General features: G+C 62.6%; 54 protein-coding genes (1 of these 54 only partly in view). 23 read left to right on the top strand and 31 right to left on the bottom strand.

Annotated features, from left to right (window positions below):
• The 7 genes from G1E_RS13660 to G1E_RS13630 all read left to right on the top strand — a co-directional run.
• Positions 1-804, top strand: partial view of a Na/Pi cotransporter family protein gene (locus tag G1E_RS13660; protein WP_009683566.1) — the 3' end only. 861 nt of this gene lie to the left of the window's left edge; the window shows 804 of its 1,665 coding nt (coding positions 862-1,665); its start codon lies beyond the left edge, outside the window; it ends in the stop codon at positions 802-804.
• A gap of 20 nt (positions 805-824) precedes the next feature.
• On the top strand, positions 825-2,231 hold the full coding sequence (locus G1E_RS13655) for a pitrilysin family protein (protein ID WP_009683567.1): 1,407 nt from the start codon (positions 825-827) through the stop codon (positions 2,229-2,231).
• Between the two features lie 155 nt (positions 2,232-2,386).
• Entirely contained in the window at positions 2,387-3,409 is a 1,023-nt protein-coding gene (locus G1E_RS13650; RefSeq protein ID WP_009683568.1) for a DUF5924 family protein, read from the top strand.
• Between the two features lie 93 nt (positions 3,410-3,502).
• On the top strand, positions 3,503-4,636 hold the full coding sequence (locus tag G1E_RS13645; RefSeq protein WP_033690518.1) for an ABC transporter permease: 1,134 nt from the start codon (positions 3,503-3,505) through the stop codon (positions 4,634-4,636).
• A complete protein-coding gene (locus G1E_RS13640; RefSeq protein ID WP_009683570.1) occupies positions 4,633-5,424 on the top strand; it encodes an ABC transporter ATP-binding protein in 792 nt (263 codons plus the stop codon). Before G1E_RS13645 ends, G1E_RS13640 begins: the two co-directional genes overlap by 4 nt.
• Before the next feature lie 3 nt (positions 5,425-5,427).
• Positions 5,428-6,366, top strand: a complete 939-nt coding sequence (locus G1E_RS13635) for an MlaD family protein (protein WP_009683571.1) — start codon at positions 5,428-5,430, stop codon at positions 6,364-6,366.
• Complete coding sequence (locus tag G1E_RS13630) at positions 6,363-6,980, top strand: ABC-type transport auxiliary lipoprotein family protein (RefSeq protein ID WP_009683572.1); 618 nt, start codon at positions 6,363-6,365, stop codon at positions 6,978-6,980. The genes G1E_RS13635 and G1E_RS13630 overlap by 4 nt, the downstream gene beginning before the upstream one ends.
• 37 nt (positions 6,981-7,017) lie before the next feature.
• On the opposite strand, the gene G1E_RS13625 is transcribed toward G1E_RS13630, so the two are convergent.
• The 6 genes from G1E_RS13625 to G1E_RS13600 all read right to left on the bottom strand — a co-directional run bounded on the left by G1E_RS13625 (position 7,018) and on the right by G1E_RS13600 (position 12,417).
• Positions 7,018-8,247, bottom strand: coding sequence for a nucleoside recognition domain-containing protein (locus G1E_RS13625; protein WP_009683573.1), 1,230 nt, complete (start codon positions 8,245-8,247; stop codon positions 7,018-7,020).
• Between the two features lie 132 nt (positions 8,248-8,379).
• On the bottom strand, positions 8,380-9,708 hold the full coding sequence (gene gltP, locus G1E_RS13620; RefSeq protein ID WP_009683574.1) for a glutamate/aspartate:proton symporter GltP: 1,329 nt from the start codon (positions 9,706-9,708) through the stop codon (positions 8,380-8,382).
• A gap of 746 nt (positions 9,709-10,454) precedes the next feature.
• Positions 10,455-10,925 carry an inhibitor of vertebrate lysozyme family protein gene (locus tag G1E_RS13615; protein ID WP_009683575.1) on the bottom strand — a complete coding sequence of 157 codons (471 nt, stop codon included), beginning with the start codon at positions 10,923-10,925 and terminating at the stop codon, positions 10,455-10,457.
• A gap of 2 nt (positions 10,926-10,927) precedes the next feature.
• Positions 10,928-11,089: a DUF1328 domain-containing protein gene (locus G1E_RS27600; protein ID WP_003252966.1), complete on the bottom strand. Its 162-nt coding sequence runs from the start codon at positions 11,087-11,089 to the stop codon at positions 10,928-10,930.
• Between the two features lie 41 nt (positions 11,090-11,130).
• Complete coding sequence (locus G1E_RS13605) at positions 11,131-11,421, bottom strand: hypothetical protein (protein ID WP_009683576.1); 291 nt, start codon at positions 11,419-11,421, stop codon at positions 11,131-11,133.
• Between the two features lie 174 nt (positions 11,422-11,595).
• Positions 11,596-12,417: a BON domain-containing protein gene (locus G1E_RS13600; protein ID WP_009683577.1), complete on the bottom strand. Its 822-nt coding sequence runs from the start codon at positions 12,415-12,417 to the stop codon at positions 11,596-11,598.
• 210 nt (positions 12,418-12,627) lie between these two features.
• Between G1E_RS13600 and algB the strand changes: the two genes are divergently transcribed.
• Both algB and G1E_RS13590 read left to right on the top strand, forming a co-directional pair.
• A complete protein-coding gene (algB, locus tag G1E_RS13595) occupies positions 12,628-13,974 on the top strand; it encodes a sigma-54-dependent response regulator transcription factor AlgB (RefSeq protein ID WP_009683578.1) in 1,347 nt (448 codons plus the stop codon).
• On the top strand, positions 13,971-15,752 hold the full coding sequence (locus G1E_RS13590) for a KinB sensor domain-containing domain (protein WP_009683579.1): 1,782 nt from the start codon (positions 13,971-13,973) through the stop codon (positions 15,750-15,752). Before algB ends, G1E_RS13590 begins: the two co-directional genes overlap by 4 nt.
• A gap of 18 nt (positions 15,753-15,770) precedes the next feature.
• Here the strand turns inward: G1E_RS13590 and G1E_RS13585 are convergent, their stop codons facing one another.
• From G1E_RS13585 to G1E_RS13555, 7 genes are all read right to left on the bottom strand, one after another.
• Positions 15,771-17,372 (bottom strand): EAL domain-containing protein, encoded by a 1,602-nt coding sequence (locus G1E_RS13585; RefSeq protein ID WP_009683580.1) that lies wholly within the window; start codon positions 17,370-17,372, stop codon positions 15,771-15,773.
• A gap of 136 nt (positions 17,373-17,508) precedes the next feature.
• Positions 17,509-18,297, bottom strand: coding sequence for an N-acetylmuramoyl-L-alanine amidase (locus G1E_RS13580; protein WP_009683581.1), 789 nt, complete (start codon positions 18,295-18,297; stop codon positions 17,509-17,511).
• Positions 18,298-18,377: 80 nt separating this feature from the next.
• A complete protein-coding gene (locus G1E_RS13575) occupies positions 18,378-20,315 on the bottom strand; it encodes a GGDEF domain-containing protein (RefSeq protein WP_047149883.1) in 1,938 nt (645 codons plus the stop codon).
• A gap of 97 nt (positions 20,316-20,412) precedes the next feature.
• Complete coding sequence (locus G1E_RS13570; RefSeq protein ID WP_009683583.1) at positions 20,413-21,267, bottom strand: endonuclease/exonuclease/phosphatase family protein; 855 nt, start codon at positions 21,265-21,267, stop codon at positions 20,413-20,415.
• A gap of 12 nt (positions 21,268-21,279) precedes the next feature.
• Entirely contained in the window at positions 21,280-21,915 is a 636-nt protein-coding gene (dsbA, locus tag G1E_RS13565) for a thiol:disulfide interchange protein DsbA (protein WP_009683584.1), read from the bottom strand.
• A 204-nt stretch (positions 21,916-22,119) separates the two neighbouring features.
• The gene (locus G1E_RS13560; RefSeq protein WP_009683585.1) at positions 22,120-22,737 is read right to left on the bottom strand and encodes a cytochrome c; all 618 of its coding nucleotides are present in this window, start codon (positions 22,735-22,737) and stop codon (positions 22,120-22,122) included.
• A 31-nt stretch (positions 22,738-22,768) separates the two neighbouring features.
• On the bottom strand, positions 22,769-23,071 hold the full coding sequence (locus G1E_RS13555; protein WP_029886304.1) for a cytochrome c5 family protein: 303 nt from the start codon (positions 23,069-23,071) through the stop codon (positions 22,769-22,771).
• 193 nt (positions 23,072-23,264) lie between these two features.
• On the opposite strand from G1E_RS13555, the gene yihA reads away from it, so the two are divergent.
• Positions 23,265-23,897, top strand: coding sequence for a ribosome biogenesis GTP-binding protein YihA/YsxC (gene yihA / locus G1E_RS13550; RefSeq protein ID WP_009683587.1), 633 nt, complete (start codon positions 23,265-23,267; stop codon positions 23,895-23,897).
• A 335-nt stretch (positions 23,898-24,232) separates the two neighbouring features.
• Here the strand turns inward: yihA and polA are convergent, their stop codons facing one another.
• Complete coding sequence (gene polA / locus G1E_RS13545) at positions 24,233-26,980, bottom strand: DNA polymerase I (protein WP_009683588.1); 2,748 nt, start codon at positions 26,978-26,980, stop codon at positions 24,233-24,235.
• A 75-nt stretch (positions 26,981-27,055) separates the two neighbouring features.
• Here polA and G1E_RS13540 point away from each other — a divergent pair, with 75 nt between their 5' ends.
• Both G1E_RS13540 and G1E_RS13535 read left to right on the top strand, forming a co-directional pair.
• Complete coding sequence (locus G1E_RS13540) at positions 27,056-27,343, top strand: DUF2782 domain-containing protein (protein WP_009683589.1); 288 nt, start codon at positions 27,056-27,058, stop codon at positions 27,341-27,343.
• Positions 27,344-27,412: 69 nt separating this feature from the next.
• Positions 27,413-28,363 (top strand): homoserine kinase, encoded by a 951-nt coding sequence (locus tag G1E_RS13535; RefSeq protein ID WP_009683590.1) that lies wholly within the window; start codon positions 27,413-27,415, stop codon positions 28,361-28,363.
• A 65-nt stretch (positions 28,364-28,428) separates the two neighbouring features.
• On the opposite strand, the gene G1E_RS13530 is transcribed toward G1E_RS13535, so the two are convergent.
• The gene (locus G1E_RS13530) at positions 28,429-29,385 is read right to left on the bottom strand and encodes a zinc ABC transporter substrate-binding protein (RefSeq protein ID WP_082437922.1); all 957 of its coding nucleotides are present in this window, start codon (positions 29,383-29,385) and stop codon (positions 28,429-28,431) included.
• 18 nt (positions 29,386-29,403) lie between these two features.
• Here G1E_RS13530 and zur point away from each other — a divergent pair, with 18 nt between their 5' ends.
• From zur to G1E_RS13510, 4 genes are all read left to right on the top strand, one after another.
• A complete protein-coding gene (gene zur / locus G1E_RS13525) occupies positions 29,404-29,889 on the top strand; it encodes a zinc uptake transcriptional repressor Zur (RefSeq protein ID WP_009683592.1) in 486 nt (161 codons plus the stop codon).
• The gene (znuC, locus tag G1E_RS13520; RefSeq protein WP_009683593.1) at positions 29,886-30,659 is read left to right on the top strand and encodes a zinc ABC transporter ATP-binding protein ZnuC; all 774 of its coding nucleotides are present in this window, start codon (positions 29,886-29,888) and stop codon (positions 30,657-30,659) included. Before zur ends, znuC begins: the two co-directional genes overlap by 4 nt.
• Positions 30,652-31,434 (top strand): zinc ABC transporter permease subunit ZnuB, encoded by a 783-nt coding sequence (znuB, locus tag G1E_RS13515; protein WP_009683594.1) that lies wholly within the window; start codon positions 30,652-30,654, stop codon positions 31,432-31,434. Before znuC ends, znuB begins: the two co-directional genes overlap by 8 nt.
• Positions 31,435-31,560: 126 nt before the next feature.
• The gene (locus G1E_RS13510) at positions 31,561-32,268 is read left to right on the top strand and encodes a PA5502 family lipoprotein (protein WP_009683595.1); all 708 of its coding nucleotides are present in this window, start codon (positions 31,561-31,563) and stop codon (positions 32,266-32,268) included.
• Between the two features lie 155 nt (positions 32,269-32,423).
• Here G1E_RS13510 and katE read toward each other — a convergent pair whose 3' ends face one another.
• On the bottom strand, positions 32,424-34,736 hold the full coding sequence (gene katE / locus G1E_RS13505; RefSeq protein ID WP_225786166.1) for a catalase HPII: 2,313 nt from the start codon (positions 34,734-34,736) through the stop codon (positions 32,424-32,426).
• A gap of 49 nt (positions 34,737-34,785) precedes the next feature.
• Here katE and G1E_RS13500 point away from each other — a divergent pair, with 49 nt between their 5' ends.
• From G1E_RS13500 to G1E_RS13490, 3 genes are all read left to right on the top strand, one after another.
• Positions 34,786-35,793 carry a methionine ABC transporter ATP-binding protein gene (locus G1E_RS13500; RefSeq protein ID WP_009683597.1) on the top strand — a complete coding sequence of 336 codons (1,008 nt, stop codon included), beginning with the start codon at positions 34,786-34,788 and terminating at the stop codon, positions 35,791-35,793.
• A complete protein-coding gene (locus tag G1E_RS13495) occupies positions 35,793-36,464 on the top strand; it encodes a methionine ABC transporter permease (RefSeq protein ID WP_009683598.1) in 672 nt (223 codons plus the stop codon). Before G1E_RS13500 ends, G1E_RS13495 begins: the two co-directional genes overlap by 1 nt.
• A 64-nt stretch (positions 36,465-36,528) precedes the next feature.
• A complete protein-coding gene (locus G1E_RS13490) occupies positions 36,529-37,302 on the top strand; it encodes a MetQ/NlpA family ABC transporter substrate-binding protein (RefSeq protein WP_009683599.1) in 774 nt (257 codons plus the stop codon).
• A gap of 119 nt (positions 37,303-37,421) precedes the next feature.
• Here the strand turns inward: G1E_RS13490 and G1E_RS13485 are convergent, their stop codons facing one another.
• From G1E_RS13485 to G1E_RS13465, 5 genes are read right to left on the bottom strand one after another with little or no spacing between them, the layout of a single operon-like run.
• A complete protein-coding gene (locus tag G1E_RS13485) occupies positions 37,422-38,054 on the bottom strand; it encodes an SCO family protein (RefSeq protein WP_009683600.1) in 633 nt (210 codons plus the stop codon).
• Complete coding sequence (gene cyoE, locus G1E_RS13480; RefSeq protein WP_009683601.1) at positions 38,051-38,944, bottom strand: heme o synthase; 894 nt, start codon at positions 38,942-38,944, stop codon at positions 38,051-38,053. Before cyoE ends, G1E_RS13485 begins: the two co-directional genes overlap by 4 nt.
• A complete protein-coding gene (locus G1E_RS13475) occupies positions 38,929-40,008 on the bottom strand; it encodes a heme A synthase (protein WP_009683602.1) in 1,080 nt (359 codons plus the stop codon). Before G1E_RS13475 ends, cyoE begins: the two co-directional genes overlap by 16 nt.
• A 9-nt stretch (positions 40,009-40,017) precedes the next feature.
• On the bottom strand, positions 40,018-40,599 hold the full coding sequence (locus G1E_RS13470) for a hypothetical protein (protein ID WP_009683603.1): 582 nt from the start codon (positions 40,597-40,599) through the stop codon (positions 40,018-40,020).
• The gene (locus G1E_RS13465) at positions 40,568-41,305 is read right to left on the bottom strand and encodes an SURF1 family protein (RefSeq protein WP_033690521.1); all 738 of its coding nucleotides are present in this window, start codon (positions 41,303-41,305) and stop codon (positions 40,568-40,570) included. The genes G1E_RS13470 and G1E_RS13465 overlap by 32 nt, the downstream gene beginning before the upstream one ends.
• Before the next feature lie 49 nt (positions 41,306-41,354).
• Between G1E_RS13465 and G1E_RS13460 the strand changes: the two genes are divergently transcribed.
• Positions 41,355-41,558, top strand: a complete 204-nt coding sequence (locus G1E_RS13460; protein WP_003258925.1) for a twin transmembrane helix small protein — start codon at positions 41,355-41,357, stop codon at positions 41,556-41,558.
• Positions 41,559-41,657: 99 nt separating this feature from the next.
• Here the strand turns inward: G1E_RS13460 and G1E_RS13455 are convergent, their stop codons facing one another.
• Genes G1E_RS13455 through coxB form a run of 4 tightly spaced genes read right to left on the bottom strand, consistent with a single transcriptional unit; the run spans position 41,658 to position 45,899 of the window.
• Entirely contained in the window at positions 41,658-42,545 is an 888-nt protein-coding gene (locus tag G1E_RS13455) for a cytochrome c oxidase subunit 3 (protein ID WP_009683605.1), read from the bottom strand.
• Positions 42,546-42,561: 16 nt separating this feature from the next.
• Positions 42,562-43,128 carry a cytochrome c oxidase assembly protein gene (locus tag G1E_RS13450; RefSeq protein WP_009683606.1) on the bottom strand — a complete coding sequence of 189 codons (567 nt, stop codon included), beginning with the start codon at positions 43,126-43,128 and terminating at the stop codon, positions 42,562-42,564.
• A 10-nt stretch (positions 43,129-43,138) separates the two neighbouring features.
• On the bottom strand, positions 43,139-44,728 hold the full coding sequence (gene ctaD, locus G1E_RS13445; RefSeq protein ID WP_009683607.1) for a cytochrome c oxidase subunit I: 1,590 nt from the start codon (positions 44,726-44,728) through the stop codon (positions 43,139-43,141).
• Positions 44,729-44,771: 43 nt separating this feature from the next.
• The gene (gene coxB, locus G1E_RS13440) at positions 44,772-45,899 is read right to left on the bottom strand and encodes a cytochrome c oxidase subunit II (RefSeq protein WP_009683608.1); all 1,128 of its coding nucleotides are present in this window, start codon (positions 45,897-45,899) and stop codon (positions 44,772-44,774) included.
• A gap of 369 nt (positions 45,900-46,268) precedes the next feature.
• Between coxB and G1E_RS13435 the strand changes: the two genes are divergently transcribed.
• On the top strand, positions 46,269-46,910 hold the full coding sequence (locus G1E_RS13435; protein WP_029886289.1) for a hypothetical protein: 642 nt from the start codon (positions 46,269-46,271) through the stop codon (positions 46,908-46,910).
• Between the two features lie 70 nt (positions 46,911-46,980).
• On the opposite strand, the gene G1E_RS13430 is transcribed toward G1E_RS13435, so the two are convergent.
• The 6 genes from G1E_RS13430 to prlC form a co-directional block, all read right to left on the bottom strand.
• Positions 46,981-48,516, bottom strand: a complete 1,536-nt coding sequence (locus tag G1E_RS13430) for a SulP family inorganic anion transporter (protein WP_009683611.1) — start codon at positions 48,514-48,516, stop codon at positions 46,981-46,983.
• Positions 48,517-48,706: 190 nt separating this feature from the next.
• Positions 48,707-49,426, bottom strand: a complete 720-nt coding sequence (locus G1E_RS13425) for a carbonic anhydrase (protein WP_009683612.1) — start codon at positions 49,424-49,426, stop codon at positions 48,707-48,709.
• A 292-nt stretch (positions 49,427-49,718) separates the two neighbouring features.
• Positions 49,719-50,768: a PA0069 family radical SAM protein gene (locus G1E_RS13420; RefSeq protein WP_009683613.1), complete on the bottom strand. Its 1,050-nt coding sequence runs from the start codon at positions 50,766-50,768 to the stop codon at positions 49,719-49,721.
• Between the two features lie 62 nt (positions 50,769-50,830).
• Positions 50,831-52,843 carry a M3 family metallopeptidase gene (locus G1E_RS13415; RefSeq protein WP_132475849.1) on the bottom strand — a complete coding sequence of 671 codons (2,013 nt, stop codon included), beginning with the start codon at positions 52,841-52,843 and terminating at the stop codon, positions 50,831-50,833.
• Between the two features lie 85 nt (positions 52,844-52,928).
• The gene (locus G1E_RS13410) at positions 52,929-53,210 is read right to left on the bottom strand and encodes a YheV family putative zinc ribbon protein (protein ID WP_009683615.1); all 282 of its coding nucleotides are present in this window, start codon (positions 53,208-53,210) and stop codon (positions 52,929-52,931) included.
• Positions 53,207-55,294 carry an oligopeptidase A gene (gene prlC / locus G1E_RS13405; protein ID WP_082437923.1) on the bottom strand — a complete coding sequence of 696 codons (2,088 nt, stop codon included), beginning with the start codon at positions 55,292-55,294 and terminating at the stop codon, positions 53,207-53,209. The genes G1E_RS13410 and prlC overlap by 4 nt, the downstream gene beginning before the upstream one ends.
• 66 nt (positions 55,295-55,360) lie before the next feature.
• On the opposite strand from prlC, the gene G1E_RS13400 reads away from it, so the two are divergent.
• Positions 55,361-55,909 carry a gamma carbonic anhydrase family protein gene (locus G1E_RS13400; protein ID WP_009683617.1) on the top strand — a complete coding sequence of 183 codons (549 nt, stop codon included), beginning with the start codon at positions 55,361-55,363 and terminating at the stop codon, positions 55,907-55,909.
• 24 nt (positions 55,910-55,933) lie between these two features.
• Positions 55,934-56,584: an HAD family hydrolase gene (locus tag G1E_RS13395; RefSeq protein ID WP_009683618.1), complete on the top strand. Its 651-nt coding sequence runs from the start codon at positions 55,934-55,936 to the stop codon at positions 56,582-56,584.
• Positions 56,585-56,613 lie beyond the last annotated feature (29 nt).

Genomic DNA, 56,613 nt, shown 5'->3' with positions numbered 1-56,613 from the left:
TTGCTGATGCTACCCACGGTCAACCCCATGGGTCGGTTGTGCAATGTGCTGCTGCCCGAGCGGGAACACAGCAACGGCCAGATCCGTGCGCGCCACCTCGACGCGTCCGCACTGGAGACCCCCAGCCTGGCCCTGGCCAATGCCGCGCGGGAAACCCTGCGCCTGGGCGACATCGTCGACAGCCTGCTCGAAGCCATGCTGGGGGCCCTGCGGGGCACCCAGACGGCGCTGCCCCAGCAGGTACGCGCCCTGGGCGAAGATGCCGACGCCCTGTACAGCGCGATCAAGCTGTACCTGGCGCAGATGACACGCGAGGACCTCAGCGAGCAAGACAACCGTCGCTGGGCGGAAATCATCGAAGTGGCTATCAACCTCAAGCTGGCCTGCGACCTCATCGAACGCATGCTGCGCAAGGTCCAGCAGCAGAAGACCAGCCAGCGCCGTGAGTTTTCCCAGGTCGGCCTGGAAGAGCTGACCGGCCTGCAGGAACAATTGCTGGCCAACCTGCGCCTGGGCTTGTCGGTGTTCCTCAGCGCCGACCCGGAAAGCGCCCGCTTGCTGCTGCGTGAAAAACGCCGGTTCCGGGCCCAGGAGCGGCGCCTGGCCCACGCCCACGTCAGCCGCCTGCAGCGCAAAGTCATGCAAAGCCTCGAGACCAGTTCGCTACACTTGGAGCTGATCGCCGACATGAAGCGTTTGAACTCTTTGTTCTGCAGCAGTGCCTATGTGGTACTGGGCGGCTCGGACACCGGCGGGTTGATGCTCGACAGTGTGCCAGACGAAGCCAGCCATGATTCTGCCTAGCTGAGGACCCTAGCTCGCCCATGCGTTGCCTGATGTTCGTTTGCATCCTGATCTGCAGCCTGCCCACTTTCGCCCTCGACCGGTCGCGGGTGGAAGGCTACCTGTTGCCCAACGGCCTGCAGGTGATTCTGAAAAATGGCTACGAGCGTGACCATGTGGCGATACGCCTGGTGGTCGGGGTTGGGCTGGATGATTTCGATTGCGAGCAGAAAGAGCTGCCGCACCTGCTTGAGCACCTGCTGTTCAGCGGCATCGATGAAACCGGCGAAGGCGGCCTGGAAGAGCGCCTGCAGGCGCTGGGCGGGGAATGGAACGCCTTTACCAGCAGTGCCGATACCACTTTCGTCATCGAAGCACCGGCGCGCAACCAGCGCAAGGTACTCGACCTGTTGCTGGCGGTCATCCGCGATACCCACATCGATGCCAAGGCCCTGGCCACCGCCAAACGCATCATCGAACGCGAGGATGGCGGCCACTACGGCCACCTGCAGCGCTGGCTCGACCGCCAGGACATCGGCCACCCCGCCAGCGACCAACTGGCCACCGAGCTCGGCCTGAAGTGCCCAGAGCGCTCCAACGTCGACGACATGACCCTGGAACAGGTCCAGGCCCTGCGCGATCGCTGGTACGCCGCCAACAACATGACCCTGATCATGGTCGGTGGCCTGGACCGCCTGTTGCCAGCCTATCTGGAACGCTCGTTTGGCGAGCTGCCGGCCACCGAGCCAGAAGAGCGCCGCAACCTGGATAGCATCACCCAGCAAGCCGAGCAGCGTCGCGATCTGACCCGTGGCTGGCTCGGTGACAGCGTGAAACTGCACTGGCTTTTCATCGAGCCGGTACTGGACAACGACCACCAGGCCACCCTCGACCTGCTGGCACGCTACCTGGACTGGGCCATCTACGACCAGCTGCGCCTGCGCAATGGCTTGTCCTATGGGCCCTCGGTGCAGCGCGAAAGCTTCGGTGACACCGGCCTGCTCAGCGTCAATGCCGACCTGGAGCGCGATGACATCGACAAGGCCGTAGCGGTCATGCAGCGGTTGTTCAAGCACCTGCGCAAAGAGGGGCTGGACCCGGATACGTTCGCCCGCATCAAGGATGCCAGTGTCGCCAAGGAAAGCTGGAGCACCCAAGGCAACAGTGCCTTGGCCGATTACTACTGGGGAGCGCTGAACGACTACACCGACGGCCGCTTCACCAACCCGGTGCGCAAACTGCGCCAGGTCACCCTGGAACAGGCCAACCAGGCGTTGCGGGAATTGCTCAAGGAAGACGGCTACGTACGCATTGAAAAGCCGCTGCTCGGTTATGACGAATTCTATGGGCTGGGTGCCCTGTTGGTAGGGCTGATCGTGGCCGCGGGGCTGTTGCGCTGGCGGCGGCATGGCCCACAGCGGCCGAGCGGTGCTACACGCCGGCGGTGAATCAGCGGTATTCTTTTGCCAGTACTGGCCTCTTCGCGGGTAAACCCGCTCCTACAGGGACCCCACTGTTGCAGAAGCTGTGGTGATCCTGTGGGAGCGGGTTTACCCGCGAAGCGGCCGGCACAGCCACCCAACTCTCTCCTGTTGTAGAGCCAATGCCCCAGATCCCCCGCATCGTCCAGCGCATCATCGAACTGCTCAAACGCTATCCCGGCATCATCGCGCTTGGGGGTTTTCTTTCCGGCATCGGCAGCTTCATCCTGGTCGACCGCCAGGCCGGCCTGGCCAGTTGGGTTGCCGTGCTGATGCTGGTGAGCTGGGTGTGGCTGATGCTGGAAAACACACTCACCGGCCTGTTCGCGCGCACGTTCAACCGCGAAATCCCGCAGCCACTGCTGCGCTACGCCACGCAGATGATCCACCAGGAAACACTGTTCTTCGTTTTGCCCTTCTTCTTCATCACCACGACCTGGAACAGCGGCCAGTTGGTGTTCACCGGCCTGCTCGGCGCTGCCGGCCTGGTGTCGATCATCGACCCGCTGTACTACAAATGGCTGGCTCCGCGGCGCTGGCTGTTCCTGGCGCTGCATACCCTGACCCTGTTCGCTGCGTTGCTCACGGCGTTGCCGATCATCGTCCACCTGACCACCGCGCAAAGCTTCAAGCTGGCGCTGATCATCGCCATGGCGCTGTCGTTTCCCAGCTTGGCCAGCAGTTTTCCGATCAACAACTGGCGCCGGGCTGTGGCCTTGTTGCTGGTCACGCTGTCGGTGGGTGCTGGCGGCTGGTTGTTGCGCTCCTGGGTACCGCCGGCAACCCTGTGGATGACCGAGGTGGCGGTGAGCACCGAAGTGCTGAACCGCCAGCCAGGCGAGTCGCTGCACGAAATTGCCGCCAGCAGCATTCGCAGCAGCGGCTTGTACGCCTATACCGCCATCAACGCACCACGCGGCCTGAATGAGCGGATCTACCATGTGTGGCAGAAGGACGGCCAGGAGGTGGACCGCATTGCCCTCGACATCCACGGTGGGCGCAAGGAAGGCTACCGGGCCTGGACGCACAAGCAGAACTTCCCACCCAACCCGGTGGGCAGGTGGCAGGTGCGGGTTCTGACCGAGGATGGCCAAGTGATTGGCGTACTGCGCTTCAAGGTGGTCGACGATGCGCCAGCCGGCTAATCAACACCTGCTGGTACACAGCACATAATCACCAAACAGCCCCGGCCTGCTGCGCTATGATCAGCCCCTGAGCCTTAGCGCCGAGTCAGTTGCATGGAGCCTATGACCACCCCCAGCCTCACTCTGGATACCAGCCGGCAACCGGCCTGCCTGCGCATTGCAGGTGACTGGACCTTGGCGCACTACGCCAGCCTGAAACGCGACAGCGAGCGGCTGCGTGCGCAATACACCCCCGACACCGTCGCCGACCTCAGCCAGCTGGGGCGCCTGGACACGGCCGGTGCGTCGCTGCTGGCCGAACTGCTCGGCACCGAGCGTCTGTCGCGCTGCACCCACGACCTGCCGGAAGCCAGCCGGGCGCTGCTGAAGAATGTCTACCAATCAGTCCAGGACTACTGCATCCCGGTCAAGGAGCCCGAGCGCAACGTGCTGCTGTTGCTGCTGGAGCGTATAGGCTGCGCCGTCGGCACCCTGTGGCAAGACAGCATGCAACTGCTCGGTTTCATCGGCGTCATCCTCGAAACGTTGCTACGCCGTGCCCTACAGCCACACCGCTGGCGCATCACCCCGGTCGTCGCCCACATCGAACAGACAGGGCTGGATGCCGCGCCAATCGTGGCCTTGCTGACCTTTCTGGTGGGTGCCGTGGTGGCCTTCCTTGGCGCCACGGTGCTGGCCGACTTCGGCGCAACGGTGTTCACCGTCGACCTGGTGGCGTTCTCGTTCCTGCGCGAGTTCGCCGTGTTGCTCACCGCCATCCTCATGGCCGGCCGCACCGCCAGCGCATTTACCGCGCAGATCGGCTCGATGAAAGCCAATGAGGAAATAGACGCGATCCGCACCCTGGGCCTCAACCCAATGGAACTGCTGGTGGTACCCCGGGTGCTGGCCCTGCTGATTACCCTGCCGCTGCTCACGTTCGTCGCCATGCTTTGCGGCATCGTCGGCGGGGCCGTGGTGTGCGCCCTGTCGCTGGGCATTTCGCCGGCCATGTTCCTGTCATTGCTGCAAAGCGATATTGGCGTGCAGCACTTTCTGGTCGGCCTGGCCAAGGCGCCGTTCTTTGCCTTTCTGATTGCCGCCATTGGCTGCCTGGAAGGCTTCAAGGTCAGCGGCAGCGCCGAGTCGGTCGGTGCACACACGACTTCGGCCGTGGTGCAGTCGATCTTCGTGGTTATCGTGCTCGACGCGGTGGCCGCGCTGTTCTTCATGGAGATGGGCTGGTGAACCGACGTGAGAGCGTGATCGAAGCCCGCGGCATCTGTAACCGCTTTGGCCGGCAAGTGGTGCATGAAAACCTGGACCTGGACCTGTACCGCGGCGAGATCCTTGCCGTGGTGGGCGGGTCTGGTAGCGGCAAGTCCGTGCTGCTGCGCAGTATCATCGGCCTGCGCCGCCCCAACGAAGGGCAGATCAAGGTGTTCGGCCAGGACCTGGCCGGCCTGCGCGAGACGCAGCGCTCATTGGTCGAACGGCGTTTTGGCGTACTGTTCCAGAAGGGCGCGCTGTTCTCTTCCCTGACAGTGACCGAGAACGTTGCCCTGCCACTGATCGAGCATGCCGGATTATCCCGCGCCGATGCCGAGCACCTGGCCGGGGTAAAACTGGCATTGGCCGGGCTGCCGATCTCGGCGGCCGACAAGTACCCTGCTTCTTTGTCGGGGGGCATGATCAAGCGCGCAGCGCTGGCCCGGGCCCTGGCCCTGGACCCGGACATACTGTTCCTCGACGAGCCGACCGCAGGCCTGGACCCGATCGGCGCTGCGGCCTTCGACCAGTTGATCCTCACCCTGCGCGATGCGCTCGGCCTGTCGGTGTTCCTGATCACCCACGACCTTGACACCCTGTACACCATCACCGACCGCATCGCCGTACTGTCGCAGAAAAAGGTCCTGGTGGCCGGCCCATTGGCCGAGGTCGAACAGACCAACGACGCCTGGATCCAAGAATACTTTCACGGCCCACGCGGGCGCGCAGCCGAGCAGGCCGCCACCCGCACTGGCCAGGAGCGCTGAGCAATGGAAACCCGAGCCCATCACGTTCTTATCGGCCTGGTCACCGTCCTGGTGGTAGCCGGTGCCATGCTGTTCGGCCTGTGGCTGACCAAGTCCAGCGTCGACGATGCGTTCAAGGACTACGAAGTCGTGTTCAACGAGGCAGTTTCCGGCCTGTCTCGTGGCAGCCCGGTGCAGTACAACGGGATCAAGGTGGGTGACGTTTCCACCCTACGCCTGGACCCTAAAGACCCGCGTCGGGTATTGGCACGGGTGCGCCTTAGCGGCGACACCCCAGTCAAAGAAGATACCCAGGCCAAGCTGACCCTGGCCGGGGTGACCGGCAACTCGTTCATCCAGCTCAGCGGCGGTACCCCACAGAGCCCCGAGCTGAAAGGCAAAGACGGCAAGCTGCCGGTGATCATCGCCTCGCCATCGCCCATCTCGCGCCTGCTCAATGACAGCAGCGACCTGGTGACCAACATCAACTTGCTGCTGCACAACGCCAACCAGATGTTCTCCGAGGGCAACATCGACCACCTCAGCAATACCTTGGCCAACCTCGACAAGACCACCGGCGCCTTCGCCGGGGAGCATGGCAGCATCAGCCAGGCTATCGAGCAACTGGTCCAGGTAGGCAAGCAGGCCAGCGCGACCCTGGCCGAAACCCAGGTGCTGATGCGCAATGCCAATGGCTTGCTGGGCACCGAGGGCAAGCAGGCCATCGGCAGCGCCGAGCAAGCCATGCAGTCGTTGGCGCAGAGCACTGCCACCATCAATAGCCTGCTGAAGGACAACAGCGAAGCCATCGGCGACGGCGCCCAGGGCCTGAACCAGCTGACCCCGGCCATCCGCGAACTGCGCGAAACCCTCAACGCACTCAAAGGCATTTCCCGGCAACTGGAAGCAGACCCCAGCGGCTACCTGCTCGGCCGCGACAACAACAAGGAGTTCCAGCCATGAAATCGTCGCTGCGCTTAGTGGCTTTGGCGGTCACGATTGGGCTGACCAGCGCCTGCTCGATCCTGCCCACGAGCGAGCCTGTGGACCTGTATCGCTTGCCGGTCAACCAGGTCAGCCGCAGCGCGCCGCCGCTGGACTGGTCATTGCGCCTGAACAAACCGCTGGCCAGCGAGGTATTGGCCGGGCCACGGATTGCGGTCATCCCGCAGGGCAATGTGGTCAGCAGCTACAAGGGCGCGCGCTGGAGCGATCCGGCCCCGATGCTGCTGCGCAACCGGCTGCTCGACGGCTTTCAGCGCGACGGCCAGGTGCAGCGCCTGAGCGCCGACGATAGCAATTTGCAGGCTGACTACGAGCTGGCTGGCGAGTTGCAGGCGTTCCAGAGCGAATACCGCGCGGACGGCACCGTGGAAGTGGTGATCCGCTATGACGCACGGCTGGTGCAAGGCCGCACTCAGCGTATCCTCGCCAGCAAGCGCTTCGAAGTCCGCCAGCCGCTGGCAGACAAGCAAGTAGCCGGGGTAGTGGCCGGGTTTGGCCAAGCGTGCGACCTACTCACCGGGCAGGTGGTCGACTGGGCGATTGCCCAGGCAGGCAGCAGCACAACCCGCTAGTGTTTACCCGTTGATGCGATGCAGGCCTGCAGATCGTTCAGGCAAAGAACCAGTAACACACGCAGATGGCTGCCACTACACCAGAGAACTCGGCCAGCAGCGCACACCCTACCGCATGCCGCACACGCTGGATGCCCACCGCGCCGAAATACACCGCCAGCACATAGAAAGTGGTCTCGGTACTGCCCTGGATGGTTGCCGCCACCAGGGCAGGTAAGCTGTCCACCCCTTGGCTCTGCATGGTCTCGATCAGCATTGCCCGCGCCGCGCTCCCGGAGAACGGCTTGACCAACGCTGTCGGCAGGCCTTCGACGAAGCGCGTGTCCAGGCCCAGCCAGTTGACCGCATGGCGAATACCGTCCAACGCCAATTCCAACGCGCCCGAGGCTCTCAGCACGCCCACAGCCACCAGCATGGCCACCAGGTAGGGCAGCAGGTTCTTGGCGACGTCAAAGCCCTCTTTGGCGCCCTCGACAAAGGCTTCGTATACCTTCACCTGCCGCAACGCACCGATCACCACGAACAGCAGGATCACGCCAAACAGCGTCAAGTTACCCAGGATCGACGACAAGCTGGCCAGTGCCGCTGCCGACAATGTGCCCAGGAAGGCCATGAAGCCACCCAGCAGCAGCGCACCGGGGATGAAGTAGGCAAGTACGACCGGGTCCCACAAACGCAGGCGTTGCATGACGGCCACCGACAACAGCCCGACCAGGGTCGAGACACTGGTGGCCAGTAGGATCGGCAGGAACACCATGGTCGGGTCGGGCGCGCCTTGCTGGGCGCGGTACATGAAGATGGTCACAGGCAGCAGGGTCAACGAAGAGGCGTTGAGCACCAGGAACAGGATCTGCGCGTTGCTCGACGTGGTGCTGCTGGGGTTCAGCTCCTGCAACGCGCGCATGGCTTTGAGGCCAATCGGTGTGGCGGCGTTGTCCAGCCCCAGGCCGTTGGCCGCGAAGTTCATGGTGATCAGGCCCAGTGCCGGGTGGCCGGGTGGTACTTCCGGCATCAAGCGCGCAAACAACGGGCCCAGTACCTTGGCCAGCCATTCGACGATGCCGGCCTTTTCGGCAATTTTGAGAAAGCCCAGCCACAGGGTCAGAGTGCCAAACAGCAGCACCATCACCTCGACCGAGAGCTTGGCCATGGCAAAGATGCTCTCGACCATGGCCGCAAAAATGCCCGCGTTGCCGCCTATCAGCCATTGGGCAAGGGCGGACACTCCCGCCACCAGGAAAAAGCCGAGCCAAAGGCCATTGAGCATCCGTGTGTTCCCCCAGAAAAGTGCCCGAATGATAGCGTATCGGGGCGCAAGGCTGCAGACCGCGGCCGCGCAACATCACAGACAACAAAAAGCCCCGACGGGTCGGGGCTTTTTGTACAGCGGGGTATGAACTCAGCGCTTGGCCGCTTCGCCAACCACCGCAGTTTGCTGTTTGTCAGCCATGAGCGAGGCGTAGTACTGCTCGCCCTTGGCCGCATCGTACATGCCTTCCCAACGCGAGATGACCAATGCCGCCAGGGCGTTGCCGATCACGTTCAGCGCGGTGCGGGCCATGTCCATGATGCGGTCGACGCCGGCGATGAAGGCCAGGCCTTCCAGCGGAATGCCCACGCTGCCGAGGGTGGCCAGCAGTACCACGAACGAAACGCCTGGCACACCAGCAATACCTTTGGACGTGACCATCAGGGTCAGCACCAGCAGCAGCTGCTGGCTCCACGACAGGTCGATACCGTACAGCTGGGCAATGAAGATCGCCGCAATGCTCTGGTACAGGGTCGAACCGTCGAGGTTGAAGGAGTAGCCGGTCGGTACCACGAACGAGCAGATCGACTTCGGTGCACCGTACTTCTCCATTTTCTCGATCACCCGTGGCAGCACGGTTTCCGAACTGGAAGTGGAGTAGGCCAGGATCAACTCATCTTTCATGATGCGCATGATCTTGATCACCGAGAAGCCAAACAGGCGAGCCACCAGGCCCAGTACCATGAAGGCGAAGAAGGCAATGGCGAAGTATACCAGCAGCACCAGCTTGGCCAGCGGCAGCAGCGAGCTGAAGCCGAAGTTGGCGACAGTCACGGCGATCAGGGCGAACACACCGATCGGCGCGTAGTTCATGATCATGTGGGTGACCTTGAACATGGTTTCCGATACGGCCTGGAAGGTCCGAACCAGCGGGTCACGCAACTCTGCCTGCAGGCTCGACAGCCCCAGCCCGAACATGACCGAGAAGAAGATGATCGGCAGCATTTCGCCACGCATCAGCGCTGCGAAGATGTTCGACGGGATCAGGTTGAGCAGGGTCTCGATGAAGGCGTGCTCATGCTGCACTTCGGCCGCGGTCGCCTGATACTTGGAGATATCCACGGTACCCAGCGTGCTCATATCGATACCGGCACCGGGGTGGAACAGGTTTGCCAGCACCAGGCCGACGACGATGGCGATCGTGGTCACCACCTCGAAGTAGATGATGGTCTTCAGGCCAATGCTGCCCAGTTTCTTCGCATCGCCAACCCCGGCGATACCCACGATCAGCGACGAAATCACGATCGGGACGACGATCATCTTGATCAGGCGAATGAAGATGTCACCGGCGGGCTGGAGGACGTTACTGATCCACCAGGCCTTTTCTGCACTGAAGTGGTTCAGCAGCGCGCCGATTGCAACACCCAGCACCAGACCGATGACGATCTGCCAGGCGAGGCTCAGTTTTGCCTTCTTCATGTCTTTACCCTTTGTTCTAGTGGTCATGACACCGGGTGGAAACAGGCGTGACAGAGCCCTTGGCCAAGTCACACGCAATAACGGTTTCCGTCCGGCGACGTTATGTAAGGACACCGCAGGCGAGCGACAGGGCGCCCTGGCCAGCGAAAAAGGCGGCAACTATTGCGATGGCAGGGGGGGAAATCTAATGCCGGAAACGCATACCCCATGCAGGTTATGCATACCGTTTTCGACCGACGAGGTAGGTTTGCAAGTCATTGATTTATAACGTTCGGAATCCCGAACAAGACGAGACAGCCATATTCAGGCGGATCTGGCACTCTCAAAAGAAGCGACAAATATGTCGTGTTCGACAATCCGAATGGCCGAAATGCCACTTGTGAGGGAGTCGATGCGGAGGGAAAAAATTTGATGTACGGTCGAGACAAAATGTGTCTCGGGGAAGAAAACGCGCAAGGAAAGAGGCGTTTCCTACGTGGCTCCTCGGAAGTCAGGTCGGCTTGGGTATCCCAGCGATACCGCCGACCTGAAGCTTCCGATTCCGCCGTTCCTGACCCGGCCCAACGCTGGAGGCACTCCCTGTACCCCTAGGCCACTCCGATCATGTCTCAACCAGAACAGCCCGGCCCCTTGGTCATGTGCAACCCCTCCTCGGGGCGGCGCATCATAGAAGGCTGAACGCTACAAAGGTTCAGCTTCTATTTCGTGTCAGTGGGTGACCACTCACCAGCACTGGCAACCACGGCTCAGTACCAATTCGGGTCACGCTTGAGCTGCTCCTGCAGCATCGTCTTCATGCCGTCATCCGGCTTGCCCAGCCAGCGGTACTGCGCATGTCGGGTTGGCGACTTGTCCTTGGGCAAGCCTTCAGGCACCTCCACGAGCATGCCGTAGGCATCATCCTTGTCCCAGCTGAACGCAACGATCAGGCGCTTGTAGGTGCACTTGTCCTGGGCCTCGCACAGGGGGCCGACCAAGTACTTGTCGCCCTCTTCCGTAACAGCAGACATTTGCTGCTCCGAGCTGCCGGTGAGGTTGACCACCCAATCGGGCAGGCGCTCCTCGCCTTTGATCGTGTCCTGCCAGGTTTCCCGGTATTCCGGGTCCGAACCCAGCAGCTGGTTGGCACGGACCTGGCCATCATTGGCAGCCAGTGCCGCTGCACTGCTACCCATCAGCAGGGCAGCAGCCAGGGCAGTGTGTAGCTTCCTGCTCATTGTCAACCTCGACCGCGTCCAAAGAAGAAGGAGGCTACAAACAGGACCAGGAAGACAATGAACAGGATCTTCGCAATACCTGTAGCAGCGCCGGCGATACCACCGAAGCCCAGAACGGCAGCGACAATGGCGATGATGAGGAAAGTGATAGCCCAGCTCAGCATGGTGTTTCTCCTTTCTTTTTCAGAACTTCAAACGGTCCGCCTTAGAACACCCAGCGGTCTTGAGGCACGACGTGTTCCAGAGTGGCCGGCGACGCCGCCTTGCCCTGGGAGGGCAACGGGTCCGCCGCCTTGACGAAACTGTTGGCCCGGGTCGACTGGATCTGGCTCAGCAGCGCGGTCTGTGCAGCCACCTGGTCGGCCAGACGCGCTGTTTGCCAGCTGTAGTAGAAGAGGCCGGAAGCCAAGGTCAAAACCAGTGCGATCCCTACCGACACCAGGTGGCGCAGTGACAGGGTGGCGACTTGCGAGTGGTTGACGGACTGGCGATTCATGCCGGCTCCTCCTGCTGTAATTTTTGTTCAAACCTGAACAGGTAATTGCAGCCTGCATGCCAGCCTTATAAATAAATAAAAATCCTTTAAAAACAATAACTTAACTATTTTGCCGCGGGCGTGTCAGGACGTATCCTGCACGATGGCCATGCTGGGGTCGTGCGAATTGCACGATCAGCCTTCGACCTTGGTCGCGACCTTCAGCAGATCGGCATCCACCCCCCGCACGCCAATGATCTGCCGGGCCATTTCCACGGCAATGGTTTTTTGCTCCGCACTGACCACTTCGCCGGACAACCGCACCATGCCCTCTTCACTGGCCACTTTAAGGTTCAGCCCATCAAGGTTGCGGCTGTAGCGGTAGCTACTCTGGATCTTGTCGATGATCCAGGGGTCGCTTGGCTGCGGGCCGCTTGGTGTTCCCACAGGGGTTTCCCGCGCTTTGGCCATGGCAGCGCTGTCGAGGCTGACAAGATTGTTCACCAGGTGCACGCCATCGGTTGTGCGCGCCACCACGCCCGCCAGCTCCTTGGCCTCGGCGCTGTCGACTTTACCCCGCAAGGTCACCACGCCCTCGCTGCTTTGCACTTCGATTGCAGCCTTCTCGGTGGTACGGCTCCACAGCAACCGCGCACGGATCACCGCTGCCAGGGTGGCGTCCTCCAGGCGCTGGGCATAGGCCCGCAGCTCGAGCGGGCGCTCGACCAGTTCAGCGTTGACCTGCAGTTGGTTATCGACCTGCTCGACACCTCGGGTAGCCAAGGCCACGTCTTCGGCCAACCGGCGCTCCACCTCGTTTTCTACCTCGCCGGAAAGCCGCGCCTGTTTGCCGTCTACCTCGACTTTGATACGGAACGGGTTGAGCATGCGGTTCAGTGACAACGCCGTTTGCAGCGCCCCTTCAAGCCGGGCGTCATGCACGGGGTCCGCGAGAGCGGGGGTGAACACGGGAAGCAAAGCGGCTGCTAACACAGCGCTGCGTAGGGCAAAGGTCATGGCGTTACCTCCTTCTGTAGGCAAAAGCTGAAAATCATCGCAACCAATGTGCCACCCTATGCCTCTAAGCAAAGCACCGGGATATGGGGCCTGAAGGCGTCGTTTAGCCATTGGCTAGCATGCAAAGGACAGAATCCTTCAGAATTGACCATGCAACTTGCCCGATTTTTCCCACACTAAATAAAGATCTACCCTTAAGGAGCGCAGGAAATGGAATCAGCCCAGGACAACCAAGGCCGCATTCTGCTGGTGGATGACGAGTCCGCGATCCTGCGCACTTTCCGCTATTGCCTGGAGGACGAGGGCTACAGCGTGGCCACCGCCAATAGCGCCGCCCAGGCAGAAAGCCTGCTGCAGCGTCAGGTGTTCGACCTGTGCTTCCTGGATTTGCGCCTGGGTGAGGACAACGGGCTTGATGTACTGGCGCAGATGCGCATTCAGGCGCCCTGGATGCGCGTGGTGATCGTTACCGCGCACTCGGCAATCGACACGGCAGTAGACGCCATCCAGGCGGGTGCCGCCGACTATCTGGTCAAGCCCTGCAGCCCAGACCAACTGCGCCTGGCCACCGCCAAGCAACTGGAAGTGCGGCAACTCTCGGCTCGCCTTGAAGCGCTGGAAGGTGAGGTGCGCAAACCCAAGGACGGCCTCGACTCACACAGCCCGGCGATGATGGCCGTGCTGGAAACCGCCCGCCAGGTCGCGACCACTGACGCCAACATCCTCATCCTCGGCGAGTCCGGCACCGGTAAAGGCGAGCTGGCCCGCGCCATTCATGGCTGGAGCAAGCGTGCACGCAAAGCCTGTGTGACCATCAACTGCCCGTCGCTGAATGCGGAGCTGATGGAGAGCGAGTTGTTCGGCCATACCCGCGGCGCCTTCACCGGCGCCAGTGAAAGCACGCTTGGGCGGGTGAGCCAGGCTGACGGCGGCACGCTGTTCCTCGACGAGATCGGCGACTTCCCACTGACCTTGCAGCCCAAGCTGCTGCGTTTCATTCAGGACAAGGAATACGAGCGCGTAGGTGACCCGGTTACCCGCCGGGCGGACGTGCGCATCCTGGCTGCCACCAACCTCAACCTCGAAGAGATGGTGCGCGAAAGCCGATTCCGCGAAGACCTGCTCTACCGTCTGAACGTCATCACCCTGCACCTGCCGCCCCTGCGCGAGCGCAGCGAGGACATTCTGACCCTCGCCGACCGCTTCCTCGCCCGTTTCGTCAAGGAGTATTCCCGGCCAGCACGCGGCTTCAGTGAAGAAGCCCGCGCAGCCCTGCTCAACTACCGCTGGCCCGGCAACATTCGCGAATTGCGCAACGTAGTGGAAAGAGCCAGCATCATATGCCCGCAAGAGCGGGTAGAAGTCAGCCACCTGGGCATGGGTGAGCAGCCGGCTGGCAACGCCCCACGCGTTGGCGCCGCGCTTAGCCTCGACGAGTTGGAGCGTGCGCACATCGGTGCCGTACTGGCCGCCAGCGACACCCTGGACCAGGCCGCGAAGACCTTGGGCATCGACGCCTCCACCCTGTACCGCAAACGCAAGCAATACAACTTATGAAATGGCCACCCATGAAGCTGCGCACGCGGCTTTTCCTCAGTATCTCGGCACTGGTCACCGTGGCGCTGCTCGGTCTGCTGCTGGGCCTGGTCAGTGTTCTGCAGATGGCCACGATGCAACAGCAACTGGTGCGCGACACCACCCACTCATTGGAGGTGGGGCTCAAGCTGCGGCAGAACCTTGGCGAGCAGTTGAACCTGATTCTGGATGACGACACCGCCCCGGAAAACCTGCGATCGCTGCAGGACAACTTCCAGTCCCTTCTGGCCAAGGGGCTGGAGCAAGGCGGCGAGCGCACCGGTTTCAGCAAAGCCAACAGCAACTATCAAGCCTTCCTCCAGGCTTACCGCGACAGCCCGGCCCCTGCCCGCAGCATGGGTGTGGACCAGCCGCTGGGCGCCGCATTCAATCAGGTCCGCACCGACCTGATCGACTCCCACAGGCAGGCCCTGGACCTGATTACCCGCAGCGAGGAGCGCAGCCGTGACCGCGCCTTGCTGGTCAGCGGTGTGCTGGGCTTGATGGGCCTGGTGGTGCTGGTACTCGGCTTTATCAGTGCGCACAACATCGCGCGGCGCTTCGGCCAGCCGATCGAGGCGCTGGCCACGGCCGCCGACCAGTTGGGCAAGGGCAATTTCGATGTCACCCTGCCAGTCACCCAGGCGGCCGAACTCAACCAGCTCACCCGCCGCTTCGGCTTGATGGCCGATGCCTTGCGCAAGCACCAGGCCACCAACGTCGACGAGCTGCTGGCCGGCCAGCAACGCTTGCAGGCGGTGCTGGACAGCATCGACGATGGCCTGTTGATCATCGACCGCCAGGGCCGGCTGGAACACCTCAACCCGGTAGCCCAGCGCCAGCTGGGCTGGAATGACAGCCGGGTAGGCAGCAGCCTTGCCGAAGCGTTGCAACGGCCAGAGCTGGAACAGCAGCTGCGCCAAGTGCTGCGGGGCGGCAGCCTGGACCGGCCACCAGACGACCTGAACATGGAGGTGGATGAAGAATCGCGCCTGCTTACCTACAGCCTGACCCCGGTCAGCCACCCGCAGGGGCCGATTCTTGGCGCAGTGATGGTGCTGCACGACGTAACCGAGCAGCGCGCCTTCGAGCGTGTGCGCAGTGAATTCGTGCTGCGCGCCTCCCATGAGTTGCGTACGCCCGTTACCGGCATGCACATGGCCTTCGGCCTGTTGCGCGAGCGCGTCAAGTTCCCGCCAGAAGCGCGGGAGAATGACTTGCTGGAAACCATCGGCGAAGAAATGCAGCGCCTTACCCAACTGATCAACGACCTGCTCAACTTCTCGCGCTATCAAAGCGGGCTACAGAAACTGGAGCTGGCTCCCTGTGCCATCGACGAGCTGGTGGAGCGGGCACAACTGCGGGTTGCCGACCAGGCTGCGCACAAGCAGATCGAGTTGGTGAGCGACCTGGAGCAGCCACTGCCGCGCATCCAGGCCGACCCCGCGCAACTCGATCGGGTGCTGGACAACCTGCTTCACAACGCCATCCGCCATACCCCCAAGGGCGGGCGCATCCGCTTGCACGCCCGCCGCCATGCGGAGCGGGTGATCATCAGTGTCGAGGATAACGGCGAAGGTATCGCCTACGGCCAGCAAGGGCGCATTTTCGAGCCCTTCGTGCAGGTTGGCCGCAAAAAAGGTGGGGCGGGGCTGGGCCTGGCGCTGTGCAAGGAGATCGTGCAACTGCATGGCGGGCGCATGGGCGTGTTTTCGCGGCCGGGGCAGGGCACGCAGTTCTATATGGCATTGCCAGTCTGACGCACGCGTGCCTACACCCTACGCGGGTCGTCGCGGCTGATGCCCGCGTGTGACCATCTGGGCAAACTGCCTGGCCGTCAACGGCCGGGCAAATAGCCAGCCCTGGCCGTAGTTGACCCCTTCACCGCTCAACAGCGCCGCTTGGTCCTCACTCTCGATACCTTCGGCAATCACCCGCAGGTGGAGGTCGTGGGCCATGCGAATGATGTGTGGGGCAACGCCACTGCTGGCGGCATCATGGCCAAGAGCGTCTATGAACGCCTTGTCGATCTTCAGGCAGTCCACCGGCAACGTCTGCAGGTAAGCCAGGCTGCAATAGCCAGTACCAAAATCGTCGATCAGCACCTGATGCCCTGCGGCGCGCAGTGCCTGCAGATTTTCGCGGGCCACTACCACGTCGATCAAACCTCGCTCGGTCACCTCGAAGGCAATCTGGCTGGGCGCCACCCGGTGCAATGCCAGCAAGCGCGCCGATACTCGGCCGATGCGCGGCTCCATCACATCGCAAGCCGCCAGGTTGATCGAGATATAAAGGTTGGGGTGCGAACGCAGCAACGGCCCAAGTTGTTCAAGCACACGTTGCAGCACGAAGTCCGTGATCTGGCGGATCTGCCCGGTGTCTTCCGCCAGCGGTATGAACAGGTCGGGGCTGGTCAAGGTACCGTCCGGGCGGCGCCAGCGCACCAGCGCCTCGGCGCCCACGCAACGCCGGCTGCCAAGCTCGATGATCGGTTGGTAGAGCACCTGCAGCTCGCCACGGCGCAGCGCACCCTGCAGCTCTGAGCTCATCGAGCGCCGCTGCAAGATCAGCTGCAACACCAGCCAGCCGATGAAGCAGGCGGCCAATACGCTGCCCGGGAACAACAGCCAGAGCATGCCGTTCATGCGCAGGGGCAAGCTGACACGCGGGGCGATCAGCACCAGTTGGTAGTCAGGCGACTTGGTTGGCATGCGGTAGATCAGGCGGTCACTGAGTTCGAGCAGCGACTTGTGGCTATGCGACCAGGCCGAGGGCGGCGGCCATACCGGTGGCGGGCCCAGGACCGGAATGGCGCGGGCACCGTTGTCGAGTACTACCACCAGGCTGCCACCCGGTGGCAGGTCGACCACATCGGTCAGGTGCCCACGTGAGGTCGAGACCAGGAACCTGCCCCGGCCGAGCATCAGCGCGGCGAGGTTCTCGTTCGGCTCGGTGGTGGTGTTGAGCCAGTAGCTGTAGACCGGCCCCTTGATGTCCGGCGGCCGCAAGGGCACGAACGCGCGCTCGTTACCCCGGTTCGAGCAGGCGACATTGCCGTCCACGTAGGCCGCTTCGTAAATGAAGCGCGAACTCAAGCCCACCTGCTGCAAGGCCGCCAACATGGCCGGGCTGCATCCACGCAGCGGCTGTGCCTGCAACAGGTCTACACCCTCGCGCAGCTGGCCGAATACCTGCTCCAGGCGCTCGAGAAAACGCTCGCCCTGGGCATTCATCTGCTCGGTTTCGCTCTGTTTCAGCTGCTGCAGGGCGATGCCGATGCTGGCAGAAAGCAACAGGGCGGCGCTGGCCAGTGCTGCCAGCGTGGCGAGCATCCAGGGACGGTAGAAAATTTGACGCAGCAAGCCAATGGCAGACGACATGGACGGCATCCAGTTGATAACTAAGGTATAGCAACTGAATCAATAATCACCTGCGCCGTTTAGCGCTTCGCTTGCCCATGCCAGGCCCCGGCCAGCACGGGCAACGCCCCTGTCACCGCGCGCGGCCTGGTGACAGTCAACGGGTCCGGTTGAGCACCTGCAGCATGGCCGACGTCTGCGCATCGGGCATGCCGTCAAAACGTTGCGGGCGGAAGCGCATCTGGAAGGCAGCGATGACATGCCGGGTGGCTACATCTAGCACGCCTGTTTGCTCGATCTGATAACCAAACCGCGCCAGCTCCTGCTGATACCAGCCAACGCTGGGCGGGTTGACGTTGAAGTACGCTTGTTGCTGCGCCACGGCGTTGGCATCTGGCCAGACCCCCAACCCAGCATCGGCCAGGCGTTTCCACGGGAACAAAGGGCCCGGGTCAAGCTTGCGCAATGGGGCGATATCGCTGTGGCCAATGATATGCCGGGGCTCGATATTGTTACGTTTGACGATGTCCTTGAGCAACGCGATCAGCGCCTGGATCTGCGCCTCGCTATAGGGGTACCAGACCCGCCCGTTGGGTGTATCGGCAAAGCCTGGGTTGACGATTTCGATGCCGATGGACGACGAATTCAGCCATGTGCGCCCCTGCCACTGGCTGTCACCGGCATGCCAGGCGCGACGGCTCTCGTCCACCAACTGGTACACCGTCGCCGGGCCATCACCAATCAGGTAATGGCTACTGACCTCACCGTGGGTGAGCAATGCCAGCGAGCGTTCCAGCGAGGCATTGGTGTAATGCAAAACAACGAACTGGATACGGTTGTCCTGGTTCGCCGAAGGGTGGCTGCGGTCGATGCGCAGGCCCGTGGAGCAACCGGCGACGGTGAACAGCAGAAAGGTGATCAGGGTTTTTTTCAGCGTGGAAAGCACGTCGGAGGCCTCGGCGTAAGAGCGCTACAGTATAACGTGCTCGCCAGCAGCAATGTTTGCCGCGAGTCAGCGGCTGCCCATCAGTTTTGTTCCACGCGATTGCGCCCGAGTTCCTTGGCCCGGTACAACGCGGTGTCGGCGCGCTTGAGCACCTGGTCTGCGCGCTCGCCAGCGCGGAACGCCGCCAACCCGATGGAGGTGGTGATCACCACCCGTTCACCCTTGAAGTGGAACGGGCAGGCTTCGATGGTCGCCCGCAGCAGTTCAGCGGCTTGCGCAGCCGCCGGCGGGGCCGTCTGCGGCAGCAACAGGACAAACTCTTCGCCACCGAACCGGGCTATGAAGTCACGGCCGCGCAAGCACTTGCGCAACTGGTCGGCAACGATCTTCAGCACTTTGTCCCCGGCCAGGTGCCCATAGCTGTCATTGATGCGCTTGAAATGGTCAAGGTCGAGGATCGCCATTGCCAGATGGCCGCCCTGGGCCTGCCATTCGAGCATTTCCCGTTCCACCCGCTCGCTCCAGGCCGCCCGGTTGGGCAGACCGGTGAGCGGGTCGAGCAGCGCCTTTTGCCGCTGCTCTTCCAGGTGTTCACGGTAACCGAGTGCCTCGTGCTCCATGCTTGCCACACGCTCCGACAACCCCTGCAGGCGGTTGGCCAGTTCCTGCTCGCGGCGATCACGCTCGTGCTTGTGCTCGTCCATGGTCACCAACAAGCCTTCCAGGCGGTTCTCCAGGATGTGCTTGAGGCTGTCGACATCGGCGGCACCTTGCACGCTGCTCTGCAACCCGTCTACGTGCTCGCGCAACTGGGTGTCCAGCGCGCGGGCGGCACTGCTGTTGTCGGCATGGCCGGCGCTGGCTTCATGCAGATGGCTCTGGAACCCTTCCAGGCGCTCGTTGAGCTGCTGCAAGTAGGTTTCAAATTCATGCTGCCCACTGTCGGTGATCGCCAGCATCAGCACTGCAAGGTCGTCCAGTACCGGGATCAGCTCATACCAGTTCAGGCCGCGGGCCACCCGCGCACGCATTTCCAAAGCCTGGGCCTTGTGCCGCTCGGGCAGGCTGAGGTCGTCGAGCAGGCCAAGCAAGGTTTGCTCGATGTGTGCAGCGACCTGACTGTACGGCGGTTCCACCGCATCGGGGAGGGCATAAGGGCCGTCTTCGCCGAACGTTGGTTCAAGCTCCGCTAAGGGTGCAGGCGCCGGCAGCGGATGGCTGACCCCGTGTTCGGCGGCCGGCCCTTCACCTGGCTGCGGCACTGGCGATGCGGGTACTTCGGCCGCTTCGATCAGCGCCGGGCCAGCTGCATCTGGCGCTGGCTCGGGCGCTGCGGGCAGCTCGGCGGCCGGTGCAGCAGGTGCTGGCAACGGTTGCAACGCATCGATATCAACATGCGGGCCGGCGTCGGGGCTGGGTGGCGCTGCGTGCGGTGGAGCCTGGGCACCCGGCACCGCTTCGGGCACAAGCGCCGGCTCCGCCTGGGCATCGTCATCGCGGCTGCCGAACAACCGCTGCAGAAAACCAGGGCGGGTTTCTTCACCCGGCTTGCCCAGGGCGGCCAGCGCACGCCCCTGCAAACCGCTCAGCTCACCCAGCAATGGCGGCAGGTCGCGTGACTGGGTAACGCCCCCATCGAGCTTCTTCGCCAGCTTTTTCAGCGGCCGGGCAATATCACCAGGCAGCGGCAGGTTCTGTAATTGGCCCACCAGTGCAGCCAGGGCATCGCCAACCTGGTTCATGCGGTTTTCGCGGCGCTGTTCCGAATCCAGCACCGCCTTCTCCAGGCGCGGAATCAGCCCGGCAAGGCCAGCATCCATGTTGTCGCTGCGAATGACCTCGCGCATCTCTTTCATGCACGCGTCGACCACCTTGTCACTGCCTTCGGCAGCCAGGGTACTGCGTACCAGGCCACGGCGCAGCAAGTCGAGACGGGCGTCCCAACGACGTTCGAGCTTTTCTTGCTGCTCGATGGCTTTGAGGTATTTTTCTTTCCAGCGCTCGGCTTCTTCGGTCATGCCTGGATCCGCGACGGGTGATACATCTGGGGCTGTCTGATTACACGCTGTCGGCGCGCACGCCCAACACTTGAGGGCGTGCGACGCCTTGGCTGATTCAGCTCAAGGCGGGCAGCGTATCCACAGTCAATGCATCAGGCAATCGGATCTCTACCGCCACCGGAAGGTGGTCGGAAATAGGCTGGGCCAACACCTCGACACGCTCCAGTGTAAGGCTGGAACTGAGCAGAATGTGGTCCAGGCAACGCTGGGGTCGCCAACTGGGGAAGGTAGCTTCGACCTGCGGGGCCACCAGGCCCAGGTCACGCAGGGGCGAGTGCTCGAGCAGGTCGGCGGCGTGGGTGTTCATGTCGCCCATCAGCACCTGGTGGCGGTAGCCGCCAATCAGCTCGCGGATATAGCCCAATTGCAGGGCGCGGGTCTTGGCGCCGAGGGCCAGGTGCATCATCACCACGATCAGCGCATCCTCGCCTTCACCGAACCGCACCAGAATTGCCCCGCGCCCGGCGGGGCCCGGTAACGGGTGGTCTTCGAGCAATTGCGGCTTCAGGCGGCTGAGCACGCCGTTGCTGTGCTGGGCAAAACGCCCAAGGTTGCGGTTGAGCTGTTGGTACCAGTAGGGGAAGGCACCCAGCTGCGCCAGATGCTCGACCTGGTTCACGAACCCGGAACGCAGGCTGCCACCATCGGCCTCCTGCAGGGCCACCAGGTCGAAGTCGCTCAACAGCTTGCCGATCTTCTGCAAGTTGCCGGCACGCCCGTTATGCGGCAGCAGGTGCTGCCAGCTACGGGTCAGGTAATGCCGATAACGCTCGGTGCTGATGCCGACCTGAATGTTGAAGCTGAGCAGCCGCAGGCGACCATCGTCCGGCAGGCCGGGTGCCTGCAGGTGATGCTCGTTGACCTGCGGCTGGTGCAGGCCAATGCCACGCGTAGCTCTGAAGCGGGGCATGGGATACGCCGCTTACTTAGCGGCGCGCTCCTTGGCGATCAGTTGGTCGGCGACATTCAGCACGCCTTCGGGCCCACCTGCGGTACCCAGGTCGAAGCGGTACTTGCCGTCGACGACCATGCTCGGTACGCCAGTGATTTCGTACTTCTTGGCCAGTTCCTTGGCCTGGTTGATCTGGCCCTTGATGGCAAACGAGTTGAAGGTGGCGAGGAACTTGTCCTTGTCCACGCCCTGGGTGGCGAGGAAGTCGGCCATTTCTTGCGGGTCAGTCAGGCGCTTGCGCTGGTTCTGGATAGCATCGAACACCGCCGCGTGCACCTTCTGCTCAACGCCCATGGCTTCGAGGGTCAGGAACATCTGGCCGTGGGCATCCCATGGGCCACCGAACATGGCCGGTACGCGCTTGAAGTGGACATCCTTGGGCAGTTTTTCGACCCAGGGGTTGAGCGTCGGCTCGAAATGGTAGCAGTGAGGGCAGCCGTACCAGAACAGCTCAACCACTTCGATCTTGCCAGGCACGGAAACCGGAACAGGGTTGCTCAGCTCGATATATTCCTTGCCGGCAGTGGCGGGTTCTGCAGCCTGCACCGCTGTCATACCGAATACGCTGGCGGCGACCAGCGCAGCGCTGAGAATCAGTTTACGCATGCTTTACTCCTGAGCAATCATGGGTCGCCACTACGCGACCTGCCTTGAGACAGGCCGGGAAGGGCTTGAGTTCTGTAGTGTACCGGCTACGCACTGAAAAAAGGGTAGCCCAGCCACCCTTTCATCATTGGCCTGCAACATTAACTGAAAGTTAATGCGAAGCCCCTGAAGGCATGTGCAGCACCTGCAGGACTGCGCCGCCAGTCAGTGCAGGCCTTGGATATAGCTGGCCAATGCCTCGATATCGTGGTTGCTCAGCTTGCCGGCAATGGTGCGCATGGTCATGGCATCGCCGTCGTTGGTGCGGTTGCCTTCACGGAAGTCGGTCAACTGCTTGGTCACATACTGGGCATGCTGCCCACTCAAGTGCGGGAAACCGGCCAGGGCGATACCCGCGCCATTGGGCGAGTGGCAGCCGGTGCAGGCGGGCATGCCTTTTTCCAGGTCGCCGCCGTTGAACAGCGCGCGGCCGCGCTCGACCAGTTTGGGGTCGGCAGCCCCCACGCTGCCTTTCTGGCTGGCGAAGTAGGCGGCGATATCGGCCAGGTCCTGGTCATTGAAAGCAGCCAGCATGCCGGTCATTTCCAGCACGGTACGTTTGCCCGACTTGATGTCGTGCAGTTGTTTTTCCAGGTAGCGCTGGCCCTGGCCAGCCAGTTTCGGGAAGTTGGGTGCCAGGCTGTTGCCGTCGGGGTTGTGGCAGGCGCCACAGACGGCCGTCTTGGCCTGGCCGGCAGCGGCATCGCCTTTGATAGGTTGCGCAGCAGTGGCCGCACCTGCGACACCCAGGGTCAACAGCAGACTCACGACTAGTTTGTTCATCAGCTAATCCAACACGGCTAAGGGTGAAATGTTATGTATCGGGACTGCCACTCATCCAAAGGATGACCAAACGGTAGTCCTCGGCACTGCAGTCCATGCACAATCCACGCGGCGGCATAGCCTTGAAACCCTGGGTCACATGCCGGACGAGTACATCCATACCTTGCGCCAGCCTTGGCTCCCAGGCTGCCCGGTCACCCTGCCTGGGTGCCTGGGGCAATTGCCCGGTGTGGCAAGCCGCACACGTGCGGTTGTACAACACCTCGGCATCCTGTGTAGCCTGTGCGCTGAAATACGGCAGGAACATACCGACAGCTAGCAGCCATTTCGCCAGGCGAAACGACCTGACAGGGTTGGGGGACGCGCTGCGTTCTGATGCGCAAGCTATAGTTCGGCACCCCATGCCCGTTCCCCTTCGCTGGGAGAATGGGCACACAAAAACTGGGGCATTATATACTTCTGTCAGCCAAACGGAAACGACACCGCTTGCCGGCCTAGGCTTTGGCAACACCCACATCGGATATCCCATGCAAGTCAAGAACCCCATCCTCGGCCTCTGCCAGAAAGCCAAATTCGCCCTCAGCGCAGCCAAGGTCGAACAATGCCCGGACGATCAGGGCTACGAGGTGGCCTTTGCGGGCCGTTCCAACGCCGGCAAATCCAGCGCCCTCAACACCCTGACTCACGCCAGCCTGGCGCGCACCTCGAAAACCCCCGGGCGCACCCAGCTGTTGAATTTCTTCAGTCTGGACGATGAACGGCGTTTGGTCGACCTGCCAGGTTACGGTTATGCCAAGGTGCCGATTCCGCTCAAGCAGCACTGGCAGAAGCACCTGGAAGCTTATTTGGGCAGCCGTGAGTGCCTGCGCGGCATCATCCTGATGATGGACGTGCGCCACCCCATGACCGATTTCGACAAGATGATGCTCGACTGGGCCAAGGCCAGCGGCATGCCGATGCACATCCTGCTGACCAAGGCCGACAAGCTGACCCACGGCGCGGGCAAGAACACCTTGTTGAAGGTGCAATCGGAAATTCGCAAGGGCTGGGGCGACGGCGTCACCATCCAGCTGTTCTCGGCGCCCAAGCGCCTGGGCGTCGAAGAGGCCTATCGGGTGCTGGCGGGCTGGATGGAGCTGGAAGACAAGCCAGTGGCCTGAGGCCTGCAGCGCGGAGCATGGCCTGGGCTTCGCCCAGGCTCAGGCCAAATTGCGGGCAAAAAAAACCCCGGACTTCGTATGGGGAGGGGGAAGTTCGGGGTCCAAGTCCGGACCGCTAGGGCGGGGTCCAGATATCTGCCAACACTTAACACAACATAGGAGCATCGAAAGGCTTCACCAGCCATTCAGTTACTCTGAGTTCCGCTTCACTGGTTTAGTTCCGAAGCCCTGAAAACTATTTGCGATAGTTTCATGAAAGCCCAGCCCCGCGCGCGCCAGCGCTGCCAGGATCCGCGTCACCACGTCACAGATCCTACACAGCTTTTACGGCTCAATCAGTGAGCTTCGTCCCAGTTCGCACCAATTCCTGCTTCGACCAGCAGCGGCACATCCAGCTGCGCCGCCTTGCTCATGTGCTGGCGAATTTCATCTTTGACCTGTTCAACCAGGTCCTCGCGCACCTCAAGCACCAGTTCGTCGTGAACCTGCAGGATCACCCGCGCGTCCAGGCCGCTCTCGCTCAGCCAGTTATCCACGTTGACCATGGCGCGCTTGATGATGTCGGCGGCGGTACCCTGCATGGGCGCGTTGATGGCGGTACGCTCTGCCCCTTTGCGCAGGGCCGGGTTCTTGGCGTTGATGTCTGGCAGGTAGAGGCGGCGGCCAAACAGGGTTTCGACGAAACCTTGCTCGGCAGCCTGTGTACGGGTGCGCTCCATGTAGGCCAGCACCCCGGGGTAGCGGGCGAAGTAGCGGTCGATATAGTCCTGCGACTGCTTGCGGTCGACGCCGATCTGCTTGGCCAGGCCAAATGCGCTCATGCCGTAGATCAGGCCGAAGTTGATGGCTTTGGCTTTGCGACGCTGATCGACGGTGACGTTTTCCAGGGCTACACCAAAGACCTCCGCCGCCGTGGCACGGTGCACGTCCAGGTCGTTGCGGAAGGCGTGCAGCAAGCCTTCGTCCTTGGCCAGGTGGGCCATGATGCGCAACTCGATCTGCGAGTAGTCGGCCGCCAGCAGCTTGTAGCCTGGGCTGGCGATGAACGCCTGGCGGATTCGGCGGCCCTCGGCGGTACGGATCGGGATGTTCTGCAGGTTCGGGTCGCTGGACGACAGCCGGCCAGTCGCCGCCACCGCTTGCTGGTAAGAGGTGTGAATACGCCCGGTACGCGGGTTGATCTGCCCCGGCAGCTTGTCGGTGTAAGTGCTCTTGAGCTTGCTCAGGCTGCGGTACTGCATCAGTACTTCAGGCAGTGGGTAACCCAGCTCCGCCAGCTCGTCGAGCACCGCTTCGGCGGTAGACGGCTGGCCTTTGGCGGTCTTGCTCAGCACCGGCATGCCCAGCTTGTCGTACAGGATCGCCCCCAGTTGCTTGGGCGAGCCCAGGTTGAACTCCTCGCCCGCCAGCTCGTAGGCGCGCCGTTCCAGCTCGGCCATTTTCTCACCCAGCTCACCGCTCTGGACGTGCAGCAGGGCTGCATCGACCAGTGCGCCCTGGCGTTCGATCTTGGCCAGTACCGGCACCAGCGGCATCTCGATGTCCATCAGCACCGGCTGCAGGCTTGGGGTCTGGGCCAGGCGGGCCTGCAACGCATGGTGCAGGCGCAGGGTGATGTCAGCGTCTTCGGCAGCGTAGGGGCCCGCCTTGTCCAGGTCGATCTGGTTGAACGTAAGCTGCTTGGCGCCCTTGCCGGCGATGTCCTCGAAGGCGATGGTAGTGTGGTCGAGGTACTTTTGCGCCAGGCTGTCCATGTCATGCCGGGTGGCCGTGGAGTTCAGCACGTAGGACTCGAGCATGGTGTCATAGGCAACACCGCGCATGGCGATGGCGGGCGAGCCGTTGGCGAGGATGTTGATATCGTATTTGGCATTCTGCCCGACCTTGGCCTTGGCCGGGTCTTCCAGCAGGGGCTTCAAGGCCAGCAGCACGGCGTCGCGGTCCAGCTGGGCCGGCGCGCCCTCGTAGTCGTGGGCCAGCGGAACGTAGGCCGCTTCATGGGGCGCCACCGCGAACGACAGGCCGACCAATTGGGCCTTCTGGGCGTCCAGGCCGGTGGTTTCGGTGTCGAACGCGAACAGCGGCGCCTGGCGCAGCTTCTCCAGCCAGGCATCGAAGCGTGTTTGGTCGAGGATGGTTTCGTACTTCGGCTCGACCTTGGCCACCGGCTCCGCGACCGGCGCAACGTCATCACCCACCCTGGCAGCCTCCCGCTGCACGTCGGCAACCCAGCTCTTGAACTCCATCTCGGTGTACAGCGCCAGCAGCGCATCGCGGTCAGGCTCGCCGCATACCAGCGCCTCGACCTCGACGTCCAGCGGCACGTCGACCTTGATGGTAGCCAGCTCATACGACAGGAACGCCGCGTCGCGGTGCTCTTCCAGCTTGGCCGGCAGGGTCTTGGCACCGCGAATGGCCAGTGCCGGCACCTTGCCGAGGTTGGCGTACAAGTCGCTGAGGCCGCCACCAATACCGGTCAGCAGGCCCACGGCGGTTTTCTCGCCCACACCGGGCACACCGGGGATGTTGTCGACCTTGTCGCCCATCAGGGCCAGGAAGTCGATGATGTGCTCCGGGCCGACGCCAAACTTCTCATGCACGCCCGCCACGTCCAGCACGCTACCGGTCATGGTGTTGACCAAGGTAATGTGGCCATCCACCAGCTGCGCCATGTCCTTGTCACCGGTCGAGATGATGACCGGGCGGCCCAACGCGGCGCTGCTGCGCGCCAAGGTGCCGATCACGTCGTCGGCCTCGACCCCTTCGACGCACAACAGCGGGTAGCCAAGGGCCTTGACGCTGGCGTGCAGCGGCTCGATCTGCACCCGCAGGTCGTCGGGCATGCTCGGCCGGTTGGCCTTGTATTCGGCGAACATGGCGTCACGGAACGTGCCACCCTTGGCGTCGAACACCACGGCAAAGAGGCTGTCGGGGTATTGCTTGCGCAGGCTCTTGAGCATGTTCAGCACACCCTTCACCGCACCGGTCGGCATGCCCTTGGACGTGGTCAGCGGCGGCAGCGCGTGAAAGGCGCGGTACAGGTAGGAGGAACCGTCCACCAGGACGAGGGGCGCTTGGCTCATGAGCAGAATCAACCTTTTCGACGGGTCCGGCGCTAGAATAGCCAGAATCATTGACGACAAAGGGACTAGGTTATCATGCGTACACTCAATCGCCTGTTACTGCTCGGCCTGTTGGCAACCACGCCGGTCGTCACCCTGGCGGCGGAAGACGCCCCCTCGGCCGATCCCGAGGTGACCATTCGCACGGAAGGCGACAAGACCATCCAGGAATACCGTCAGAACGGCTTCCTGTATGCGATCAAGATCACACCGAAAAACGGCAAGCCTTATTTCCTGGTACGCGCCGATGGCACCGATGCCAACTTCATTCGATCCGACCAGCCGGACATGCTGATTCCGTCCTGGAAGATCTTCGAGTGGTAATCTGACGCGCACCGTTCACATCAACCCGGCACTTCCCGGCGGAAGTGCCCGTATGGGCAATTTTTCATCATGTCAGTCTTCACCCCCGTGACCCGGCCTGAGCTGGAAACCTTTCTGGCACCGTACGCGCTGGGCCGCCTGCTCGACTTCCAGGGCATAGCCGCCGGCACCGAGAACAGCAATTTCTTCGTCAGCCTCGAACAGGGGGAGTTCGTGCTGACGTTGATCGAACGCGGGCCCAGCGAGGACATGCCGTTCTTCATCGAGCTGCTCGACACCCTGCACGCAGCCGACATGCCGGTGCCCTATGCCGTTCGTGACCGCGACGGCAACGGCCTGCGCGAGCTGTGCGGCAAGCCGGCGCTGCTGCAGCCAAGGCTGTCAGGCAAGCACATCAAGGCGCCCAACGCGCAGCACTGCGCCCAGGTGGGTGAGCTGCTGGCGCATATACACCTGGCCACCCGCGGCCGCATCATCGAGCGCCGCACCGACCGTGGCCTGGACTGGATGCTGGCTTCAGGCGCCGAGCTGCTGCCACGCCTGACTGCCGAGCAAGCCGCGCTGCTGCAACCGGCCCTGAACGAAATCAACGCGCACAAGGCGCAGATCCTGGCGCTGCCGCGGGCCAACCTGCATGCCGACCTGTTCCGCGACAACGTGATGTTCGAGGGCACCCACCTGACTGGCGTGATCGACTTCTACAACGCCTGCTCCGGGCCGATGCTGTATGACATCGCCATCACCGTGAACGATTGGTGCCTGGATGAGCAGGGCGCAATCGACATGCCGCGTGCCCAGGCGCTGCTGGCGGCCTATGCCGCACTGCGGCCGTTCACCGCTGCCGAGGCCGAGCTGTGGCCTGAGATGTTGCGGGTAGGCTGCGTGCGCTTCTGGCTGTCGCGGCTGATTGCGGCAGAATCGTTTGCCGGGATGGATGTGATGATCCATGACCCGAGCGAGTTCGAAGTGCGTTTGGCACAGCGCCAGCAGGTGGCTTTGCACCTGCCATTTGCCCTCTAGCCCTTTTCAGCCTCTTCGCGGGCACCTGTGGGAGCGGGCGTGCCCGCGGAGAGGCCGGAACAGGCTTACAACTGCTCCAGGCACCCAGCCAAGTCGGCACCCAGCTTCTCCAGCAAGCGCTCATAGCCCTTGCCATCCACCGGGTCAGTACCACCCAGTGCATCCAGCTCGGCCAGACGCACCGGCAGCCCAGCAGTCAGGGTCTCGGCCAGGCGCGGGCGCAGTGGCGGCTCGCTGAACACGCAGGTCTTGCCCACTTCCTGCAGGCGCTTGCGCATGGCGGCCACATGCTGAGCCCCCGGCTGCACCTCGGACGCCACGCTAAACACGCCAGTGTGCTTCAGGCCATATTCCGCCTCGAAGTAGTCGAACGCCTCGTGGAACACGAAATACGGCTTGCCAGCGATACCCGCCACCCGCGCTTTGATTCGCTCATCCAGCGCATCCATACGGTCTGAAAAGACCTTCAGGTTGTGCTGGTAGCGCGCCGAGTTGGCGGGATCGGCCTGGGCCAGGTCCGCAGCCATTTTCCCCGCGATTACCCGCGCGTTGACCGACGATAGCCACAGGTGCGCATCCAGGCTACCTGGGCGGTGGTCATGGTCATGCTCATCGTGGTCCGCTTCCTCATGGGAATGGCTGTCTTCGCCAAAGTGGCGCAGCTTCATGCCTGGCAGCGACTGCACGGCCACGGTTGCCTTGCTGCGACTGCCCAATACGCGTGGCAGGAAGCTCTCCATGTCCGGGCCGATCCAGTACAGCAGGTCGGCATCGCCCACCCGCCGTACGTCGGATGGGCGCAGGGCATAGTGGTGCGGCGAAGCACCTGGCGGCAGCAATACCTCAGGGCTGCCAACACCCTCCTGCACGGCAGCGGCAATCTGTTGCAGCGGCTTGATGCTGGTCAGCACACGGACATCGGCCTGGGCCGAACAGGCGATGAATGCGACAAAAAGGACTAGAAATCGGGACACGGTGAATACTCGAGTCGTGAGAAACGGGTAACATAATAACGTCTCCATACAGAATCGTCGCTGCCCATGTCCATCACGCCGCTGGCCAACCGTCCCCATGATCACTCCCATTGCGTGCATAGCGCACTGGCTGAAGCTGATGCCTTGTGCACCCGCCAGGGCCTGCGCCTGACCGCGCTGCGCCGCCGGGTGCTGGAGCTGGTATGGCAAAGCCACAAGCCGCTGGGTGCCTACGACATCCTTGCCGTGCTCAGCGAGCAGGACGGCCGCCGCGCTGCACCGCCCACGGTGTACCGCGCACTGGACTTCCTGCTGGAAAACGGCTTGGTGCACCGCATTGCCTCGCTCAACGCGTTCATCGGCTGCAGCCACCCAGAGCACGTGCACCAGGGCCAGTTCCTGATCTGCCGTGCGTGCCACGTCGCAATCGAGCTGGAGCAACACAGCATCAGCGAGGCCATCATCGACAGCGCCAAGGGCGTGAGCTTCACGGTCGAGACCCAAACCGTGGAAGTGGTCGGCCTGTGCGGCAATTGCCGGAGCGCGGCATGAGCGATGCCCTGATCCGCCTGGAACAGGTGGGCGTCAGCTATGGCGGCGAGGCGGTGCTCGACAGCATCGACCTGTCGGTGGCGCCGCGCCAGATCGTCACCCTGATAGGCCCCAATGGCGCGGGCAAGACCACCTTGGTGCGCGCCGTGCTCGGGCTGCTCAAGCCGCACCGCGGCACGGTATGGCGCAAGCCCAGGCTGCGTATCGGCTACATGCCGCAAAAAATCCAGGTCGATGCCACCCTGCCGCTTTCCGTGCTGCGTTTCCTGCGCCTGGTGCCGGGGGTAGACCGGGCAGCAGCCGTATCGGCCCTGCAGGAAGTGGGCGCCGAACAGGTTATCGACAGCCCGATTCAGACCATCTCCGGTGGCGAGATGCAGCGTGTCCTGCTGGCGCGTGCCTTGTTGCGTGCGCCGCAGTTGCTGGTACTCGACGAGCCGGTGCAAGGGGTGGATGTGGTCGGCCAGACCGAGCTGTACAACCTCATCACCCGGCTGCGCGACCGCCATGGTTGCGGCGTGTTGATGGTGTCGCACGACCTGCACCTGGTCATGAGCGCCACCGACCAGGTGGTGTGCCTGAACCGCCATGTCTGCTGCTCGGGTCACCCGGAACAGGTCAGCAACGACCCAGCCTTTGTCGAACTGTTCGGGCAGAACGCACCTAGCCTGGCTGTTTATCATCACCATCACGACCACAGCCACGACCTACATGGCTCGGTGGTCGCCCCCGGCCCCCACGTTCACGGAGAGCACTGCAAGCATGGCTGATTTTCTTCTTTACGCCTTGCTTGCAGGCCTGTCCCTGGCCGTTGTCGCGGGCCCGCTCGGCTCTTTCGTGGTATGGCGGCGCATGGCGTATTTCGGCGACACCCTGTCCCATGCCGCATTGCTGGGCGTGGCCATGGGTTTCGCCCTGGATGTAAGCCCGGCCCTGGCCGTCACCGTTGGCTGCCTGTTGCTGGCGGTGCTGCTGGTGACCTTGCAGCAACGCCAGCCGCTGGCCTCCGACACCCTGCTCGGCATCCTCGCCCCCAGCACCTTGTCACTGGGCCTGGTGGTGCTCAGCTTCATGCACGATGTGCGTATCGACCTGATGGCCTACCTGTTCGGCGACCTGCTGGCCATCAGCACCACCGACCTGGCCTGGATCCTCGGCGGCAGTGCGCTGGTGCTGCTGTTGCTGGGCGTGCTCTGGCGGCCGCTGTTGGCGGTTACCGTGCATGAGGAACTGGCCATGGTCGAAGGCCTCCCAGTAGCCGGCCTGCGCCTGGCGCTGATGCTGCTGATCGCAGTGGTGATCGCCGTGGCCATGAAGATCGTCGGCGTGCTGCTGATCACCTCGCTGTTGATCATCCCCGCTGCTGCGGCGCAGCGCCACGCCCGCTCGCCCGAGCAGATGGCGCTGGGTGCCAGCCTGCTGGGCATCACCGCGGTCTGCGGTGGCCTGGCCATGTCCTGGTTCAAAGACACCCCCGCCGGGCCGTCGATCGTGGTCTGTGCAGCGGTGCTATTCTTGCTGAGCCTGGCCCTGCCAAAGCGCTGATTGCAAGGCGTGCTCAGGCACGCCTTGCAACCTTTTCCCGGGTAAAGGGTCTGTAAGACCTGTTTTCGAGCGTGCGCACCTGGGTGTAGACTTGCTCGCTTTTTGCGCAAATAGAGAATCGCAGGAATGAAGCCGTTCGCCTCCCGTTATCTGCTTGTTGCCGCGTTTTCCCTGTTCCTGGCTGCCTGTTCCAGTGCGCCGGTGGAACAGGCCACCGCACCTGCCCAAGCCGATGCCTGGCAGCAGTTGCAACAAAACATCGCCAGCAACGAGCTGGCCACCGCCGAAGACCAGCTGGCTGCCCTGCAGGCCCAGGCGCCCGACGACGCACGCCTGGAGCAATACCAGCGCCAACTGGCCGAAGCCTACCTGCAGCGTAGCCAGATCGTGCTGCAAAAAGGTGACGTGAATGCCGCTGCAACGGCCTTGGCCCGTGCCCGGGCGCTGATGCCGCAAGCCCCTGCGGTGACCGGGGGCGACGCCGTGAGCCAGGCGCGCAAGGCCGAGCTGGCCAAAGCCGAAGCGGCGCTGAAGGCCGCCGAGGCCAAGCCCAAGGCGCTGATCATCGACCCGACCGCACCCAGCACCGTGGTGGCCCTGAAAACCACCGACAGCCGCGCCATGCGCCGCCAACTGGATGACATTGCGGCAGACGTGGTGAGCTATGACTGTGAAGTGGTGTTCCAGGTGCCGCGCACCCACGACGCGCCCTGGCTGAAAACCTTGCTGGAGAAGCGCGTGCGCAAGCTCGACAGCGGGTTTGAGCTGAAGCAAAAGCATGAAATTCAGCGCTCGCTGCCGGCGCAGGTGGTTCTGGTGCCGCATCAGCGCTGAAAACGCTGGGGCGCTGGGGCTGCTTTGCAGCCCTTCGCGGGCACGCCCGCTCCCACAGGGGATCGCGCATTTCTTGAGTTCAGCGCCAAACGTGTGGGAGCGGGCGTGCCCGCGAAGGGCCGCAAAGCGGCCCCAAATTACTTAATGGGCTGGTATCAGGCCGGCACAGCCTCAGCAGCAGCCTCCCGCTCCCAAACCCGATGCCCCTCTACCGCCTTGACGAAGGCATCCATCACTTTCTGGTCATCCCCCACCAGGAGGCCCTTGTCCTCCTTGAGCCCCAGGCCGCTAACCAGGTCTTTGGTCAGCACCATCGCCTTGAGGTGCTTATAGCCTTCCAGCAGGAAGTGCTTGGCCAAGCCGCTGGCCGCCAGCGCATCGGTAGAGGCCTTGCCCGCCGGCACCACAACCCCGTCGAACATGACCGACGGCATTCCTTCCATCGAGGCATCCACCGGTAGCTGTTTGCCGTCGGCCGCCTTCACCGGCGCCGACGTCGGCCCCAGCAGCATGGGCCGTGCACTGTGGGCCTCCAGCGCTTTCACCAGTTTGTCGACACTGGCCGCGTCCACGCCGTCGGCCACCAGCACTGCAATCTTGCGGCCTTTGATGCCTACCGAACCAGGGTGGTTCATTTGGCTCAACGCCTTGGACTGCGCCAACTTGCTGCCTTTCACCTGGACCGTACCCTGCTTGGGTGCGGGCAGCCCCAGGTTCGCCGCGACAGCCGCCGCCAGTTTCAAGTCGATATTGGCAAGAATCTCATTCACTTGCCGCTGGCGAATGCTTTCACGCTCCACCTTGCCCAGCTCGAAGCTGTAGGCCTTGATGATGTGCTGTTGCTCGGTAGGGCTCATGCTCTGGAAGAACAGCCGCGCCTGGGAGAAGTGGTCGCCAAACGAATCGCTGCGCTGGCGGATCTTGTGCGCATCGATGCGCTCCTGGTAGCTCTCGAAGCCGCCATCCTGCGCGGCTGGTGGGGTTTCCTTCGGCCAGCCGCCATCAATGGAGTTGGGCTCATACGAAGCACGGCCCTTGTCGATGGTCATGCGGTGCATGGCGTCGCGCTGGCCACTGTGATTGGGCGCCACCGGCCGGTTGATCGGGATTTCATGGAAATTCGGCCCACCCAGGCGGCTGATCTGCGTATCGGTGTACGAGAACAGCCGGCCCTGCAGCAGCGGATCGTTGGTGAAGTCGATACCGGGCACGATATGCCCCGGGCAGAACGCCACCTGCTCGGTTTCGGCGAAGAAGTTGTCCGGGTTGCGGTTGAGCACCATCTTGCCCAGCAGCGTCACGGGCACCAACTCTTCAGGGATGAGCTTGGTAGGGTCGAGCAGGTCGAAGTCGAACTTATGCTCGTCTGCCTCGGGTACGATCTGCACGCCCAATTCCCACTCTGGGTAGTCACCGGTCTCGATGGCTTCCCACAGGTCGCGGCGGTGGTAGTCGGTGTCTTTGCCGGCCAGTTTCTGCGCTTCGTCCCACAGCACCGAATGCACGCCCTGGCGCGGTTTCCAGTGGAACTTGACGAAGCTGGCCACGCCTTCGGCGTTGATCAGGCGGAAGGTGTGTACACCAAAGCCTTCCACCATGCGCAGGCTACGGGGAATGGCGCGGTCGGACATCGCCCAGATCACCATGTGCGCCGATTCGGGCACCAGCGAAACGAAATCCCAGAACGTGTCATGGGCCGAGCCACCGGTCGGCATTTCGTTGTGCGGCTCAGGCTTCACGGCATGCACGAAATCCGGGAACTTGATCGCGTCCTGGATGAAGAAAACCGGCATGTTGTTGCCAACCAGGTCGAAATTGCCTTCATCGGTGTAGAACTTCACGGCAAAGCCGCGCACATCACGCACCGTGTCACCCGAGCCGCGTGGCCCCTGTACAGTGGAAAAGCGCACGAACACCGGGGTGATCTTTTCCGGGTCTTGCAGGAAACCCGCCTTGGTCAGTTCGGCATGGCAGCCATAGCTCTGAAAATACCCGTGCGCCCCGGTACCGCGGGCGTGCACGATACGCTCCGGGATACGCTCATGGTCGAAATGGGTGATCTTCTCGCGCATGATGAAGTCTTCAAGCAGCGAAGGCCCGCGCGCACCCGCCTTCAGGCTGTTCTGGTTATCGGCGATCTTCACCCCTTGGTTGGTGCGCAACGCCTGGCCGGTAGCATCGCTACGGAACGGCTCCAGGCTCTGCAGCTTGGCATTGGTGTTGGCCCGGTCGGGGGTCTGGGTGCCGGCGGCCTCACTGTGCTTGGGCGCGTCCGTTTTCTTGCTGGGCATGGGTCGGCTCTCCTCGTCAGTCTTCAGGCATGCCCGTTCGGGCTTGTTCTGGTAGTGACTGGAGGGGAGCGGCGAGCGTTCAATCAGGTTTACCGATTGTCGCCATATACCCGAAGGATTGGTGCCTGACGAAATAAATGCTAAGAACAGCCAGGGGAAAAGGCTAAAATGCGCCACCCCAGCTAACCGCTGACCCAAATTCCATGCGCCCCACAAGGTTCGCTACGTGATCGAGTTCCAACAGGTACACAAGACCTACCGCGTTGCCGGTAGGGAAATCCCCGCATTGAATCCGACCAGCCTGACCATCGAAGATGGCCAGGTGTTCGGCCTTATCGGCCACTCCGGCGCCGGCAAGAGCACCATGCTGCGTTTGATCAACCGCCTTGAAGAGCCTTCCGGCGGCAAGATCATCGTCGATGGCGAAGACGTTACCGCGTTCAACGCCAGCCAGCTGCGCGGCTTCCGCCAGCAGGTCGGGATGATTTTCCAGCACTTCAACCTGCTGGCTTCCAAAACCGTCGCCGACAACGTGGCACTGCCACTGACCCTGGCCGGCGAGCTGTCGCGCAGCGAAATCGACAAGCGCGTCACCGAACTGCTGGCCCGCGTCGGGCTCTCGGACCACGCCAAAAAGTACCCGGCGCAGTTATCGGGCGGCCAGAAGCAACGCGTCGGTATCGCCCGCGCCCTGTCTACCAACCCCAAGATCCTGCTGTGCGACGAGGCCACCAGCGCCCTCGACCCGCAAACCACGGCTTCGGTCCTGCAATTGCTCGCCGAAATCAACCGTGAGCTGAAGCTGACCATCGTGCTGATTACCCACGAAATGGACGTGATCCGCCGGGTCTGCGACCGCGTGGCGGTGATGGATGCAGGCGAGATCGTCGAGCAGGGCTCGGTGGCCGAGGTATTCCTGCACCCGCAGCACGCCACTACCAAGCGCTTCGTCCAGGAGGACGAGCAGGTCGACGAAGGCGAGCAACGCGACGATTTCGCCCACGTCCCGGGCCGCATCGTGCGCCTGACCTTCCAGGGCGATGCCACCTACGCACCGCTGCTGGGCACCGTGGCCCGTGAAACCGGTGTGGACTACAGCATCCTTGCCGGGCGTATCGACCGCATCAAGGATATCCCCTATGGCCAGCTCACCCTCGCCCTGATCGGCGGTGACATGGAAGCGGCGTTCGCCCACTTCAAGGCAGCTGACGTACATATGGAGGTACTGCGTTGATGGACGCCCTGAATTTCTTTGCCAACGTCGACTGGGCCGAAATCTGGCTGGCCACCGTCGATACCATGATCATGCTGTTCGGCTCGCTGTTCTTCACCGTGCTGCTCGGCTTGCCCTTGGGCGTGCTGCTGTTCCTCTGCGGCCCGAAGCAGATGTTCGAACAGAAGGGCGTGTATGCGCTGCTGTCGCTGGTGGTGAACATTCTGCGCTCGCTGCCGTTCATCATCCTGCTGATCGTGATGATCCCGATCACGGTGCTGATCACCGGCACCTCGCTGGGTGTCGCCGGCGCCATTCCACCGTTGGTGGTGGGTGCCACGCCGTTCTTCGCGCGGCTGGTGGAAACTGCCCTGCGGGAAGTGGACCGCGGCATCATCGAGGCGACCCAGTCGATGGGCGCCACCACCCGCCAGATCATCACCAGCGCGCTGCTGCCTGAGGCCCGTCCGGGTATCTTCGCGGCCATCACCGTCACCGCCATCACCCTGGTTTCGTACACCGCCATGGCCGGTGTAGTCGGTGCCGGTGGCCTCGGCGACCTGGCGATCCGCTTCGGTTACCAGCGTTTCCAGACCGACGTGATGGTGGTCACCGTGGTACTGCTGCTGGTACTGGTGCAAGTGCTGCAAAGCGTGGGCGACAAACTGGTCGTACATTTTTCCCGTAAGTAACCCCAATGGGGTCGGCCTGGCCGACCCGTTCGGGGGCCGTCGCGGCCCTCACAAGGAGTGATCAATGAAGAAGCTGCTTGCTGTTGTCGCCGCTGTCGCGGCCTTCTCGGCCAATGCTGCCGAAACCCTGACCGTCGCCGCTACCCCGGTGCCACACGCCGAAATCCTCAACTTCGTCAAACCGGCGCTGGCCAAAGAGGGCGTGGAACTGAAGGTCAAGGAGTTCACCGACTACATTCAGCCGAACGTGCAGGTGGCGGAAAAGCGCCTGGACGCCAACTTCTTCCAGCACCAGCCGTACCTGGATGAATTCAACAAGGCCAAGGGCACCGACCTGGTGAGCGTGGTAGGCGTGCACATCGAGCCGCTGGGCGTGTACTCGACCAAGATCAAGAAGCTGGACGAACTGCCTTCCGGGGCTACCGTGGTCATCCCGAATGATGCCACCAACGGCGGCCGCGCCCTGTTGCTGCTGGACAAGGCCGGCGTGATCAAGCTCAAGGACAACAAGAACATCCTGTCGACCGTGAAGGACGTTGCCGAGAACCCGAAGAACATCAAGTTCCGTGAACTGGAAGCCGCCACCATCCCGCGCGTGCTGACCCAGGTGGACGCGGCGCTGATCAACACCAACTACGCGCTGGAAGCCAAGCTGAACCCCGAGAAAGATGCCCTGGCCATCGAAGGCAGCGATTCGCCCTACGTGAACATCCTGGTTGCCCGCCCGGACAACAAGGACTCGGACGCGATGAAAAAGCTGGCAACGGCGCTGCACTCGCCTGAGGTGAAGCAGTTCATTACCGAGAAGTACAAAGGCGCTGTGGTTCCGGCGTTTTAAGCCTCGCAATCGCGCTGGCTTCTTCGCGGGCATGCCCGCTCCCACAGGGACATCGCTAGCCTCAGGCCTTGTGATATCCCTGTGGGAGCGGGCGTGCCCGCGAAGCTTTCAATGCCCCATCAATCCCGTTTGACCAACCCAGGCAACTGCGCCACCAGCTTCTGGTTGTTGAACGGCGCCCGAATGAACCCACGCTGACGCCCGTCCGGCCCGACCACCGCCAGGTTGCCGCTGTGGTCCACGGTGTAGCCCGGCTTGCTGGTATCTGCCGGAATGAATGGAATGCTCAGGGCATTGGCCAGCTTCTGGGTATCTTCGATCGACCCCGCCACCCCAATGAAGTCCTTGTCGAAATAAGCCAGGTACTGCTTCAGCTGGTTCGGCGTGTCGCGGTTCGGGTCGACGCTCACCAACACCACCTGCAACCGGTCGACAGCATCCTTGGGCAGCTCGCTCTTCACCTGGCGCAATTGGGCCAGGGTGGTCGGGCAGATGTCCGGGCAGTAGGTGTAGCCAAAGAACAGCAGCGACCACTTGCCTTTCAGTTCATCCAGCTGCACCGGCTGGCCATCCTGGTTGGTCATGGTTACATCTGCCACGGCGCGGCTTTGCGGCAACAGGATGATACCGGCATCGATCAGCTCGGCAGGGTTGGGCTGGTCGCGGCCATTGAGCACTTTGTTGACGGTAAGGCCCATGATCAGCGCGACCAGGGCAACGAGGACAAAGACGGTTTTCTGGGTTCGGGTCATAGGTTCAGCAACAGGTAGTGGTCGAGAAGCAACGCGATGAACAGCGCGAACAGGTACACGATAGAGTACTTGAAGGTGCCGATCGCTGCGTGCGGCCGGCTGCCACGGTACAACACCCAGGCCCATCGCAGGAAGCGCAGGCCCAGGGCCAGGGCACAGGCCAGGTACAGCGGGCCGCTCATGTGGATGGCGTAGGGCAACAGGCTCACCGCCAGCAATATCAGGGTGTACAGCAGGATGTGCAGCTTGGTGTAGCGCTCACCGTGGGTCACCGGCAGCATCGGAATGTCGGCCTTGGCGTATTCCTCCTTGCGGTGGATGGCCAGGGCCCAGAAGTGCGGTGGGGTCCAGGCGAAGATGATCAGCACCAGCAGCAACGGCTCGGCACTGACCTGGCCGCTGACCGCGACCCAGCCCAGAAGGGGTGGGGCAGCGCCGGCCAGGCCGCCAATCACGATATTCTGCGGCGTGGCACGCTTGAGAAAACCGGTGTAGAGCACCGCATAGCCAAGCAGCGAGGCCAGGGTCAGCCAGGCAGTGAGGGCATTGGTGAAAATCAGCAAAAGGGCCATGCCCAGCAGCGCCAGCGCCAGGGCAAACAGCAACGCCGGCAAGGGCTCGACACGGCCTTGGGCCAGCGGCCGCTTGCGGGTACGCGCCATCAGCGCATCGATGCGCCGGTCGACCACATGGTTGACCACTGCCGCGCCACCCGCGCACAGGCCGATACCCAGGTTGCCGAACACCAACACACTCCAGCCCACCCCCGCACGGGTGGCAAGGAACATGCCCGCCAATGAGGTGATCAACATCAGCACGACCACCTTGGGCTTGGTCAACTCCAGGTAATCGCGCCAGCTGGCCCGCTGGGTGCTCAGAAGCGTCGCCACGACTCGTTCCTCATGTGATGGGAAATGCCAACGCCGGTCACTGGCCGCAAGCGCCAGCCTTGGCCGACACCCACGCGTACCTTGTCGACCACCCGAATGCGGTAGTTCACCAGCACCATGCATAGCAACAGCAAAGCCCCACCGGCGTTGTGCGCCACCGCTATGGCCAGCGGCAGGTGCAGCAGCACATTGCTGATGCCCAGGCCTACCTGCACGGCCAACGCCAGCAACACCAGCCGGGCCAGGCCGCCCAAACCACAGCGCTGCAGTTTCCAGCTGAGCATCAGCAGCACGCAGGTGACCACCAGCGCGCCCAGCCGGTGGCTGACATGGATGGCCGTGCGCGCATCACTGTCCAGCTGCCCCCCCAGGTAGTTGGGGCCAACATGCTGGGTCAGGTGGAAACCATTGCTGAAGTCCGCCGCCGGCCACCACTGGCCATGGCAGGTGGGCAGGTCAATACAAGCAACCGCTGCGTAGTTGGCACTGACCCAGCCACCCAGGGCGATCTGCCCGATCACCACCAGCAAGGCCAGCGCAGCGACCCGCCGCAGGCTGAGCGGCAATTTGGGCAACGGCGCAAAGGCCCGCGAAAGCCGCAGGGTTAACAGGAACAGCAGGCTCAGCGTGGTGAAGCCCCCCAGCAAGTGGGCCGTGACGACCTGCGGCCAAAGCTTCAGGGTGACCGTCCACATGCCGAACGCCGCCTGGGCCAGCACCACACCCAGCAACAGCACAGGCAGGCGATAGGGTTGCCCGTCGCTGTGGTGCCGGCGCACTGCCTGCAAGGCGAGCAAGGCGATGACCACGGCCAGGCTGCCCGCGAAGTAACGATGAACCATTTCGGCCCAACCTTTCGCCGCCTCTACCGGGTGTTCGGGAAAGTGCAGTTCGGCATGGGCCAGCTGCGCTTCGCTTTTGGGTACGCTGATGAAACCGTAGCAACCGGGCCAGTCGGGGCAACCGAGGCCGGCGTGGGTCAGGCGGGTATAGGCACCGAGCAGGACGACCAGCAGTGCCAGCAGGGTGGCGCACACAGCAAGGCGGAATCCGGGTCTGGCCATGGCAGGCTCCTAGCCGATATTGGACAGCTTGAGCAGATGGCGCAGGTCATCCAGCACATGCTTGCCGTTGACCTTGGCGCCGTAGCGCAGCACCAGGTTGCCGTGCGGATCGACGATCCACAGCTGCGGGGCAACCTCGCCGACCTGCTTGAGGTAGCGCGGCGCATCCAGCGGGTAGCGTTGCAATTGCGGGTATTCGCGCCCGAGCAGGGCCTGGTAGTCGGCGCTCAGCGGCTGGGCGGCGGCCAGCGCATGGCTGGCCCGGCTGGCATCACGGCCCAGGCCGACCTGGATCTGCCGGGCCAGGTACACCAGCCGCTGGCATTCCTCGGCACAGGCCTGCGGCGCGCTGACCAGCAACTGCCAGCGCCCGTCCTCACCGGCCACGCCCAGGTCGGCACGGCTCTCACCGTTGCCGATCATGGCGCCGTGGTAACTGCGGCCCTCCGGCACCCAGAAGTTGAGTTTGTACATGCTGGTGGCCAGGACCATCGGGCCCAGCACCACCAGAAGAATCAGCAACAGCTGCAAACGCCCGCGGGCTTTGGGTTTGCTACGTTCAGGCACGTCCAGTGGAGTGGCGGTGGCCATGGCTTTTCTCCTTGTTTTGGCGCCAGCCGAAATAGAGGTAGAGCAGCACCAGGGCGATCGCCAGGGCAAACCACTGCACGGCGTAACCCATGTGTTTTTCCGGCCCCATGGCCACGATGGGCCAGCCCAGGCGGTAGCTTGCCGGGCCAGGTTCCAGGCGCAGTTCGTGGGCGAACCCCTCACGCCCGAGCTGCGCCCACAGTTGTGCCGCGTCGATGGCGGTCAACAGGTGCGGCCACTGGCCGCCGACTGGGTCCGGGTGCAGCTGGAACGTGTTGCCGGGTACCACATACACCGAGGCGTCGAGGGCCAAGGCCTGGGCGGGGGTATCGAAGTGCACCGGTACGCGGCGGTCCGGCCAGGGAAGCCAGCCGCGATTGACCAGCAGCCACAGGCCGCTGGCCTGGTCGTGGAAGGGTTGCAGCAATTCGACACCGGCCTGACCGTCGCGCATGCGGTTGTCCAGCAGCACGCTGTGCTCGGCGTCGAAGCGGCCGTACAGGTGCACGCGGCGCATGGCGTTGTCTTCGTTGCCATTCAACTGGCTGGTCGCCAGCGGCGCTTCGATACGTCGCTCGGCGTAGCTGGCCAGCAATGCGCGCTTTTCCTCGGCCCGGCCGAGTTGCCAGCAGCCAAGCGCGATCAGCCCCGGTAGCAGTGCAAGTACCACCAAGGTGGGTACCCAACCTGGGCGAAACGGCCTCACGGGCGCCTCGCTATACTTATCCACATCACCGCCCCCCCGGAGTAGCGCCATGCTCAAGGCCGCGATTGTCCTGATGCTGTTGGCCACGATCGCCAGTTTGTTCAGTGGCCTGGTGTTTCTGGTCAAAGATGATGAAAACTCGACCCGCCTGCTGAAAGCGCTGACGGTGCGGGTGACCCTGGCGGCGCTGACCATAGGGCTGGTCGCCTGGGGCTTCATCAGTGGTCAGCTCGTATCTCACGCCCCTTTCTGACGTTTTCACCTCGCCCTGTGGGAGCGGGCATGCCCGCGAATGCGATGTTGAATGCACCGGCGCATTCGCGGGCGCGCCCGCTCCCACAGGGTTCGCTAGTCACAGCACATACACAAAGATGAAAAGCCCCACCCACACCACATCCACGAAGTGCCAGTACCAGCTGGCCGCTTCGAAGCCGAAGTGTTTCTGCGGGTTGAAGTGGCCACGCAGGATGCGCACGAACATCACAATGAGGATGATCGTGCCCAAGGTCACGTGCGCGCCGTGGAAACCCGTGAGCATGAAGAACGTAGCGCCATAGATGCCCGAGCCCAGCGTCAGCCCCAGCTTGGTATAGGCCTCGTGGTACTCGAAGGCCTGCAGCGCGATGAAGCTGATGCCCAACACGATGGTCAGCGCCATCCAGCCTTTCAGCGCCCCGCGGTGGTCGCGGCGCAACGCATGGTGGGCCAGGGTGATGGTCACGCTGGAGCTGACCAGCAACAGGGTATTGATCAGCGGCAGGTGCCACGGGTCGATCACTTCCTTGGGCGGCGGGAACAGCTTCGGGTCCGGCATGTGCAACAGCGGCCAGGTGAACTCGAAGCCGGGCCAGAGCATATGGGCAACACCCTTGGCCCCTTCGCCACCCAGCCACGGCCCCGCCAGCACGCGCACGTAGAACAGCGCGCCGAAGAAGGCCAGGAAAAACATCACTTCCGAGAAGATGAACCAACTCATGCCCCAGCGGAAAGAGCGGTCCAGCTGGGCGCTGTATAGCCCTGCACGGCTTTCCTTGACCACCGCCCCGAACCAGCCGAACAACATGTAGGCCAGAAACAGAGCACCCACGAAGAAAATCAACGGCCCGTGCGACTCCGGGTGCCCGGCCTTCATGTCGTTGAACCAGGTACCCAGGCCGAACACGCTGATGAACATGCCGAGGGTAGCGATGATCGGCCACTTGCTCTGCGCCGGAACATAGTAATGCTCATGACTTGCCATTGCTGTTCTCCTTCCCTTAACGGGCGCCCTGGACGGCCTGGGCCGCAACTTGAGCGACCGGCGGGTGGCGAGCGGTGATGTCGAACAAGGTGTAGGCCAGCGTCAGGTGCTTCACGCTGGCCGGCAGGTCGCGGTCGACGATGAAGCGCACCGGCATTTCGATGCGTTGGCCGGGTTGCAGCACCTGCTGCGTAAAGCAGAAGCACTCGGTCTTGTGGAAGTACGCCGCGGCTTCGGCGGGGGTGATGCTGGGTATCGCCTGGGCACTCATCGGCCGGTCGGTCGGGTTATGGGCAATGAAGATCATCTGGTTGACCGCACCGGGGTGGACCTCCAGCTGATCGGCGCTGGAGTAGAAGTCCCAGACCATGTCGCTGGCGTTGGTCGACATGAACTGCACCCGGACCGACCGCGAGGGGTCACTGACCTGGCGGCCCTCGTACTGCCCGCCGGTCTTGCCATTGATGCCGAAGGCCTTGCACATCACGTCGTAGATCGGCACCAGGGCAAAGCCGAAGGCGAACATCACCACCGTCAGCATCAGCAGGCGCGTTACCAGGCGCTTCAGCGAAAGGCCTGTCATGGCGGCGCTCCTACTTCACTTCCGGCGGTGTCTGGAAGGTGTGGTAGGGCGCAGGCGAGGGGATGGACCACTCCAGGCCTTCAGCGCCGTCCCAGGGTTTGGCCGGTGCAGGCGCGCCGCCACGGATGCACTTGATGACGATGAACAGGAAGAAGATCTGCGTGGCACCGAACATGAACGCGCCGATCGAAGACACCATGTTGAAATCGGCGAACTGCAGGTTGTAGTCGGGTATGCGCCGCGGCATACCGGCCAGCCCCACGAAATGCATGGGGAAGAAGGCCAGGTTCATGCCGATGAACGACAGCCAGAAATGCAGCCTGCCAAGGGTCTCGTCATACATGTGGCCGGTCCATTTCGGCAGCCAGTAGTAGGCCGAGGCGAAGATGCCAAAGATCGCCCCAGGCACCAGCACATAGTGGAAGTGCGCCACCACGAAGTAGGTGTCGTGGTACTGGAAGTCGGCCGGTGCGATCGCCAGCATCAGCCCACTGAAGCCGCCGATGGTAAACAGTATGACGAAGGCGATGGCGAACAGCATCGGGGTTTCGAAGGTCAACGAGCCTTCCCACATGGTGCTGACCCAGTTGAACACTTTCACGCCGGTGGGCACCGCAATCAGCATGGTGGCGTACATGAAGAACAGCTCGCCGACCACCGGAATACCGACCACGAACATGTGGTGCGCCCACACGATGAACGACAGGAAGGCGATGGCCCCGGTGGCGTACACCATCGAGGTGTAGCCAAACAGGGGCTTGCGCGAGAATGCCGGGATGATCGAGCTGACCGCGCCAAAGGCGGGCAGGATCATGATGTACACCTCGGGGTGGCCGAAGAACCAGAACACATGCTGGAACAGCACCGGGTCACCACCGCCAGCCGCACTGAAGAAACTGGTGCCGAAGTGGATGTCCATCAACATCATGGTCACCACCCCTGCCAGCACCGGCATCACTGCAATCAGCAGGAACGCAGTGATCAACCAGGTCCAGACGAACAGTGGCATTTTCATCAAGGTCATGCCGGGGGCACGCAGGTTCAGGATGGTCGCGATCACGTTGATCGCCCCCATGATCGAGCTGACACCCATCAGGTGGATGGCGAAGATGAAGAAGGTGACGCTGGCCGGGGCATAGGTCGTCGACAGCGGGGCGTAGAAGGTCCAGCCGAAATTCGGCCCGCCACCGGGGCTGAACAAGGTTGAAACCAGCAGCAGGAACGCCGCCGGCAACAACCAGAAGCTGAAGTTGTTCATGCGCGGCAGGGCCATGTCCGGCGCGCCGATCATCAGCGGGATCATCCAGTTGGCCAAGCCGACGAAGGCCGGCATCACGGCGCCGAAGACCATGATCAGCCCGTGCATGGTGGTCATCTGGTTGAAAAACGCCGGTTCGACGATCTGCAGCCCCGGCTGGAACAGCTCGGCGCGGATCACCATGGCGAACGAGCCACCCAACAGGAACATGAGGAAGGCGAACCACAGGTACAGGGTGCCGATATCCTTGTGGTTGGTGGTCAGCACCCAGCGCATCAGGCCCTTGGCCGGGCCGTGCGCATGGTCATGGCCGTGGGCGTGGTCGTCGATCACTGCACTCATGTCCTGTCTCCTGCAATCCACTGATTGCCGCGAGTAACCCGGTTCACTTGGCTTCTGCCTGCTTCAGCGCCAGCACGTCCTTCGGCGTGACCATGTCGCCCTTGTTGTTGCCCCAGGCGTTGCGTTCGTAGGTCACCACGGCAGCGATATCGACCTCCGACAGTTGCTTGCCGAAGGCGGCCATGGCGGTACCGGGTTTGCCGTGGAAAACGATGCTCAAGTGACCTTCCTTCGGCCCGGTAGCGATCTTCGAGCCTTTCAGCGCCGGGAACATCGGCGGCAGGCCCTGGCCTTCGGCCTGGTGACAGGCCACGCAGGTGGTGTGGTAGACCTTGTCGCCGCGCGCCACCAACTCGTCCAGGGTCCATTCCTTGCTGGTCAGCTCCTTGAGCTTGGCCGCCTCTGCCTTGCGCTCGCCAAGCCAGGTGTCGTAGTCGGCCTGGGACTTGACCTCGACTACAACGGGCATGAAACCGTGGTCCTTGCCGCACAACTCGGTACACTGGCCGCGGTAGATGCCTGGCTTCTCGATGCGCGTCCAGGCTTCGTTGACGAAGCCGGGAATGGCGTCGCGCTTGACCGCGAAGGCGGGCACCCACCATGAGTGAATTACATCGGCCGCCGTCACCAGGAAGCGCACCTTGGTACCCACCGGCAACACCAGCGGTTGGTCGACTTCCAGCAGGTAGTGCTCGTCTTTGGGCGCCTGGTTGTGAATCTGCTCGGCGGGGGTGGCCAGGTTGCTGAAGAACTCCACGTCCTGGCCCAGGTACTTGTAATGCCACTTCCACTGGTAGCCGGTGACCTGGATGTCGATATCCGACTCGCTGGCGTCATAGATGTCGATCAGGGTCTTGGTGGCCGGTATGGCCATGGCCACAAGGATCAGGAACGGGACCACGGTCCAGAGGATTTCCACCCAGGTATGCTCGTGGAAATGCGCGGCCTGCTGGCCGGTGGAGCGGCGGTGGATGACCATGGACCAGAACATCGCGCCGAACACCACGATGCCGATGACCACGCAGATCCAGAAGATGGTCATGTGCAGATCGAAGACGGCGTTGGAGACTTCCGTCGCCCCCGGGTGCATGTTCACGGTCCAGGCAGCGTTGGCCTGACCCAGAACCGACCACAACAGCAGGCCCATCCAGACAGGTGGATGTCGCATCATTGCGGGTTCCCCTTCTCGTTCTTGTTTTCCCGGAGGCGTGGCCTGCGGCAAGAGGGAACGGCGGTCAAGACTGCCTGGCTTCAACGACCGAGCCCCTGCTAAAAGCAGTCGGGCCTCATCAACGAATCACGTTCACCGGGAGTATAGACAGCGACCAATGCCGCGCAACGAAGGCAATGAAATGAACTTCACGAAACAGCTATATCCCTTGAAAACCGCAGGCTTGAGGGGGAATGGCCAAATAGTGGCCATGCTATATTCCAGGTAACGCAGAATTTGAAATCATCTATAACAAACTCGTCTTAGGTATGCCGTATACCGAGCTAATTTAGTGTCTTCCGTTTGAAACGTAATGTCCCTGGAGTTGTCATGAACATCGCTGCTGTACGCGAGCAGGTAAGCCAAGCCCATCAACATGAAGGCCAGACTGGCCAATTGAAACAGCGTCTCGAGCTGCAACTGCCCCACCTGCACCCCTCGATCCAACTGCCTGAGCAGGACGCACAGGGTACTTTGGCGCGCTTCGTCAGCGCCTACATCGAACAGGTTCCGGAACTGCTGGAGGCGGCCCATGAAGTCGCCCTTGAGGCCGGCATCGAGTCGCAGATCAAGCCTGTATTGAAAATTGCCGAGGCTTACTTCCTGCAGCCACCCGAGGTCATGAACGGGCATGTGGGGCTGGACTGCCTGCTAGATGAGGCATACCTGGCGCACCGCCTGGTGGAGGAGGTGAATGACTTGTACATCCGTCACTTCCAGCAGCCGCTGATCCCCGTCGACACCACCGTCGCCAACCTGATTGCCCACCAGTTGATCGGCGAAGAATTTGCCAACCAGCTGGATGAAGTGGTGCACCACTCGGTGGATGAGATGCTCAATGACGCAAGCTTTGCGGCTGAGTCGGTGGAAGCCTACCGCGAGACGCTGACTAGCCCGGCAACCGGTGAGGCGTGGAAGCGCTGGCCGTGCCTGTCGCGTCAGCTGGGTGTCGAGCTGGGTCAGCCGACCTGATACTCCTGTGCCGGCCTCTTCGCGGGTTCACCCGCGAAAAGGCCAGTTCAGGTACTACAGAACTTCAACCTCAGGCCCCCACACCCGCCGTAGTCCGTAACCGTCCCTCGATTCGCCGCTTCAACCGCCGCTGTTCGATCAGCAACCGCGAGCCATTGGCAGCATTGCTGCGCCCCCAGTCCTCCAGCAGTTCAAGGCACGAGTGGTCGATATAGCTCAGGTTACCCAGTGGCACATGCAACGTGGTGCCCGCCGGCACGCCATCGAGCACCTGGGTCAATGCCGGTACCTTGAGGAAGGTCGCGGCGCCACTGAGCCGCAATTCCATGTGCCCAGGCTTTTCCAGATCGACCAGGTTGATCTTCAACCGTGCCGCCCTGAATGCCAGCTTCAGCAAGGTCAGGGCAAAGCCGAGCAACACGCCGGTCAGCAGGTCGGTAAAGATGATCGCCAGCGCCGTCGCCGCATAGGTGAACATCGGCATGCGGCCATAACGGCCCAACCCACGGAACGCCTTGAAGTCGACCAGCTTGATCCCCGTGAACACCAGCACACCTGCCAGGCTGGCTACCGGTATCTGCTGCAGCACACTGCTCAACGCCACCACGAAAGCCAGCAGCCACAAGCCATGGAAAATGGCCGAAGCGCGTGTTTGCGCACCTGCCTGCACGTTGGCCGAGCTACGTACGATCACCCCGGTCATCGGCAGTGCACCCAGCACCCCGCAGAGCATGTTGCCAATGCCCTGTGCGGACAGCTCACGGTCGAAGTCCGAACGCTGGCCACTGTGCATGCGGTCGACCGCAGCCGCTGACAGCAAGGTTTCGGCACTGGCAATGAATGCCAGGGCAAAGGCGGCGACGAGCAGGGCAGGGTCGGCCAGTTGCATCAAGTCACCGGGGCGGAGCCAGTCGATGGCTTCGGACAAGTCAGCCGGTACTTCCACGCGGTTCACGGGCAAGGCCAACCACATGCTGATGATGGTCATGCTCGCCACACCCAGCAGGGCGCCTGGTACAAAGCGCAGGCGCTGCGGCCGCAAACGTTCCCAGCCCCACATGATGGCGATGGTGCCCAGGCCCAGCGCACCGGCTATCCAGCCAGCGCCGGCGCTTTCGTGGGGCATGGCCGCAGCGAGGGTCGCCGGGAACTGCACAAGGTTCTGCATACCCGATGGCTGCGGTGCGGTGTCGAACATCACATGCACCTGCGACAGCACGATCAACACACCAATGCCTGCCAGCATGCCGTAGACCACCGCCGGCGCGGTGACGCGGAACCAGCAGCCCAGGCGCAGGCGCCCGGCCAGCAATTGCAGCAAACCGGCCAATAACAGGATCGGCCCGAGCATGGCCATGCCGTGCTGGCGTACCAGCTCGAAGACCAGCACCGCAAGGCCCGCCGCCGGACCACTGACTTGCAACGGCGAACCGGCGAGGAAGCCGACCACGACACCGCCGATAATGCCGGTAATCAGGCCCTTGGCCGGCGGCATGCCCGAGGCGATGGCAATGCCCATGCACAAGGGCAGGGCCACCAGAAAGACCACCACCGAAGCCAGCAACTCACGCGGCAGGGCCGCTTTCAGCTGTGTAATGTTCACCATGTTTCTCCTTTCTCTAGTCGCACGGCCATTCCCCTGGCCATGGGCACGTTGGGTCCCCGACAAGCGCGCAGGCGCGGGCCGCCAGCGGGCTCGCCGGCAGGGCAGTCAGGGTATTCAGGGCAGCCGAAGGCCGCGCCACACCCCTACAGGGTGCAGCCGGCTATCAAGGTTTTAACGGCGGACGGGTCGCTTAGTAGCGGCCTCTCGGAGTGGCGCATGGCACCGGTTGGCCTGCGGCCAGGGGCATGAAGCTGTCGCTGGCAGCGTCGTAGGCTTCGATCCTGCTGGTCTCGATGTCATAGATCCAGCCATGGATGTACAGCTGACCCGCTGCAAGCCCCGAAGCCACCGAAGGGTGGGTGCGCAAGTGGTGCAGCTGGGCAATGACGTTCTCTTTGGTCAGCACTTGCATGCTTTCATGTTCGCTGCCGCACGAGCAGTTGTTCTCGACCACGGTGCGGGCCACTTCGGCGTGGCGCAGCCAGGCGCCAACGGTTGGCATCTTGGTCAGCGATTGCGGGTTGAGTACCGCACGCATCGCGCCACAGTCGGAGTGGCCGCAGATGATGATGTGGTGCACTTTAAGTGCCATCACCGCGTACTCGATAGCGCTGGAAACGCCACCGTTCATCTGGCCATAAGGCGGTACTACGTTACCTACGTTACGGGTCACGAACAGGTCGCCTGGCGAACTTTGCGTGATCAGTTCGGGCACGATGCGCGAGTCGGCGCAGGTAATGAACATGGCGCGCGGTGTTTGCGCAGTGGCGAGCTTCTTGAACAGCTCTTGCTGTTCAGGGAAGACGTCATGGTGAAAGCGCAGGAAACCGTCGACGATGTGCTTCAGGGCAGCATCGGCGCTTTCAGCGGGGACCTGCGGTACGACCTTGGATGGGTCCTTGACGGGCATGATTCATCCTCTTGACGGTGTGTAGGTAAATCCATTTTACCGGTTAAAGATTCTGGCTATGCAGGGTTTTAGATGACACGCACAGCCCATAGATCACAGTCGGTGTGGATTGGTTGCCTACGCTAACCGGGAAAACTTAACTGAAACTTAATTCGAGGGCTCTAGAACGGGCGTTCCAGATATAAAAGCGGGATCTGAATAATAGCAAAAAAACATCAACTGCCAATATGTATTAGCGTAATTATTGGCTGCCATTAGTGAGGCTTTCTGTAGGGCGTGTTTACCTTGGCTGTCAGAACAGTGCCATCTGCTCGCCCGGCGGGGAAAAGGCCGAGCAATCCAGCACCTGTGACTCGCGCCCTTCGAACGCCAGGCGTTTCATCGCCTTGGCGAAACGCTGCGCCAGCAACTCGGCAAATACCCCCTCACCCCGCATGCGTGTGCCAAAGCGGCTGTCGTACAGCTCGCCATCGCGGCTCTGGCGGATCAGGCTCAGCACATGCGCAGCGCGCTGTGGGTAATGGTCGTGCAACCACTGCTCGAACAGCGGCGCCACCTCCAGCGGCAGGCGCAGCAGCATGTACGCCGCGCTCTGCGCCCCGGCCGCCTTGGCCGCTTCCAACAGGCGCTCCAGTTCGCTGTCGTTGATCATCGGTATCATCGGCGAGCACAACACGCCCACCGGCACGCCTGCTTCGCGCAGCACACGAATGGCCCGCAACCTTGCCCCTGGCGCTGCCGCCCGGGGCTCGAGCACCCGCTTGAGGTCATCGTCCAGCGTAGTCAGGCTGATCATCACCCGCACCAGGCGCTGGCGGGCCATGTCGGCGAGCAGGTCGAGGTCGCGCAGCACCAGGGCCCCTTTGGTGACGATGGTCACCGGGTGGCGAAAACGCAGCAGTACCTCAAGCAGGCGCCGAGTCAGCAGTTGCTCGCGCTCGATGGGCTGGTAAGGGTCAGTGTTGGAGCCCAGGTTGATCGGTGCACACTTATACCCAGGTTTGCTCAACTGCTGCACCAGTACCTCGGCGGCGTTGGTCTTGGCGATCAGCTTGGTTTCGAAGTCCAGGCCTGGGGACAGATCCCAGTAGGCATGGGACGGGCGGGCATAGCAGTAGATACAGCCATGCTCGCAACCGCGGTAGGGGTTGATCGAGCGGTCGAAGGGCAGGTCAGGGGAAGTATTGCGCGCGATGATGGTCTTGGCGGTTTCAGCCCTGACCTCGGTGCCTTGGGTAACGGGCACCTCCTGATACCAGCCATCGTCTTCGAGCACCGACTGGCGTGGTGCAAAACGATTGTGTGGGTTATGGCGGGTACCACGACCGCGAACAGGATCCATGCTGTTAGCCCCTTACTGGTTATGCATACAGTATATTACCAGCAGCGCCTTCACCCTTGTTGTCAGGGAGACAAGTGGCGCCTTGCATACGGCTCCAGCGACATGGGCCTGCCGGCGAATGCGTTGAACGACGCCGTCATCCGGCGCATTCCGCCCTTGGCCAGGATTTCGTCGCGCAGGCGGCGGCCCAGCGCCCGATGATCGGCGTCGGCCGCCTCGAATGCGCTGAACGCGTCAATGGCATGGACCTGCGCCCACTTGTAGCAGTAATAACCCGCTTCATAACCCGTGACCATGTAATCGAACCCTTCGGCAAACCTGTCCTGGGCGAAGGCTTGCGGCAAGCCGACCTGCTGGGTTGCGGCAATCGCCAGTTGGCGAAGGTCGTGGCGGGCGCGATCGTCGCAATGCGCGACGAGATCGAACCAGCACAGCCGCAGTTGCTCGGCTTCCGCCACCGCCTGGAAACGACGTTTGCCAGCGAGCCACTGCTGCATCTGGGGCAATGGCACTGGTGGCGCACCCGTTTCCGGCTGCGGCAACGCCAACAGTGCCGGGGCAGACCAGCACCACTGTTCGAGCAAGGTGCCGACGAATTCGCAGGCATCGGCGCCCAGCGCGGAAGTGGCGGTGCGATTGAGGCGCCGGTGCTGGTTGGTGACCAGCAACTGATGCAGGGCATGGCCCGCCTCGTGGAACAGCTTGCAAAGGTCTGCGTGATCCAAGTTGGGCGTGACTTGCCCAGGCTGCAGCTCGAAACAGCAGGAAAGCAGAACGGCGGGCAACGTCACCACACCGTCGGCCTCCACATGGCGCTGGCGCATGGGATAACTGTACGGCCAGGGCAGCTTGCCTGGGCGTTGGTAGGCATCCAGGTAGATATGCCCCAGCCGGGCATGCCCGTCCATTACCTCCAGTACCTGCACATCGGGGTGCCAACCTGCCACATCGCACGCCACGATACGCACGCCAAGCACCTGTTCATGCAGTTGCCACAGCCCCTGCAGGACGCTGCCCAGGGGGAAACGCTCGCGCAGGCTGGCGTCGATCGCCTCGTTGCCTTGCAGCCGCAGCTTTCGGCCAAGGTATGCCACGTCCCACGGGGCAAGCGCCTCGATACCCAATTCGCTACCCAGCACCTGCATCGCCTTCAGCTCCTCCTGCAGGCGCGCGCTGTTCTGCTGGATCAAGGCGTTGATGAAGGCCTCGACCTGCGAGGTGTCACGCGAGTCCTTGGCTTCAAGGCTCAACTGCGCCGCGTTGGCCAGGCCCAACAGCCGCGCACGCTCATGACGCAGCCGCAACAGCGCCTGCAGCACCGAGCCATTGTCCAGGGCGTAGTTGCCGCCCAGGTCGCAAGCCAGCTGCCGTGAGGCCTGATAAACCTCTTTACGCAAATCACGCGCGTCGGCCCACTCAAGGACCACTTGCACCGTGCGCTCGTCAAGGTCGAGCAGCCAACCCGCCTGGCCCTGCGCCGCAGCCTTGACTGCCAGCCGATCACGCTCAACGCCTGGCAGGCCGGCCAGGCGCGCCTCGTGCGGCACCAGGCAAGTCCAGGCCTCACGTGCCTGGATCAGGTTACTCATGAATTGCTGCTCAAGCCCGACGATCGCCTGCTCGGTGGTGTGCAGTTGCTTGCGCGCGCCAGCGCCCAAACCATGGCCGGCGTGGCGGAACGCCCTGAGGATCAGTTTGAGCACAGCCTGGCGCTCGTCATCCAGCTGCGCGGGATCGAGGCGCTGGTAGGCTTCATACAACCTTGAGTGCTCGTGCTTGTATCGCGCCCAGTCGAGCAGCAACTGATTACAAGCATCGACCTCCACAGCCCATGCCTGGCTTTCGTACACCAACGGCACGAGCATGTGCAGCAGGTCTTCCAGCCGCTGGTCAAGCTGCTCGACGGCCAGCACCAAGCTATCCCAACCTGGCGCCGGGCCGCTGTGTTCGATGATCTGTTCGAGCGCCGCGACATTGGCGTCGCGAATGGACAAGAAGGCGGGTTGAAGCTGCTCGGGCCGTAGCGACGGGTAGTCGAGCAAGCCATGGGCAATTCGAGCAAGGCCGTGATTCACGAAGCACCTCAGGGGCAAGTCAGGGGCCGACACTGTAGCCAGCCCCCTGTTACCCCGCAGAAGCTCTATGTAACGCCCTGTACCCTTACTCTGCGGGTTTCTTCAACTTCGGATTAGGGAAGAACTGCACCGTCTGTACCTTGGCCGCAGGGGTTTTCGGCTCGAGGTGGTTGACCCGTGTCCCCAACTCCTTGGGCACCGACAAGCCCTGTTCGTTGAGCGTATCGGTAAAGCCGCAGGCCACGCACTCACGGTGCGGTACGTCGTCTTCGCTCCACATCATCAGTTTGTCGGGCTGGCTGCATGCCGGGCATACAGCCCCGGCAATAAAGCGCTTCTTGGTCTTGTTCACGGCTACCTCACTCATGCCGCAGCGGCCTCGGCCAAGCCACTGTGGCGCAGCAATGCATCAATGGAAGGCTCACGGCCACGGAAGTCGACGAACAGTTCCATGGGCTCGCGCGAGCCGCCACGCGCCAGGATCGCTTCGCGGAAGGCGCGGCCGGTTTCGGCATTCAGCACGCCTTCTTCCTCGAAGCGCGAGAAAGCGTCGGCCGACAGCACTTCAGCCCACTTGTAGCTGTAGTAACCCGCTGCGTAACCGCCGGCAAAGATGTGCGCAAAGCTGTTGGGGAAACGGTTGTACGCCGGCGGGCGCATGACCGAGACCTCATCGCGTACGCCTTCGAGCACCTGCAGCACGTTGCGGCCGTCGCCATGGCTGGCATGCAGTTCGAAGTCGAACAGCGAGAACTCCAGTTGGCGCACCATCATCATGCCCGACTGGAAGTTTTTCGCCGCCAGCATCTTGTCCAGCAGGTCCTGTGGCAGGGCCGCACCGGTTTCATAATGCCCCGAAATAAGCGCCAGGCCTTCCGGCTCCCAGCACCAGTTTTCCATGAACTGGCTAGGCAGCTCGACGGCATCCCAAGCCACGCCATTGATGCCGGAAACCCCGGCATGCTCGATGCGCGTCAGCATGTGGTGCAGGCCGTGGCCAAATTCGTGGAACAGCGTGGTGACCTCATCATGGGTCAGCAGCGCCGGCTTGCCAGGCGCAGCCGGGGTGAAGTTGCACACCAGGTTAGCCACCGGGCTTTGCAACTGGCCGCTGGCGGTGCGGCGCCGGTCACGGGCGCCGTCCATCCAGGCACCCCCGCGCTTGTTGGCACGGGCATACAGGTCGAAGAAGAAGCGCCCGACGTGCTGGCCGTTTTCCTTGATTTCGAACAGGCGGACATCCGGGTGCCAGCTGTCGAAGCCCTTCAACTCGGCGATTTCGATGCCATACAGGCGCTGCACGATGCTGAACAGGCCGCTAAGTACCTTGTCGATCGGGAAGTAGGCGCGCAGGGCCTCCTGCGACACGCTGTAGCGCTGTTCGCGCAGCTTCTCGCCATAGTATCCGGCGTCCCAACTGGCCAGCTCTGGGCAGCCTTGCTCGGCGGCATAGGCCTTGAGCTGCTGCAGGTCCTGCGCGGCAAACGGCTTGGAGCGTTGAGCCAGGTCGCGCAGGAAGCTCAGTACCTGGTCACTGGACTCGGCCATCTTGGTCGCCAGGCTCAGCTCGGCGTAGTTCTTGTAGCCCAGAAGCTCGGCCAGTTCCTGACGCAGGTCGAGGATTTGCTTCATCACCGGCCCGTTGTCGTTCTGGCCAGCGTTCGGGCCCTGGTCCGAGGCGCGGGTGCAGTAGGCCGCGTACACCTCTTCGCGCAGGGCGCGGTCGCTGGCGTAGGTCATCACGGCGTAGTAGCTGGGGAATTCCAGGGTGATCAGCCAGCCGTCGAGGCCCTTGGCCTGCGCTGCAGCGGCCATTTGCGCCTTGGCCGAATCGGTCAGGCCGGCCAGTGCGGCCTCGTCGGTCACATGCTTGGTCCAGGCCTGGGTGGCGTCCAGCAACTGGTTGGAGAAGCGGCTGCCCAGCTCACTGAGCTTGCTTTGCACATCGGCATAGCGCTGCTGCTTGTCCGCTGGCAGGTCGATACCCGACAGACGGAAGTCACGCAGGGCATGTTCGAGTATGGTTTTTTGCGCCACATCGAAACCGGCGGCCTCCGGGCCGCTGATCAGCGCCTGGTAGGCTTCGAACAACGCACGGTTCTGGCCCAGTTCGGTAGAGTAGGCGCTGAGCGCTGGCAGGCACGACTCGTAAGCCTCGCGCAATTCAGCGCTGTTGCACACCGCGTTGAGGTGGCTGACCGGGCTCCAGGCTGCACCCAGGCGGTCGTTCAGTTCGTCCATGGCCAGCACCAGGCCGGCCCAGGTAGGGTTGCTGCCTTGCTTTTCGAGGATCTCGGCAATGGCTTCACGGTTGTCGGCCAGGATCGCTTCGATCGCCGGCAACACGTGTTCGGCACGGATTTGCGAGAAGGGCGGCAGATCGTAGGACTGCAGAAGCGGGTTGTTCGCACTCACGGTTCGGATACCTTGGCAGAAGAAACACTGCCCCATCTTAATTACAATCGAGGCCGACCGCAGCAGGCAGCCTGCCTATCGACACAGATGAGAGACGCTATCATGGCCATTCGCAGCTTCCAGCAACACACTCCGAAAGTGGGGCCCAGGGCATTCGTCGACCGTTCGGCGGTGGTGCTGGGCGACGTTGAAATCGGCGAAGACAGCTCGGTCTGGCCACTGACCGTGGTGCGCGGCGACATGCACCGCATCCGGATTGGTGCGCGCACCAGCGTGCAGGACGGCAGCGTGCTGCATATCACCCACGCCGGCCCGTTCAACCCGGACGGCTTCGCGCTGATCATCGGCGACGAAGTGACCATCGGTCACAAGGTGATGCTGCATGGCTGCACGTTGGGTAACCGCATTCTGGTCGGCATGGGCAGCACGGTCATGGACGGTGCGATCGTGGAGGATGAAGTGATCATTGGCGCCGGCAGCCTGGTGCCGCCAGGCAAGCGCCTGGTCAGCGGCTACCTGTACATGGGCAGCCCGGTGAAACAGGCGCGGCTGCTCAATGACCAGGAGCGGGCGTTTTTCGCCTACAGCGCCAGCAACTATGTGAAGCTCAAGGACCAGCACCTGGCCCAAGGCTTCGATCAACCTGAATGAGCGCATTTGCGTGGAACCTTGTACATGCACCAGCAAAACATCCTGTTCGACCTCGACGGCACCCTGACCGACCCACGCCTGGGCATCACCCGCTCTATCCAGTATGCCTTGGCAAAGCTGGGCATCGATGAGCCAGACCTGGCCCGCCTCGAGCACTTCATCGGCCCACCTTTGTTGCAGGCGTTCATGCAGTTCTATGGTTTCGACGAAGCCAAGGCGTGGGAGGCGGTCAATTTCTACCGCGAGCGCTTCCGCGTGACCGGGCTGTACGAAAACCTGGTGTTCGCCGGCGTGCCGGAGCTGCTCCAAGCCCTGAACAGCCAGGGCCGCACGCTGTATATCGCCACTTCCAAACCGTGGGAGTTTGCCCGCGAAATTGCCCGGCACTTCGCCTTCGACCACCACTTCAAGGTGATCTACGGCAGCGAACTGGACGGCACGCGCACCAACAAGGTTGAGCTGATTCGCCATTTGCTGGACGAAGAAGGGCTGGACCCGGCGCAGACGCTGATGATCGGTGACCGAAAGCATGATCTGATCGGCGCGCGCAGCAATGGCTTGCAGGCCGTGGCGGTGGGCTATGGGTTTGGTAGCCGGGAGGAGTTGATGGCCGAAGCACCGGCTTTCCACTTCGCCACGCTGGCCGAGATGCATCAGGCATTTACCAAGGCCTGAGGGCCTTCAGGGCTGCTTTGCAGCCCATG

The organism is Pseudomonas sp. TJI-51, assembly GCF_000190455.2.
GTDB classification, from domain to species: domain Bacteria; phylum Pseudomonadota; class Gammaproteobacteria; order Pseudomonadales; family Pseudomonadaceae; genus Aquipseudomonas; species Aquipseudomonas juntendi.
The sequence above is the reverse complement of the archived record's forward strand: the minus strand, read 5'-3'. Positions and strand labels throughout refer to the sequence as shown.

What these genes read in the sequence shown, in the direction of transcription:
- ctaD (WP_009683607.1), bottom strand. Translation starts at nt 44,728, where the DNA reads ATGAGTGCAGTGATCGACGACCACGCCCACGGCCATGACCATGCGCAC.
- G1E_RS13430 (WP_009683611.1), bottom strand. Translation starts at nt 48,516, where the DNA reads ATGGTGAACATTACACAGCTGAAAGCGGCCCTGCCGCGTGAGTTGCTG.
- G1E_RS13400 (WP_009683617.1), top strand. Translation starts at nt 55,361, where the DNA reads ATGGCCATTCGCAGCTTCCAGCAACACACTCCGAAAGTGGGGCCCAGG.
- G1E_RS13615 (WP_009683575.1), bottom strand. Translation starts at nt 10,925, where the DNA reads ATGAGCAGGAAGCTACACACTGCCCTGGCTGCTGCCCTGCTGATGGGT.
- polA (WP_009683588.1), bottom strand. Translation starts at nt 26,980, where the DNA reads ATGAGCCAAGCGCCCCTCGTCCTGGTGGACGGTTCCTCCTACCTGTAC.
- gltP (WP_009683574.1), bottom strand. Translation starts at nt 9,708, where the DNA reads ATGAAGAAGGCAAAACTGAGCCTCGCCTGGCAGATCGTCATCGGTCTG.
- G1E_RS13585 (WP_009683580.1), bottom strand. Translation starts at nt 17,372, where the DNA reads ATGTCGTCTGCCATTGGCTTGCTGCGTCAAATTTTCTACCGTCCCTGG.
- G1E_RS13625 (WP_009683573.1), bottom strand. Translation starts at nt 8,247, where the DNA reads ATGCTCAATGGCCTTTGGCTCGGCTTTTTCCTGGTGGCGGGAGTGTCC.
- znuC (WP_009683593.1), top strand. Translation starts at nt 29,886, where the DNA reads ATGAGCGATGCCCTGATCCGCCTGGAACAGGTGGGCGTCAGCTATGGC.
- G1E_RS13470 (WP_009683603.1), bottom strand. Translation starts at nt 40,599, where the DNA reads ATGGCCACCGCCACTCCACTGGACGTGCCTGAACGTAGCAAACCCAAA.
- G1E_RS13600 (WP_009683577.1), bottom strand. Translation starts at nt 12,417, where the DNA reads ATGACCTTTGCCCTACGCAGCGCTGTGTTAGCAGCCGCTTTGCTTCCC.
- G1E_RS13455 (WP_009683605.1), bottom strand. Translation starts at nt 42,545, where the DNA reads ATGGCAAGTCATGAGCATTACTATGTTCCGGCGCAGAGCAAGTGGCCG.
- G1E_RS13460 (WP_003258925.1), top strand. Translation starts at nt 41,355, where the DNA reads ATGCTCAAGGCCGCGATTGTCCTGATGCTGTTGGCCACGATCGCCAGT.
- G1E_RS13495 (WP_009683598.1), top strand. Translation starts at nt 35,793, where the DNA reads ATGGACGCCCTGAATTTCTTTGCCAACGTCGACTGGGCCGAAATCTGG.
- G1E_RS13540 (WP_009683589.1), top strand. Translation starts at nt 27,056, where the DNA reads ATGCGTACACTCAATCGCCTGTTACTGCTCGGCCTGTTGGCAACCACG.
- G1E_RS13650 (WP_009683568.1), top strand. Translation starts at nt 2,387, where the DNA reads ATGCCCCAGATCCCCCGCATCGTCCAGCGCATCATCGAACTGCTCAAA.
- G1E_RS13590 (WP_009683579.1), top strand. Translation starts at nt 13,971, where the DNA reads ATGAAATGGCCACCCATGAAGCTGCGCACGCGGCTTTTCCTCAGTATC.
- G1E_RS13645 (WP_033690518.1), top strand. Translation starts at nt 3,503, where the DNA reads ATGGAGCCTATGACCACCCCCAGCCTCACTCTGGATACCAGCCGGCAA.
- coxB (WP_009683608.1), bottom strand. Translation starts at nt 45,899, where the DNA reads ATGATGCGACATCCACCTGTCTGGATGGGCCTGCTGTTGTGGTCGGTT.
- G1E_RS13570 (WP_009683583.1), bottom strand. Translation starts at nt 21,267, where the DNA reads ATGCCCCGCTTCAGAGCTACGCGTGGCATTGGCCTGCACCAGCCGCAG.
- G1E_RS13605 (WP_009683576.1), bottom strand. Translation starts at nt 11,421, where the DNA reads ATGAATCGCCAGTCCGTCAACCACTCGCAAGTCGCCACCCTGTCACTG.
- G1E_RS13435 (WP_029886289.1), top strand. Translation starts at nt 46,269, where the DNA reads ATGAACATCGCTGCTGTACGCGAGCAGGTAAGCCAAGCCCATCAACAT.
- G1E_RS13635 (WP_009683571.1), top strand. Translation starts at nt 5,428, where the DNA reads ATGGAAACCCGAGCCCATCACGTTCTTATCGGCCTGGTCACCGTCCTG.
- G1E_RS13395 (WP_009683618.1), top strand. Translation starts at nt 55,934, where the DNA reads ATGCACCAGCAAAACATCCTGTTCGACCTCGACGGCACCCTGACCGAC.
- znuB (WP_009683594.1), top strand. Translation starts at nt 30,652, where the DNA reads ATGGCTGATTTTCTTCTTTACGCCTTGCTTGCAGGCCTGTCCCTGGCC.
- yihA (WP_009683587.1), top strand. Translation starts at nt 23,265, where the DNA reads ATGCAAGTCAAGAACCCCATCCTCGGCCTCTGCCAGAAAGCCAAATTC.
- G1E_RS13560 (WP_009683585.1), bottom strand. Translation starts at nt 22,737, where the DNA reads ATGAACAAACTAGTCGTGAGTCTGCTGTTGACCCTGGGTGTCGCAGGT.
- G1E_RS13655 (WP_009683567.1), top strand. Translation starts at nt 825, where the DNA reads ATGCGTTGCCTGATGTTCGTTTGCATCCTGATCTGCAGCCTGCCCACT.
- G1E_RS13510 (WP_009683595.1), top strand. Translation starts at nt 31,561, where the DNA reads ATGAAGCCGTTCGCCTCCCGTTATCTGCTTGTTGCCGCGTTTTCCCTG.
- G1E_RS13475 (WP_009683602.1), bottom strand. Translation starts at nt 40,008, where the DNA reads ATGGCCAGACCCGGATTCCGCCTTGCTGTGTGCGCCACCCTGCTGGCA.
- G1E_RS13450 (WP_009683606.1), bottom strand. Translation starts at nt 43,128, where the DNA reads ATGACAGGCCTTTCGCTGAAGCGCCTGGTAACGCGCCTGCTGATGCTG.
- G1E_RS13425 (WP_009683612.1), bottom strand. Translation starts at nt 49,426, where the DNA reads ATGCCCGTCAAGGACCCATCCAAGGTCGTACCGCAGGTCCCCGCTGAA.
- G1E_RS13535 (WP_009683590.1), top strand. Translation starts at nt 27,413, where the DNA reads ATGTCAGTCTTCACCCCCGTGACCCGGCCTGAGCTGGAAACCTTTCTG.
- G1E_RS13490 (WP_009683599.1), top strand. Translation starts at nt 36,529, where the DNA reads ATGAAGAAGCTGCTTGCTGTTGTCGCCGCTGTCGCGGCCTTCTCGGCC.
- zur (WP_009683592.1), top strand. Translation starts at nt 29,404, where the DNA reads ATGTCCATCACGCCGCTGGCCAACCGTCCCCATGATCACTCCCATTGC.
- G1E_RS13485 (WP_009683600.1), bottom strand. Translation starts at nt 38,054, where the DNA reads ATGACCCGAACCCAGAAAACCGTCTTTGTCCTCGTTGCCCTGGTCGCG.
- G1E_RS13630 (WP_009683572.1), top strand. Translation starts at nt 6,363, where the DNA reads ATGAAATCGTCGCTGCGCTTAGTGGCTTTGGCGGTCACGATTGGGCTG.
- G1E_RS13530 (WP_082437922.1), bottom strand. Translation starts at nt 29,385, where the DNA reads ATGGAGACGTTATTATGTTACCCGTTTCTCACGACTCGAGTATTCACC.
- G1E_RS13410 (WP_009683615.1), bottom strand. Translation starts at nt 53,210, where the DNA reads ATGAGTGAGGTAGCCGTGAACAAGACCAAGAAGCGCTTTATTGCCGGG.
- G1E_RS13420 (WP_009683613.1), bottom strand. Translation starts at nt 50,768, where the DNA reads ATGGATCCTGTTCGCGGTCGTGGTACCCGCCATAACCCACACAATCGT.
- G1E_RS27600 (WP_003252966.1), bottom strand. Translation starts at nt 11,089, where the DNA reads ATGCTGAGCTGGGCTATCACTTTCCTCATCATCGCCATTGTCGCTGCC.
- G1E_RS13575 (WP_047149883.1), bottom strand. Translation starts at nt 20,315, where the DNA reads ATGACCGAAGAAGCCGAGCGCTGGAAAGAAAAATACCTCAAAGCCATC.
- dsbA (WP_009683584.1), bottom strand. Translation starts at nt 21,915, where the DNA reads ATGCGTAAACTGATTCTCAGCGCTGCGCTGGTCGCCGCCAGCGTATTC.
- algB (WP_009683578.1), top strand. Translation starts at nt 12,628, where the DNA reads ATGGAATCAGCCCAGGACAACCAAGGCCGCATTCTGCTGGTGGATGAC.
- prlC (WP_082437923.1), bottom strand. Translation starts at nt 55,294, where the DNA reads ATGGGGCAGTGTTTCTTCTGCCAAGGTATCCGAACCGTGAGTGCGAAC.